Source organism: Serratia sp. EWG9 (genome assembly GCF_019913725.1).
In the GTDB taxonomy this organism is placed as follows: Bacteria; Pseudomonadota; Gammaproteobacteria; order Enterobacterales; family Enterobacteriaceae; genus Serratia; species Serratia ureilytica.
Genome location: NZ_JADNRO010000012.1, coordinates 112869 through 164367, shown reverse-complemented (window position 1 = coordinate 164367; position 51499 = coordinate 112869). Strand labels below are relative to the sequence as shown.

Sequence of the window (51499 nt, the reverse complement as noted above, 5' to 3'; positions counted from 1 at the left end):
CTGCCCCATTCGCACCAACGCCGACAACACGGCGATCACAAACACGTCGATCATTGACCAACGACCAACGAATTCGACCACTTCATAAATCAGATGCATGCGCTCGCTGTCGGCACGCGGTTTCTTCCTGCCGTTTGCATCCCAGCACAGCCAACCGATCGCCAGCATTTTCAGCGACGGCACCATGATGCTGGCGATGAAAATCACCATCGCCACCGGGTAAGAGCCACTTCCCCACAGCAGGATCACCCCCGCCATGATGGTGGAGTTCATCTTGTTGCCCAGCGCCTCGGTCACCATGATCGGCATTAGGTTGGCCGGTATATACAGCATGACAGAGGTCACCAGCAGCGCCAGCGTCCACTGCAGGCTGTGGCGGCGGCGCACATAGCCGGGGGTGTGGCAACGTGGGCAGCGCACCTGGTTGGCCGGCAGGATCGCCGTGCAGCACGCGCAAGAGCGCACGCCCTGGCGCATGCCGGTACGCCCCGCCGTCAGCGGGCGGTCGAGGCGCGGCGCCGGTTCGATGTCCTGCCACAGCCAACGCCTGTCCACGCACTGGAAAGCGCGCACCTGCAGCAGGCAGAACAGGCAATAGGGCACGAAGCTGCTGCCGATGCCGATGTCGCCGTAGGCCATCAGCTTGACGAAGCTGACCAGCACACCGGCGAGGAAAATCTCCACCATGCACCAGGTCTTGAACTGGAATAGCACCCGGGCCATCCACGCTTTGAGCCCCAGCGGCAAGCGCACTTTGGCGCACAGCAGAACGATCGCCACCATGCAGAACGCCGGGATCAGCTGCACGAACACCATAAACAGCGTGGCCATGCTGGCGTAGTCTTCCGCCACCATGACTTCCGGGATTTGGATCAGCCGGATTTCGTTGCCGAGGCCGGCAACGCGCATGTTGATAAACGGGAAAATGTTGGCCAGCACCAGCATGAACAAGGCGCTGAGCGCGTAACCGATCGGCCGCTTGCGCGGCTCGTCCCAGCGGGTCGTGAGCGTGGTTTTGCAGCGCGGGCATACCGCTTTGCTGCCATAGGCCAGCGGCGGCAGCGCCACCAGCATGTCGCACTGCGGGCAGAGCGTCTTATTCTGTGACGACGCGTCGATGTGCAGTAGTGCTGGCCGACTGAAGGATGGCAACTGGTTTTCCCTGTAATTGGGGGGCAACGTACGGGGTATTTGACTCAAAAAACTGTCCCAAGAATGTTCATGATAGTTTTATTATGCAATTTTCGCGCAGAGGTTAGTCGTATTAAGCGTGCGAACTTGCTCTGCAATATCATCTATGATTTGAAAACGTCGGCGATACTCCGCGCGTTTTTTGCTGGGAATATGCTCCAAAGATTTTCTTTCAAACGTCAAGGGCAGTTGCCAGCGCCAGGCATTTTGTTTTATCCCGCCTATCAATGACCAGAAATCGTCGTAACTTGCATGTAAATGCCGGCCTTTGCTCAGTCGATAGCGTAATGAGCGAAAAACGTGTCCATTATCACTGACGCCATAAATGGCGCTCACCGCAGTGAGTTCAGCGAAGCGGCTGATAAACTCCATCAAAACACGTTTGGGGAAAATACCCGACAGAGCACGCGTAGCTTCTTTGATGGTCTCGTGCGGTACGTGCCGTCCAGGGCCTTGCAGACCACCAATGATGAAATGCCATTCAGCCCCTTCGGACACGGCCGAAAAGGTCACGCTGGCGAGTAACACATTATTGTCACCACGCAGCCATAGCGTTGACTCACCTTCTCGTTCTGCCTTGTGCGCACAAGAGGCAGAAATGGTAAAACGTGCCTCTTCTCTGCCGGTGAATTCCGCCAAAATCGTTTCTTCTTGTGATATCAGCGCATTGGACAGCATTTTGTTGTTGAGGGAAGACACATATCGGTAATGGCTGACAATAGCCGATGCGCGTTGTTTGGCATTAAGGTTGCGCATCAGGTATTGCCTGTGCGTTTTACAAGGGAATGTGTTTTGATGATATAATATCGATTTTAAATCACTCTGTTGAGTTAAAATGGATAGTGCCTTTTTAGTCGGTGAATAGTATAAAATAAGTCGAAGTAAAAACTTTGCACGGAAGCTCTTCTTCCTCCAGACAGGACCTGGGACGATCTGTCCCGAGAGTAATTCGTAGATAATGTTTTTTTTCAAGATTCATATCCTGCAAGCACTATTCTTTGACTTTTGCATGTTTATTGACTGGCGGTTTTTATGCCATTCTAATAGATGATTGTTAATTTATTGTCTGCTATTTATCAAGGTTTGATGGAGAAGGTATTTTTAACGCTAATGGCATGTAATTGTTGTGCATTTTATAATAAGTCGATGTTTTTTTCTTCATATGGCGTCATAAGTATGGCTATTGATGTTTGCTCTTTGAAATACAGTGCTCTGAACATTGTTGACATAATTAACCACGGGGGGTAACTTTCTCACTCAGAATATTATTAAAATCAGAATATAATAATGCGTTTTAGAGTGAAGTAGAGGCTGTTGGGATATGTTTTTTCAGGGTGGTAACGATTTTATCGTTAAACTGCCTAATGAATTAACTAGGCTCGATTGCGGAAAGCGGCGCCGTTGACTGATTATTATAGTGAAGGGTGCTAGTAATATCCCGGGTTGTTAGTAATGGAATCGAACTTTAATTATTAAGTGAAAATAAAGAGATTGGCAAGATGATTTTATAAGTAAGTGTGGCGATATAGAATCTATCTTGGATAGGTCGCTGTTTTATATGAGGGATAGTTCTGAAACAGGGGTGAAATGATATGTATTGTGATTATTAAATTAAACCTTTTTTATTCTAATGTGTGTAGAGTGCGCTGTTTCTATGCAAATGTTTTCGTACGCTAGAGATGTTTGTAAAACAAGAGGGGCATCTATTTTTATTCAGTGTCTTCTTGGTTTTTTACGAAGAATATGAGTTGGCGTAATTTTTTAAAATTCAATTGCTTATTTTCATGCTGTCTAGGGGACGAATTATAAAGGGCGAGCATTGATGCCTTAACTGACGAAAATGTGCTCATCATAGAGCTGAAATATCGGGCCGCCTACGTGGATCCATATCCCGTCGGTGATACTGGCGGTTAATAAAAACCTGATGTAATTCAGTGACCGGTAGTATATCGCATTGCAACCTGTACCACGCCTACCTGTCGTTTACGGCTGCAAGGGGGTATCAGCAAGTGATGAACCTGACGGCGTTCGGCTAGGCGGTGCCGCAGACGCTGAAAGAGTACGAACACACGTTGCTGAAACGCCGCACCAAGCACGGAATACAAACCAACCTGATATTGAGTGAGGAATGTGAGGCGGACTGGCTGCCGAAGTGTGGTGCAGTGTGACAATGAGCGAGTCGATCGGCCCGGCCGATCAATAGGCCGTTATTGATCTGCCGAACCCATTGGACGCTCAATCGCAGCGCCGCCTATAGTGGCAGTGACTCTAATACATGCAGCAACACCAGGGCATCCTATCGGCCGCTTGAATGGCCAATATCATAACGACAAGCGTTCCCCAAACCGGCTCAGGCCGGTTTTTTTGTGCCTGCGATTCAGACTGTTCACCCTGTAGGTGAACAGGGGTGTACACCGAGAAGGTAGCCATACACCATTCAATGCATTGAAATAAAAGGGTAAAATCAAAAGGTGTATAGGGTGAACAGTTTTGCGATAAATCTTTTTTGTAAGTGGAGTAAGCGCCGGTATTGGCTGTAATTTAAACAACTCTGAATGTAGCGGTAACAAGTATGTATATATGTGTGTATAATATGAATGGTGATTCATAATTATTTTATTTAAAACAGTATGTTGTGTTGATTTTGATACTCCTGTGATCTTCCGCCAATCCCTGACCATTTTCCTATGCTGAACGATACGGCTATCTTTAATGCAATGAGCAAGCTCGGCCGTGCGCGTCATTCGGAGGTCAACATGCGAAGTCTGGAAGATCAACTTGCCGCTTATGCCGCCTATCATCGCGATGCGCGCAATATCGCTACGCATTTTATCGGTATCCCCCTGATCGTCGTCAGCCTGCTGGCGCTGCTCTCCCGGCCGGCATGGGGCGCGGGGTGGCTGCCGTTTTCGCCGGCCTGCGCGGCGGTTATCGTTTCGGCCCTTTATTACCTGCGGTTGAATCTGCGCCTTGGCATTCTGATGCTGGCGTTGCTGCTGCTGTACCTCGTGTTCGGCGCCTGGATAGCGTCGCTGTCGACGGCGGCGTGGCTGAGCGTCGGCATCGGCGGCTTCGTCATCGGCTGGCTGTTTCAGTTTGTCGGGCATTTCTGGGAGGGGCGAAAACCGGCGTTTATGGACGACGTGACGGGCCTGATCATCGGCCCACTGTTCGTGCTGGCGGAAGCCTGCTTCCTGGTCGGCGGGCTGCGCGAACTGCAGCAGAACATCGAAATGCGCGCGGGCAAGGTGCGCAGCGGGAAGAGATGAAATAAGGAATGAATACGTTTTCTCTGCGAGGCCCCTTTTGAAAAAAGAGGCCTGAAGACGACGGATTATGCGTATTGGATCAATTTCCAGGTGACCCCTTTGCCGCCATAGGGCGGCATGATATTGCCTTTAGCGATTGGCGCTGTGGTTGAGGGTTTGCCGACCACTTCCCAGACGCCGCTTTCCGGGCATTTTTGCCCTGTCGTGGCTGTAGTGCCAATAGGTGATTTAGACATAAGATCTTTCCTTAATCAACGCAGCGCCACAATAGCGCTGTTCGGAAAGATATTTACACGTTCGCATATATATTCAACCCTGTTCGGGAAATACGGGTTATGTGTTTAAATTTTGATTTAATATTGTGTTTTAAGTTTTCATTTTTCTTGGTTTCATTGTTTTTATTTCAATTTATATTGTTTTTATATGTTTTGTTTTTTTGTGTTCTAATAAAAAATTGAAATGAAAATGTTTAATTTATTATTTTATATCTAAGGTTTTCGATTTATTTTTTATTTATCGTGCGGACACTGAAAATCTGGGTTATGTCGCTTATTCAGAAGAGCGTTGTTTACCAAGCCAGCGAAGCCCCCCGCACTTGCAGGCTCGGGGGGCTGAACATATTTACCCGATCGTCGGGTAATCAGTGTAGCCTTCCCGGCTGCCGCCGAAGAATTTCTCTTTGATTGGCGCATTCAGCGCCAGCCCGTGTTGCAGGCGGTGAGGCAGATCCGGGTTGGCGATGAACGGGCGGCCGAAGCCGATCAGATCCGCCCAGCCTTTGGCCAGCGCTTCTTCAGCGCGTTCACGCGTGTATTTGCCCGAGTAAATCAGCGTGCCGCGGAAAATCAGGCGCAGCGACTCTTTGAACGCCGCCGGCATCACCGGAGCGTCATCCCAGTCCGCTTCAGCGATGTGAATGTAAGCGGCGCCGATATCGTTCAGCACGCTGGCCGCCGCCAGATAGGTGGCTTCCGGGGTATCGTCCTGCGAGCCCATCAGGGTGGTCAGCGGCGCCAGACGCACGCCCAGTTTCTCTTTACCGATGGCGTCCGCCACCGCCTGCGCCACTTCCCGTAGGAAACGCAGGCGATTTTGCAGTGAACCGCCGTATTCGTCGTCGCGCTGATTTTCCCGCGAGTCGATAAACTGATTGATCAGATAGCCATTCGCGCCGTGCAGCTCTACGCCGTCGAAACCGGCGGCAATGGCGTTGCGGGCCGCCTGGGCGTAGTCGTTGACGATCGCCGGAATTTCTTCCCGCGTTAAGGCGCGCGGTGCGGAGTGCTGCACCATTTCACCCACGCCATGCTCTGGCCCGCGGCCTTCGACATCCACGAACACCTTGACCCCGTCGGCCTGGATGGCGGAGGAGGAGACCGGCGCGGCGTGGCCAGGCTGTAAAATGGTATGCGACACGCGGCCGACGTGCCAAAGCTGCGCGAAGATCTTGCCGCCGGCCTGATGTACGGCGTCGGTGACTTTTTTCCAACCGGCGATGTGTTCCGGGGTGTAAATGCCGGGCGTCCAGGCATAACCCTGGCCCTGCTGGCTGATCTGCGTGCCTTCGCTGACGATCAGCCCGGCGCTGGCGCGCTGGGCATAATATTCAGCCATCATGTCGGTGGCGACGTCGCCGGCGCCGGCACGAGAGCGGGTCATTGGCGGCATGACGATGCGATTGTTAAGCGATAAACCGTTTAAAGAATACGAGTCAAAAAGCATGGCGCTTCCCTCATGTGAATTAGGCCGTAGGGCGATGATGTTTTGCTGAGGCCATTATATTTCGTCGTTTAATTCTAAAAACGCGCACAATAACAAAACACTTTTGCTCTGTGTTCAATAGTCGCGGCAGCCGCCGGTGAGCCGGTATGGCGGGTGGGCCAGGTGGCGAGAATGAACCCGATGTGCGCACGGGCGACGGCGGCTATTGCCTGTCGGCGCGTGGCTGAGATAGAGTCGGCGGCTGTTTTTCCCACGATTTTTAACAAAATCGCAAAAGTCTTTTAGCCTTCCGCCTGCTTATCTTTGGTGTGATCAATGTCATACTTTTGGCATCTTAACTTTCCCGCGCTTCGGCAGCGGTTAACCGGAGTTGTTGAATGAAAATTAACTTTCCCTTATTAGCCCTGGCGGTGGGGGCGTTCGGCATCGGCACGACCGAGTTTTCCCCGATGGGGTTGCTGCCGACGATCGCCAAAGGGGTGGACGTCTCCATCCCGATGGCCGGCATGTTGATCAGCGCCTATGCCGTTGGCGTGATGGTCGGCGCACCGCTGATGACGTTGCTGCTTTCTCACCGGGCGCGCAGAAGCGCGCTGATCTTCCTGATGGCGATCTTTACCCTGGGTAACGTGCTGTCGGCGGTTGCGCCTGACTACACCACCCTGATGCTGTCGCGCATCATCACCAGCCTGAACCATGGCGCGTTCTTTGGCCTCGGTTCAGTGGTGGCCGCCAGCGTGGTGCCGAAAGAGAAACAGGCCAGCGCCTTGGCAACCATGTTTATGGGCCTGACCATCGCCAATATCGGCGGGGTGCCGGCCGCGACCTGGCTGGGTGAAACCATCGGCTGGCGCATGTCGTTCCTGGCGACGGCCGGGCTGGGCGTGATCGCCATGCTGGGGCTGTGGTTCTCGTTGCCGAAAGGCAGCGCCGGCGCGCGCCCTGATGTGAAACGCGAGCTGTCGGTGTTGGTGCGCCCGCAGGTGCTGTCCGCCTTGTTGACGACCGTGCTGGGCGCGGGCGCGATGTTCACGCTCTATACCTATATCTCGCCGGTGTTGCAGCACATCACCGATGCGACACCGCTGTTCGTGACGGTCATGCTGGTGTTGATCGGCGTCGGTTTCTCCATCGGCAACTACCTGGGCGGTAAATTCGCCGACCGCTCCGAGAGCGCAACGCTGAAGGGTTTCTTGCTGCTGCTGGTGGTCATTATGCTGGTGATCCCGTTCCTGGCGCGCAGTGAAATCGGCGCCGCGGTCAGCATGGTGATTTGGGGGGCGGCGACCTTTGCCGTGGTGCCGCCGCTGCAGATGCGCGTGATGCGTGTCGCCAGCGAAGCGCCGGGCCTGTCGTCCTCGGTCAACATCGGCGCCTTTAACCTGGGCAATGCGCTGGGCGCCGCCGCCGGTGGCGCGGTAGTCTCCGCCGGGCTGGGATACAGCTTCGTGCCGGTGATGGGGGCTATTATTGCCGGATTGGCGCTGTTGCTGGTGCTGTTCACCCACCGTCAGGCCGAAAAAGTGGCCTATGCCAACGGTTAAAACGATAACGTGCGGCGGGGTTCCCCGCCGCGCTCACTCAAAGCCGAGCAGGCTGAACGCATCGTCCTGCGGGGCGTAGCCGAGCAGGCGACGGGTCTCTTCCAGCGACAAACGCGTATAGCGGTTATTGGAAACCCCGTGCACCACCGCATATTGCACCCCTTCGATACGAATGCAGCGATCCAGCAGATCGGCGGCGTCGCGATGGCTGAGAAAAGCGCTCATATCGCGGGCGCTAAGCTGTTCGCCTCGGCTCAGAGTGGTGAAGTTGGCGATGCGCACCGACAGGGCGGAAAGCCCCTCCTGATGGGCGAAATAGGCGGCGATGCCTTCGCCGAACGCCTTGCTGGCGCCGTACAGATTTTTCGGCTTCGGGGCGTCATCCGGGCGGATTTGATAATCGAGCGGGTAGCCTTCCACCGCCTGCGCGCTACTGGCGAATACCACCCGGCGGCAGCCGGCGTCTTTCGCCGCTCGGAAGATATTGAAGGTGCCGAGAATGTTGTTGTCCATCAGCGAACCGCAAAAATCGGCGTCGGGAGCCGGATCGGCGGCCAGGTGCAACACGGTGTCGATATTGGCGCAGGCCTCACGGCAGGCGTCGAGATCGGCGATGTTGAAGCTGATGACCTCATCGCCGGGCCGGCGATCGCGCAACAGAGCGAGATCTCGTTCCGCCAGCCGCAATGCATAGCGATCGCCTACTGCCTGGCGAAACGCGGTGGCGACTCGGCCGCCGGCGCCGGTAATCAAAATCCGTCCTACATCAGTACGCAACACCATGGTGACTGTCATCCCTACTCTCGATTAAGCGTTGACCAGTAATAATCCCCCGTGTGATTTTTGTCTAGTTGTTTTAATTAGTTATTCTGATGTTTATTCGCCGTATTCAATTGCGCACGGTGATTTTTGCGCGGGTGAATATCGTGGAATGCTAACAATATTCGATGATGTTTGGCGATGTATTTGCCTTAATGGCTGCGAATATTGCCAGAAAAGCCGATTGGCCGCTGGAAAATACGTGTTTCACTTTAGCTTGATAGTGAATTATTAGGTTAGTTAATCTTATGTTTTTTTGACGTGAAGCCGGGCGATACTCTCTCATCCCTCTCTATCGCTCGCGCGATATATCATCGGCGCAGTGATCCCGGTAGAGGGCGGCATGCATTATTTCGCGCATTGAGGCCGTTTTGCCTTTGCGATCACAGTTCGGCAATTTGCCGTCGCCAAGCCTTGCTCCGCTAAAATCTGCGGTGTTAACGTCATAACTCAACCGATTTAGGGTTGTTACTGCTGCGGCAGGCAAAACCTAAACCTCGCGTTTCTGTTCCCCGATGGGGCAGAGGCCGCGAGGTTTAGGTTTTTTTTTGCGCCGAATTTCGCTCCTGCGCCAGGCCAGCGCAAAGGCGGGATCGGCAGAACGCGAAGTCTAAGGATAACCGTATGAAATATGACACATTAGCCAGTGAGATTTTGGCCGGCGTCGGTGGCCGCGACAATGTGAAAAGCCTGGTGCATTGCGCCACCCGCCTGCGTTTCAAGCTGCGTGACGACCGCCGCGCCAACGCGGCAGCGCTGAAGAAAAACCCGGGCGTCATCATGGTGGTGGAGAGCGGTGGCCAGTTTCAGGTGGTGGTGGGTAACCACGTGGCCGAGGTGTTCGATGCGGTCAACCGGGTCGGCGGGTTGGCCGAAGGCGCGTCGAGCGGCAGCGATGCGGACGGTAAAAAAGACAATCTGCTCAGCCGCTTTATCGACGTGGTTTCCGGCATCTTCACCCCATTGCTCGGGGTGATGGCTGCCTCGGGAGTATTGAAGGGGTTGCTGGCGCTGAGCCTGGCCTGCGGCTGGCTGCTGGAAAGCAGCGGCGCCTTTAAAATGTTGTTCGCCGCCAGCGACGCATTGTTCTATTTCTTCCCGATCATGCTCGGCTACACCGCCGGGAAAAAATTCGGCGGCAACCCGTTCGTCACCATGGCGATCGGCGGCGCGTTGACGCATCCGCTGATGATGGCGGCGTTCGAGGCGGCGCAACAGCCGGGCGCGGTGCGCGAATATTTCTTCGGCATTCCGCTGACTTTTATCAACTACAGCTCGTCGGTGATCCCCATCATCTTTGCGGCCTGGGTGTCCTGCCGTCTGGAGCCGTTGTTTAACCGGGTGATCCACAGCGCGCTGCGCAATTTCATCACGCCGCTGCTGTGTCTGGCGATCACCGTGCCCCTGACCTTCCTGCTGATCGGCCCGGCGGCGACCTGGCTCAGCCATCTGCTGGCCAACGGCTATCAGGCCATTTACGCCTTCAACCCGATCATCGCCGGCGCTTTCATGGGGGCGATGTGGCAGGTGTGCGTGATCTTCGGCCTGCATTGGGGGCTGGTGCCGTTGATGATCAACAACCTGAGCGTGCTGGGGCGCGACACCATGGTGCCGCTGCTGCTGCCGGCGGTGATGGGGCAGGTCGGCGCTACGCTGGGCGTGATGCTGCGCACCCGCGACGCCAAGCTGCGGGCGCTGTCCGGTTCGGCCATCGGCGCCGGGATTTTCGGCATCACCGAACCGGCGGTGTACGGCGTCACCCTGCCGAACAAGCGTCCGTTCATCTTCGGCTGCATCGGCGGCGCGTTGGGCGGGGCGGTGATCGGTTACTTCCATACCTCGGTCTACTCGTTCGGCCTGGTGAACGTGTTCACCTTCGCGCAAATCATTCCCAACGGCGGCATCGACGCCACGGTGTGGGGCGCGATCGGCGGCACTCTGCTGTCGTTTGTGTTCGCCGCGCTGGCCAGCTACCTGTTCGGCGTCGCGCCGGCGGAAGAGACGGCGCCGCCTGAAGCCGCCGCGCCGCTTAACCGCAAGCAGGCCATTCTCAGCCCGATTGCCGGCGACATCGTGCCGCTGGAACAGGTGAACGACGCGACCTTCGCCAGCGGCCTGCTGGGGAAAGGCGTGGCGATCGCGCCGCAGCAGGGGCGGGTGGTGGCGCCGGTGAGCGGCAGCGTGGCGTCGCTGTTCAAAACCAAACACGCCATCGGCATCGAATCGGACGACGGCGCGGAGATTCTCATCCACGTCGGCATCGATACCGTGAAGCTCGACGGGGCGCATTTCACCGCCCACGTGCGGGAAGGCGAGCGGATCGCGCCGGGCGATCTGCTGATCGAGTTCGACCAGGCGGCGATCCATGCCGCCGGCTATGACACCACCACGCCGATCATCATCAGCAACAGCGATGACTACGTGGACGTGTTGACCAGCGGCCTGTCTCCGGTGCAGGAACAGGCGCCGCTGCTGACTTTATTACGTTAATTGAGGAGCAAGCGATGAACGGCAAGTTTCCGCAACATTTTCTGTGGGGCGGCGCGGTAGCGGCGAACCAGGTAGAAGGCGCGTATCAGGTCGACGGCAAGGGGCTGTCGACCTCCGATCTGCAGCCGCAGGGCATCTTCGGCGCCATCACGCCGCGCACGGCGGGCGACAGCGGCATCAAGGACGTGGCGATCGATTTCTATCATCGTTACCCGGAGGATATCGCGCTGTTCGCCGAGATGGGTTTCAAGTGCCTGCGCACCTCGATCGCCTGGACGCGCATTTTCCCGCAGGGCGATGAAGAGACCCCGAACGAAGCCGGGCTGGCGTTTTACGATCGGCTGTTCGATGAGATGGCGAAATACGGCATTCAGCCGCTGATCACGCTGTCGCACTATGAGATGCCTTACGGTCTGGTGAAGCGCTACGGCGGCTGGGGCGATCGCCGCACCATCGATTTCTTCGAGCGCTATGCGCGCACCGTGTTCGAACGCTATAAGCACAAGGTTAAACACTGGCTGACCTTCAACGAGATCAACATGTCGCTGCACGCGCCCTTCACCGGGGTTGGCCTGCCGCAAGAGAGCGACAAGAGCGCCGTCTATCAGGCGATCCACCATCAGCTGGTGGCCAGTGCCAGAGCGGTGAAGGCCTGTCACGAGATCGTGCCGGAGGGGCAAATCGGCAACATGCTGCTGGGCGGCATTCTGTATCCGCTGAGCTGCAAGCCGGAAGATCTGCTGGAAACCCAGCGGCAAAACCGCGACTGGCTGTTCTTCGGCGACGTGCAGGCGCGCGGCTATTACCCGGCCTACATGCAGCGCTTCTTCCGTGAAAACGGCATTCAGGTGGCGATCACCGAGGAAGATCGGCAAACGCTGCGTGAAACCATCGACTTTATCTCGTTCAGCTACTACATGAGCGGCTGCGTTACCGCCGACCCGGAGCAGTACGAAACGGCGCGCGGCAACATTCTCGATATGGTGCCGAACCCGCACCTGGCCAGTTCGGAGTGGGGGTGGCAAATCGATCCGATCGGGCTGCGCTACCTGCTCAACGTGCTGTACGACCGCTATCAGAAGCCGTTGTTCATCGTCGAGAACGGGCTGGGCGCCAAAGACCGCGTCGAGGCCGACGGCAGCATCAACGACGACTACCGCATCAACTACCTCAATGACCACCTGGTGCAGGTGGCCGAGGCGATCGACGATGGCGTCGAGGTGATGGGCTACACCAGCTGGGGGCCGATCGATCTGGTCAGCGCCTCGAAGGCCGAAATGTCGAAGCGCTACGGCTTCATTCACGTCGACAGAGACGATGCCGGCAACGGTAGCCTCGAGCGCCGCCGCAAGAAGAGTTTCTACTGGTATCGCGATGTGATCCACAGCAACGGCGCCAGCCTGAAAGACCGGCGCTAACCCTTCAGCCCGGCGGCAAACGCCGGGCGTTAATTAACCTTATTCGCTGCTGTTCATGATGGGAAATTCTCTCCCAGGGAATGCTGTTGCCCGCAGTCAGCCGTTATGCGGAGAAATATAATAATGATGAAAAGCTTATTACCTCGTTCCATGACCCTGGCGGCGCTGGCGCTGCTCTGTAGCCAGGCGCAGGCGGAAACGCTGCAAACCGGCAAGGACGTTGAAGCTCCCACCGCCAAATGGGAAGGGGTGGCGCTCGGCTTTGAACCGCCGCAGCCTGGGCTGTTGGGGGATATGCTGGGGATCAGGCCGATCCTGGAGGATCACGGTTTCCACTATAATCTCGGCTACCTCAGCCAGCTGTCGTATAACGCCGGCGGCGGTTACAACCACGATAAACAGGCGTCGTACATCGACCAATTTTCGCTGACCTTCAGCCAGGATCTGCAGGCGCTGACCGGCATTCCGGACGCGGCGATCGAAGGCAATATCGTCAACCGCAACCATGACAACAACCTGACCCGCGATCGGCTGCAGGATCCGCGCGTCGGCCTGACCGATCTGTCGCAGGAGAGCTTTGGCGGGCAGTCGATCACCCGGCTGGGCTGGTTGACCTTCAGCCGTTCCTTCCTCGACAGCCGGCTGCAATGGCGTATCGGCATGATGAACAAGGTGCAGGATTTCGATCAGATCATCCCCTGCGATTTTCAGACGCTGACGCTGTGCGGCGGCAAGTCCGCCAACTCGTTGACCTGGTACAACTGGAACGTGCATTACTGGGGCACCACGCTGCAATACAAGCTGACCGACGGCCTGACGCTCAAGGGCGGCGTGATGGAGCAGAACCCGAGCGCCCCCAGCCGCAGCCACGCCTGGAGTTGGTCCACCAAAGGCAGCAAAGGCTTCCTGTTGCCGATGGAGCTGGAGCTGAAAACCCACGCCGTCAACCAGCTGCCGGGGGTGTATAACCTGGGCGTGTTGTTTACCAATGCGCGTCAGCGCGATCTTTATGAAGGGGTGTCCGGCGGGCCGGGCGCCAGCGATCCGCAGGGCTATCGCAGCCACGATCGCACCTGGTTCCTGTATACCGGTTTCAACCAGCAGGTGACGCGCCATGCGGATGACGTCAACCGTGGCCTGAGCGTGTTCTACAGCCTGGGGCTGGGGGATCAGCGCAGCAACTACCTGCACTGGTCCACTTCGACCGGCATCCGCTATCGCGGGCTGTTCGATGCGCGGCCGGACGACTGGCTGGGGCTGGGCGTTTCGGTGGTGAAACTGAGCGACCGCTATAAAGACAATCAGCGTTACCTCAACGAGATGAGCGGCATCAGCGATTATCACGATCCGAACTACCGGCCGGTGCCGGGCCACTCGGTGACGGCGGAGCTGTACTACCGCGTTAACGTCACGCCGTGGCTGCAGCTGCAGCCGGGCCTGCAATACTGGCATCATCCGGCGGGCGTCAGCGAGACGCAGGACGCCTGGGTGACGGCGTTGAAAACGGTGGTGACCTTCTGATCAGGCCGCGTCGTTCTCGCGGTAGCGCCGGCGGGCGTGCTCAAACCAGCTGGCCGGCACGTTGTGCGGCGGCTGCTGTAATCTGAGCAGCCCCTGTTCGACGATATGGCTGGCCTGGCGCCACAGCGTCGGGTCGCCTTCGGTCAGCACTTCCAGCAGGCGCTGTTTCTCGATCAGATAGGTTTGGGCGAAGTGGCTGTCGTAGTCCAGCAGCGAGCGGGTGTTGTCGATCAGATCCGCCAGTTTGATGGTTTTGGCCTGCGGCGATGCGCCGGCGCTGTGGCGCCGATCGCGGTTTTTACGCTCGAAGCGATTGCCGTCCTCGGCGTGGCTGACGTTGGTTAACATCCGCACCAGCTCCGCTACCTGCGGCCCAAAGTGGCTTTCGATATCGCCGAGGGTGGTGGGCGTGTCTTCCACCGTGTCATGCAGCCAGGCGGCCGCCAGCATCTCTTCGGTGTGCGGCACGCTGCGCACCAGCTCCATGACCGCCTGCGGGTGGACGATGTACGGATCGTTGGTGTATTTGCGGCGCTGATCGATGGCCGCATGCGCCTTGGTGGCGTAGCGGCGCGCGCGTTCTGCAAGCGTATTCGTCATTTCCTTTCCCTCCCGGCATCCTCTGCATGAAAAAAATGTAGCATACCTCACAAGAAATAGCTTGCGATTACATCGTGCGCTATCTATATTCACTCACATGAAAAGCACCGATACCGAACAACCCAACGCGAAGAACCTGCTGCTGCTCGATCAGCAGCTCTGTTTCGCGCTGTACTCCGCCAACCTGGCGCTGCACAAAGTCTACCGCAAGCTGTTGAATCAGCTCGAGCTCACCTACCCGCAGTATCTGGTGATGATGGTGCTGTGGGAACGCGATCGGGTGACGGTATCGGATATCGGCGAGCGGCTGTTCCTCGATTCCGCCACGCTGACGCCGCTGCTGAAACGGCTGGAAACCGCCGGTTTGCTGGTGCGCTATCGCGCCACTACCGACGAGCGCCAGGTGATCATCGCGCTCACCGAAGCCGGCCGCGCGCTGCGTGAACGGGCGCAGTCGGTGCCCGAGGCGGTGATGTGCGCCACCGACTGCAGCCTGGACGAGATCGTCTCGCTCAAACAGCAGCTGGAAAAGCTGCGCGGCAGCCTGATCGATCAGATTTGAGCCACCGACGCCGGACGCAAGAACGGCAGGGGTGGTCTACACTGGTTAATAAGCGTCAAAAATAAGTAGTGCACGATTTAATCGTAAAAGATATATATGTGACCGGCTACCCCTCGCGGGGGCTGTTGTCATCTCGCCAACCAGCAAGAAGGAATGAACGATGTCTATTGAGAAAGTGGTTTACCGCGCTCACGCCACCGCAACCGGCGGCCGCGACGGCCGTGCGACCTCCTCCGACGGCGTGTTGGACGTGAAACTGGGCGTACCGAAAGAGATGGGCGGCGCCGGCGGCGAAGTCACCAACCCCGAGCAGCTGTTCGCCGCCGGTTACTCGGCCTGTTTCCTCGGCGCGTTGAAGTTTGTCGCGGCGAAAGAAAAGGTCAAAATCCCGGCCGAAGCGAAGATCGACGGCACCGTCGGCATCGGTGAAATCCCGAACGGCTTCGGCATCGAAGTGCAGTTGGATATTTCGCTGCCGGGCATCGAGCGCAGCGTGGCGGAAGATCTGGTGAAAAAGGCGCACGTGGTGTGCCCGTATTCCAACGCCACCCGCGGCAATATCGACGTCACGCTGAACGTTAAGTAAGTTTTTTGCCGACACCATGGAAAAAATGGAGGGTTTATCCCTCCATTTTCTTTGATATCCCGTCTGAAAAGTGCTCAAAAAAGCGGTAAATTTTGCCCGTTTTGTGAGAATTCTCTTGATTATTACTCGCAAAATAACGCTTATTGCCGGTTGGCTGAACCAGAAGCCGCAATCAGTGTCTGACTGAGTCAGAACCGCTACACCGTCCCCGGAGCCACCGCGTTACATGAACAAAGTTAAATCGCTATCACAGCAGAATTTATCGTTATTGTTAGCGATCTATATCGGCATCTTTCTAAACCTGTCCGTTTTTTATCGCCGTTTTGATTCGCTGGCGCACGGCATTCAGGGAATTAAGCTTATTTCGGCGGTGACGGAAGTCATCGCTATCGTCCTGTTCACGTTCTTCATCATGCGGCTGGTGTCGCTCGGCGGCCGGCTGTTTTATCGCATCGTCGCCTCGCTGCTGGTGCTGATCTCGGTTGCCGCCAGCTACTACATGACGTTTTTCAACGTGGTGATCGGCTACGGCATCGTGGTGTCGGTGATGACCACCGATATCGATCTGTCGAAAGAGGTGGTCGGCCTGCATTTCGTGCTGTGGATGGTGGCGCTCAGCGCCTTGCCGCTGCTGCTGATCTGGAAAAACAGCCTGCGCTTCACCCTGATCGAACAGCTGAAAACCCCCGGTCACCGCATCAAACCGCTGCTGGTGTTGTTGGCGGTAGTAGCGTTGGTCTGGCTGCCTCTGCGCATGCTGGACGACGAGCAAAGCGTGCAGGAGAAGCTCGCCAACGTCGATCTGCCGAGCTACGGCGGCGTGGTGGCGCACTCGTACCTGCCGTCTAACTGGCTGTCAGCGCTGGGGCTGTTCGCCTATACCCGCTATGACGAAAGTCAGGATCAGAGCACGCTGTTCGATCCGGGCAAACACTTTACCTATGTGCGCCGGCGGACATCGACGATACCTACGTGGTGTTCATCATCGGCGAGACCACGCGCTGGGATCACATGGGCATGCTGGGCTACGAGCGCGATACTACGCCGCGCCTGTCGAAAGAGAAGAATCTGGTGGCGTTCCGCGGCGAGTCTTGCGACACCGCCACCAAGCTGTCGCTGCGCTGCATGTTCGTGCGCGAAGGCGGTACCGAGGACAACCCGCAGCGCACGCTGAAAGAGCAAAACGTGTTCGCGGTGATGAAGGAACTGGGCTTCTCTTCCGAGCTGTTCGCCATGCAGAGTGAGGTGTGGTTCTACAACAACACCGAGGTGAACAACTATTCGTTCCGCGAGATGATCGCGTCCGAGAAGCGCAACGACGGCAAGGCGGTCGACGATATGCTGCTGGTGGATGAAATGAAGGAGTCGCTGGCGCGTTATCCGAAGGGCAAACACCTGGTGATCCTGCATACCAAAGGCTCGCACTACCTGTACTCGCAGCGTTATCCGCGCAGCTATGCGCGCTATCAGCCGGAGTGCATGGGGGTGGATGACTCCTGCACCAAGGCGCAGCTGATCAACGCCTTCGACAATACGGTGCTGTATACCGACAGCTTTATCAGTAATGTGATCGACCAGGTGCGGGACAAGAAGGCCATCGTGTTCTATGCCGCCGATCACGGCGAGTCGATCGGCGAGAATACGCACCTGCACGGCACGCCGCGCGAAATGGCGCCGCCGGAACAATTCCGCGTGCCGATGATGGTGTGGGCGTCGGACAAGTTCCTCGAGAACCCGCAGCACCTCAGCGCCTTTGAGCAACTGCAGGCGCAGCAGCGCATCGGCAGAACGCATCGCCACGTCGAGCTGTTCGACACCATCCTCGGTTGCCTCGGCTACACCTCGCCGAACGGCGGCATCGTGGATAAAAACAACTGGTGCCATCTCCCGCAGAATAAAACGGCGCCTGACAGCCTGTAATCCCTCCCGCCGGGTGCCTTGCGCACCCGGTAATTTCCGCCAATACATTCTCTTCATCAATTATTCCGGTGTGTGCATACGGTATACTTGCGCACTTCCCCTTCTAACCGGAGATTTCCATGACCCTGCGCGTGGCGTTTATCGACGATCATGACATTGTGCGTTCGGGCTTTGTGCAGCTGCTGTCGCTGGAGGCCGATATTCAGGTGGTGGGCGAGTTCAGCAGCGCGGCGCAGGCGCGTGCCGGCCTGCCGGGGCTGGAGGCGGAAATCTGCATTTGCGACATTTCGATGCCCGACGGCAGCGGGTTGGATCTGCTGGCGGACATTCCCTCCGGCATCCGCGTGGTGATGCTGTCGATGCACGATAATCCGGCGCTGGTGGAAATGGCGCTGGAACGCGGCGCCAGCGGCTTTCTCTCCAAGCGCTGCAAGCCGGAAGATCTGATCACCGCCGTGCGCACCGTCGCCGGCGGCGGCGTCTATCTGATGCCGGAAATCGCCCAGCAGCTGGCGCGGGTGAGGGTCGATCCGTTGACCCGCCGCGAGCGCGAGATCGCGCTATTGCTGGCGCAGGGCCAGGAGGTGCGCGAGATCGCCGCCGCGCTGGGGCTGTCGCCGAAGACGGTGCATGTGCATCGCGCCAACCTGTTCGCCAAGCTGGGCATCACCAATAACGTCGAGCTGGCCAGACGGATGCTGAACCTGTGACGCAGCGTCTGATCACCCAGCTGGCGCTGTTCTTCATCTATGCCGCCAGCGCATTTTGCCTGTGGGGCATCGGCACCGCGCTGATCGACCCGCCCTGGCAGGCGCTGTTGCTGTTCCCGTTCGGCCTGCGCATGGGCATTTTGCTGCAGAGCCCGTACCGTTTCTGGCCGGGGATCCTGCTGGCCGACCTGCTGCTGATGGCGCTGCTGGCGGACCAGTACGGCTACGGCCCGGCGCTGTGGGCGTCGGTGGCGGTGCTGGTGCTGACGGTGCTGCTCAGCCTGCTGGCCTCGCCGTGGCTGTTGCGCCATCAGCAGAGCGACAGCGAATGGCGCTGGCCGCTGTTGCAGGGCGCGGTGGTGGCCGCCGCCGCTTTGCTGCAGGCGCTTGTGTGGCAGCTGGTGAGCGGCGAAGGCGCCCGCGCGCTGCTGCTCGGCCTGACCGGCGGTTTCACCATCGCGCCGACCTGCCTGCTGTTGTGGCACTATCTGGCGCGCCAAATCTGGGTGCCGCTGGAGCCGGGGCTGATCCACAAGCCGGTGGAGCTGCGCCTGGGCCACCTGGCCAGTTATCTGCTGCTGTTTGCATTCAGCATCTGGCTGCAGCAGCAGGTTAACGCCGCCGAGCTGCGCCGCTTTGCGCCTTTCTGCCTGGCGATCCCGATCGTGTTCATGTCTTACCGCTATGGCTGGCAGGGCGCGCTGTTGGCGACGCTGCTCAACGGCGTGGCGTTGATGGTCAACGAGCCGCCGCAGCCCGAGTCGCACCGCGACTTGCTGTTGTCACTGCTGGCCCAAAGCCTGACCGGGCTGCTGCTGGGCGCCGGTATTCAGCGCCAGCGCGAACTGAATCAGCAGCTGCGGCTGCGGCTGGCGGAGAACCGGCAGCTGGCGCGGGCGCTGGTGACGGCGGAGGAACAAACCCGGCGCGAGGTGGCGCGCGAGCTGCACGATGAAGTGGGGCAGACCATCACCGTGATCCGCACACAGGCCAGCATCGTCAAGCGCCTGGCGCCGGAGCCGGCGGTGATCGGCTGCGCCGACACCATCGATGCGTTAGCGCTGCGGGTCTACGATGGGGTGCACGATGTGCTGACCCAGCTGTGGCCGGCGGCGCTGAACAACCTGCCGCTGTCGGCGGCGGTGGCGGCGATGCTGCGGGAGTCGCTGCCGCAGGACGCCTCGCTGGTGAGCAGCATGCAGTGGCAGGTGCCGGACGAACTGCTGGATGAAACGCTGAAAATCACGCTGTACCGGGTGTGTCAGGAAGGGGTGACCAATGTGTGCCGCCACGCCGGCGCCAGCCGCCTGGAATTGGACGCGCGTCTGCAGCCGCGCAAAGGCGCCGCGCCGCAGATTGCCCTGACCATCCGCGATAACGGCGTGGGCTTCGATGCGGACCACCATCAGCCGGGGTACGGCCTGCGCGGCATGCAGGAGCGCATCAGCGCTCTCGGCGGCAGCCTGCGGCTCACCTCTGAGCGGGGCGCCTGTTTGAGTGTGATCTTGCCCACAGTTTCACCGGCGCAAGCGCAAAACTAGGAAAAACTCCTAACCGCGTCGGGAATCCGGCGTAAGCCTCCCGCGCGCGCGGGGAGCATCATAGCGGCACTTTATTCAATCCTCTGAGGTTCCACATGTGGTCTTTCCTTAAAAGCCGCCCGGATGCGCCGCAGGTCACCGATCAACGGCAGATCGACGCCAGCTACAAATACTGGCGCATCCAGCTGATGTGCACCATGTACATCGGCTACGCCGCGTTTTACTTCACGCGCAAAAGCTTCAACTTCATCATGCCGGCGATGCTGAGCGATCTGGGCCTGACGATGTCCGACGTCGGCATCCTCGGCACGCTGTTCTACATCACCTACGGCTGCTCGAAATTCATTTCCGGCATGATCAGCGATCGTTCCAACCCGCGTTACTTTATGGGGCTGGGCCTGATCATGACCGGGGTGCTGAATATCTTCTTCGGCCTCAGTTCTTCGCTGCTGATGCTCGGCACGCTGTGGATCCTCAATGCCTTCTTCCAGGGCTGGGGCTGGCCGCCGTGCTCCAAAATCCTCACCAGCTGGTATTCGCGCTCCGAGCGCGGCAGCTGGTGGGCGATTTGGAACACTTCGCACAACGTCGGCGGCGCGCTGATCCCGCTGCTGGTGGGCTTTATCTCGCTGCACTTCAGCTGGCGTTACGGCATGATCATCCCCGGCATCATCGGCGTGGTGCTCGGCCTGCTGATGTGCTGGCGCCTGCGCGACAAGCCCTCCACCCTGGGGCTGCCGAGCGTCGGCAAATGGCGTAACGACGCCATGGAGCTGGTGCAGGAATCGGAAGGCCAGGGGCTGAGCAACCGCGAGATCATCAAGCGCTACGTGCTGACCAACAAGTACATCTGGCTGCTGGCGGTCTCTTACGTGCTGGTGTACATCGTGCGCACCGCGATCAACGACTGGGGCAACCTCTACCTGACGCAGGAAAAGGGCTATTCGCTGATGACCGCCAACTCGGCCATTTCGCTGTTTGAAGTGGGCGGCTTTATCGGTTCGCTGGTGGCCGGTTGGGGTTCCGACAAGCTGTTCCGCGGCAACCGTGGCCCGATGAACCTGATCTTCGCCATCGGCATCTTCCTGTCGGTGGCGGCGCTGTGGCTGATGCCGGGCGTCACCTACCTGCTGCAGGCCTGCTGCTTCTTCGCCATCGGCTTCTTCATCTTCGGCCCGCAGATGCTGATCGGCATGGCGGCGGCGGAGTGCTCGCATAAAGATGCGGCGGGCGCGGCGACCGGTTTCGTCGGCCTGTTCGCCTACCTGGGCGCGGCGCTGTCCGGCTACCCGATCGCGCGGGTGATGGAAATCTGGCACTGGAACGGTTTCTTCGTGGTGATTTCCATCGCCGCCTGCCTGTCGGCGCTGTTCCTGCTGCCGTTCCTGCGTGCGCAGACGCCGGTGCTGAAAACCGCCAAAGCCTGAGTAAAATGCGCTGCGCAACCCCCGGCGCAGCGCATTATGGCGCTTTTATCACCACTTGAAATGCAGGGGAAAAAAAGTGATTGACGCCTATAACCGCCAGCAGTAAGATGCGCCCCGCATCGGCGAGTAGCGCAGCTTGGTAGCGCAACTGGTTTGGGACCAGTGGGTCGGAGGTTCGAATCCTCTCTCGCCGACCACCATTCGAAAAACCTGCTTTTTTAAAGCAGGTTTTTTTTCGTCTGCGCTTTATGAGGATGAGCACCTCCGCAGGAGGTTCGAGCCTCGCGAAGCGAGACAACGTTGCTTTAGCAACGGCCCGCAGGGCGCGCATCAACGATGCGCGTAATCCTCTCTCGCCGACCACCATTCGAAAAACCTGCTTTTAAAGCAGGTTTTTTTTCGCCTGCGGTTTATGAGGATGAGCACCTCCTGCGATACGACCGGCTTCGCTTTATGGCACGTGTCAATCCGCCATCCTCGTGAAATATATTTATCCTTTACGCTTAATTAATTCAAACTCCTTATTCCAGTTAGGTTCTTTTTCTCATATTTAAATAAATTCACGCTTGCTGAATAAAACCCAGTTGATAGCGCTCTTGTTTTCACGCCTTTTTTATTTATAGTCTGAATGTACGCGGCGGGAATGATTTTTTTCCGTTACGTGGAAAAACGCTGTTTTTATTTGTTGACTTTAATCTTCGTGGATTATTGCGGAATTTTTTCGCTTCGGCAATGCGTAGCGACGATTAACTCTTTTATGTTTATCCTCTCGGAATAAAGGAATCAGTTATGCGCAAATTTAATAAACCGCTGTTGGCGCTGTTGATCGGCAGCACGCTGTGTTCCGCGGCGCAGGCCGCCGCGCCGGGCAAGCCGACCATCGCCTGGGGCAACACCAAGTTCGCCATCGTTGAAGTTGACCAGGCGGCTACCGCTTATAATAATTTGGTGAAGGTAAAAAATGCCGCCGATGTTTCCGTCTCCTGGAATTTATGGAATGGCGACGCGGGCACGACGGCCAAGATTTTATTAAATGGCAAAGAGGCGTGGAGCGGCCCTTCAACCGGTTCTTCCGGTACGGCGAATTTTAAAGTCAATAAAGGCGGCCGTTATCAAATGCAGGTGGCATTGTGCAATGCCGACGGCTGCACCGCCAGCGACGCCACTGAAATTGTGGTGGCCGACACCGACGGCAGCCATTTGGCGCCGTTGAAAGAGCCGCTGCTGGAAAAGAACAAACCGTATAAACAGAATTCCGGCAAAGTCGTCGGTTCTTATTTCGTCGAGTGGGGCGTTTACGGGCGCAATTTCACCGTCGATAAGATCCCGGCGCAAAACCTGACCCACCTGCTGTACGGCTTTATCCCGATCTGCGGCGGCAACGGCATCAACGACAGCCTGAAAGAGATTGAAGGCAGCTTCCAGGCGCTGCAGCGCTCCTGCCAGGGCCGCGAGGATTTCAAAGTCTCCATCCACGATCCGTTCGCCGCGCTGCAAAAAGCGCAGAAGGGCGTCACCGCCTGGGATGACCCCTACAAGGGCAACTTTGGCCAGCTGATGGCGCTGAAGCAGGCGCGTCCCGATCTGAAAATCCTGCCGTCGATCGGCGGCTGGACGCTGTCCGACCCGTTCTTCTTCATGGGCGACAAGGTGAAGCGCGATCGCTTCGTCGGCTCGGTGAAAGAGTTCCTGCAGACCTGGAAGTTCTTCGACGGCGTGGATATCGACTGGGAATTCCCGGGCGGCAAAGGCGCCAACCCGAATCTGGGCAGCCCTCAGGACGGGGAAACTTATGTGCTGCTGATGAAAGAACTGCGGGCGATGCTGGATCAGCTGTCGGCGGAAACCGGCCGCAAGTATGAGCTGACCTCCGCCATCAGCGCCGGCAAGGACAAGATCGACAAGGTGGCATACAACGTCGCGCAGAACTCGATGGATCACATCTTCCTGATGAGCTACGACTTCTACGGCGCCTTCGATCTGAAAAACCTGGGGCATCAGACCGCGCTGAATGCACCGGCCTGGAAACCGGACACCGCCTACACCACGGTGAACGGCGTCAATGCGCTGCTGGCGCAGGGCGTCAAGCCGGGCAAGATCGTCGTCGGCACCGCCATGTATGGCCGCGGTTGGACCGGGGTGAACGGCTACCAGAACAACATTCCGTTCACCGGCACCGCCACCGGGCCGGTCAAAGGCACCTGGGAGAACGGCATCGTGGACTACCGCCAGATCGCCAGCCAGTTCATGAGCGGCGAGTGGCAGTACACCTACGACGCCACGGCGGAAGCGCCTTACGTGTTCAAACCTTCCACCGGCGATCTGATCACCTTTGACGATGCCCGCTCGGTGCAGGCCAAAGGCAAGTACGTGTTGGATAAGCAGCTGGGCGGCCTGTTCTCCTGGGAGATCGACGCGGACAACGGCGATATTCTCAACAGCATGAACGCCAGCCTGGGCAACAGCGCCGGCGTTCAATAATCGGTTGCAGTGCGTTGCCGGGGGATATCCTTTCGCCCCCGGCTTTTTCACCGCCGAAAGTTTTTTTACGCCGCACAGATTGTGGGCCTGCCCGGCGAAAAATGCGCTCATCGGACTCACCCTTTTGGGTAATCCTTCAGCATTTCCTTCTGTCTTTAACGGCGATCACAAAAATAACCGTTCAGATATTCATCGTTCAGCAACAAAGTTTTGGGGTTTTTTAGCGGAGTTTAAAACCAGTAAATTTATCAGGGTCAGACCAATGCGCTAAAAATGACCGCTTAGCATAAATTTTCATGCTGGAACTGTTAACAAAAGGTTTTTTTTATGTTTGTTTGCTGTTTCTCACAGTCTGCGTAAATCCCCACTGGTTATATTGACGACACCTCAAACAGTTGGCAACTTGATAGCCTCAGGGGTAAGAGCGAGAGTTGTTTGAGTGAATTCCACGCGCTCAGACGTCCCCGTCGCGATGCGTTCCATCCGGCATCCTCTCATCGTACGCCTTCTGCCTTCGGGCGCTGACCGCACAGGCCACGCAATAAAAAATACAGGTCTGGCGGCAATTACACACATCACATCACACAATGGAGCACTAACGATGACACGTTCCTTGGGTAAATCGGGGGTTCTGAAATTCGGCATTGGGCTGATCGCGCTGACCGTGGCGGCCAGCGTACAGGCCAAGACGTTGGTTTACTGTTCTGAAGGTTCCCCGGAAGGGTTCAACCCGCAGCTGTTCACCTCCGGCACCACCTACGACGCCAGTTCGGTACCGATCTACAACCGCCTGGTCGAATTCAAAGTCGGCACCACCGAACTGCAGCCGGGCCTGGCTGAGAAGTGGGACGTCAGCGAAGACGGCAAAACCTATACCTTCCACCTGCGCAAAGGCGTGAAGTGGCAGAGCAGCAAAGATTTCAAACCGACGCGCGACTTCAACGCCGACGACGTGGTGTTCTCCTTCGAACGCCAGTTGGATGCCAATAACGCCTACCACAAAGTGTCCGGCGGCAGTTACGAATACTTTGAAGGCATGGACATGCCGAAGCTGATCGCCAAGATCGAAAAAGTAGACGACAACACCGTGCGTTTCGTGCTGAACCGCCCGGAGGCGCCGTTCCTGGCTGACCTGGGCATGGACTTCGCGTCCATCCTGTCCGCCGAATACGCTGACGTCATGATGAAAGCCGGTACGCCGGAAAAAGTCGACCTGAACCCGATCGGCACCGGCCCGTTCCAGCTGCTGCAATACCAGAAAGACTCCAAAATCCTGTACAAGGCGTTCGACGGTTTCTGGGGCACCAAGCCGAAGATCGATCGTCTGGTGTTCTCCATCACGCCTGACGCTTCCGTCCGTTACGCCAAGCTGCAGAAAAACGAATGCCAGGTGATGCCGTTCCCGAACCCGGCCGATATCGCCCGCATGAAGCAGGACAAATCCATCAACCTGATGGAGCAGCCGGGGCTGAACGTGGGTTACCTGTCGTTCAACACCGAGAAAAAACCGCTGGATAACGTGAAGGTGCGTCAGGCGTTGACCATGGCGGTCAACAAGCAGGCGATCATCGACGCGGTTTATCAGGGCGCGGGCCAGGCGGCCAAGAACCTGATCCCGCCGACCATGTGGGGCTATAACGACGCGGTGCAGGATTACGCTTACGATCCGGCCAAGGCGAAAGAACTGCTGAAAGAAGCGGGCATGGCCGATGGTTTCAGCATCGACCTGTGGGCGATGCCGGTACAGCGTCCTTACAACCCGAACGCGCGCCGCATGGCGGAAATGATCCAGGCCGACTGGGCCAAGATCGGCGTGAAAGCCAAAATCGTGACCTATGAGTGGGGTGAATACCTCAAGCGCGCCAAAGCGGGCGAGCACCAGACGGTGATGATGGGCTGGACCGGCGACAACGGGGATCCGGACAACTTCTTCGCCACGCTGTTCAGCTGCGCGGCGGCGAAAGACGGCTCCAACTACTCCCGCTGGTGCTACAAGCCGTTTGAAGATCTGATTCAACCGGCGCGCGCCGAGTCCAACCACGACAAACGCATCGAACTGTACAAGCAGGCGCAGGTGGTGATGCACGATCAGGCTCCGGCGCTGATCGTCGCGCACTCCACCGTGTATGAGCCTGTGCGTAAGGAAGTGAAGGGCTACGTCGTGGATCCGCTCGGCAAGCATCACTTCGAGAATGTCTCTGTAGACTGATTCCGACCTAAACCGGAGATGCACGAATGGACTTGCAGGGGCGCAACAGGTTTGCGCCTCTGCTGACCAGTCTCCGGCGTATGGCCGTTGGATCGTTCAAAGGCATGTGAGCGTTAATAAGCCTGGCGGACGATGAGCTGCCGGGCATTGATACAGAGAGTTCGGGATATGTTGCAGTTCATACTCCGACGTTTGGGGTTAGTTATCCCAACGTTTATCGGCATTACATTGCTGACTTTTGCATTCGTCCATATGATCCCCGGCGACCCGGTGACCATCATGGCCGGGGAACGCGGTATCTCCGCCGAGCGCCACGCGCAGCTGATGGCGGAAATGGGGCTGGACAAGCCGCTCTATCAACAATATTTCTCCTACGTGTCCAACGTGCTGCACGGCGATCTGGGCACCTCACTCAAAAGCCGCATCTCCGTCTGGAGCGAGTTCGTTCCGCGTTTTCAGGCCACGCTGGAGCTGGGCCTGTGCGCGATGATCTTCGCGGTGCTGGTGGGCATTCCGGTCGGGGTGCTGGCGGCGGTCAAACGCGGCTCGGTCTTCGACCATACCGCGGTGGGCATCTCGCTGACCGGCTATTCGATGCCGATTTTCTGGTGGGGCATGATGCTGATCATGCTGGTGTCGGTGCAGCTTAACCTGACGCCGGTGTCGGGGCGCATCAGCGACACGGTATTCCTCGACGACAGCCACCCGCTGACCGGCTTCATGCTGATAGACACCCTGATCTGGGGCGAACCGGGCGACTTTATCGATGCGGTGATGCACATGATCCTGCCGGCCATCGTGCTGGGCACCATCCCGCTGGCGGTGATCGTGCGCATGACCCGCTCCTCGATGCTGGAGGTGTTGGGCGAAGACTATATCCGCACCGCGCGCGCCAAGGGCGTGAGCCGCATGCGGGTGATCGTCGTTCACGCGCTGCGCAACGCGCTGCTGCCGGTGGTGACGGTGATCGGGCTGCAGGTCGGCACCATGCTGGCCGGCGCCATTCTGACCGAAACCATCTTCTCCTGGCCGGGTCTGGGCCGCTGGCTGATCGATGCGCTGCAGCGCCGTGATTACCCGGTAGTGCAGGGCGGGGTGTTGCTGGTCGCCTGTATGATCATTCTGGTTAACCTGCTGGTAGACGTGCTCTACGGCGTGGTCAACCCGCGTATTCGCCACAAGAAATAAGGGGCGCTCTCATGTCTCAAATCACTGAGTCTGCAGTTAAAGGTGCGCCGAAGCCGATGACCCCGTTTCAGGAGTTCTGGCACTATTTCAAGCGCAATAAAGGGGCCGTGGTCGGCCTGGTGTATATCGTTTTGATGCTGGTGATCGCGCTCGGCGCCGGGGTGCTGGCGCCGCATGCGCCGGCGGACCAGTTCCGCGACGCGCTGCTCAAGCCGCCGGTGTGGCAGGAGGGCGGCAGCTGGCAATACATCCTGGGCACCGATGACGTGGGCCGCGACGTGCTGTCGCGCCTGATGTACGGCGCGCGCCTGTCGCTGCTGGTCGGTTGTCTGGTGGTGGTGTTGTCGCTGGTCATGGGCGTGGTGTTCGGCCTGCTGGCCGGCTACTTCGGCGGCGCGGTGGACGCGGTGATCATGCGCGTCGTCGACATCATGCTGGCCCTGCCGAGCCTGCTGCTGGCGCTGGTGCTGGTGGCGGTATTCGGACCGTCGATCGTCAACGCCTCGCTGGCGCTCACCTTCGTCGCCTTGCCGCACTATGTGCGTCTGACGCGCGCGGCGGTGCTGGCGGAGGTGAACCGCGATTACGTCACCGCTTCGCGGGTGGCGGGCGCCGGCGCGCTGCGTCAGATGTTCGTCAATATTCTGCCTAACTGCCTGGCGCCCTTGATCGTTCAGGCTTCTCTCGGTTTCTCGAACGCCATTCTCGACATGGCCGCTCTCGGCTTTCTGGGCATGGGCGCGCAACCGCCGACGCCGGAGTGGGGCACCATGCTCTCCGACGTGTTGCAGTTCGCGCAAAGCGCCTGGTGGGTAGTGACCTTCCCCGGCCTGGCGATCCTGCTGACGGTGCTGGCATTCAACCTGATGGGGGACGGTTTGCGTGACGCTCTCGACCCCAAACTCAAGCAGTAACAGAGGACGAGAGAGATGGCGTTATTGAATGTAGACAAGCTTTCGGTGCACTTCGGTGACGAAGGCACCCCGTTCCGCGCGGTAGACCGCATCAGTTACAGCGTGGATCAAGGTCAGGTGGTCGGCATCGTCGGTGAATCCGGCTCCGGCAAATCCGTCAGTTCGCTGGCGATCATGGGCCTGATCGATTTTCCCGGCAAAGTGATGGCCGACAAGCTGGAGTTCAACGGCCAGGACTTGCGCAAGATCTCCGAAAAAGAGCGTCGCCAGCTGGTGGGCTCCGAAGTGGCGATGATCTTCCAGGATCCGATGACCAGCCTGAACCCGTGCTACACCGTCGGTTATCAAATTATGGAGGCGCTGAAGGTGCATCAGGGCGGCAACCGCCGCACCCGCCGCCAGCGCGCTATCGACCTGCTGACGCAGGTGGGGATTCCCGATCCGGCCTCGCGGCTGGACGTGTACCCGCACCAGCTTTCCGGCGGCATGAGCCAGCGCGTGATGATCGCCATGGCTATCGCCTGTCGGCCGAAGCTGCTGATCGCCGATGAGCCGACGACCGCGCTCGACGTGACCATCCAGGCGCAGATCATCGAACTGCTGCTGGATCTGCAGCAGCGCGAGAACATGGCGCTGTTGCTCATCACCCACGATCTGGCGCTGGTGGCGGAAGCGGCGCATCACATTATCGTGATGTACGCCGGCCAGGTGGTGGAATCCGGCAAAGCGGCGGAGATTTTCCGCGCGCCGCGCCACCCGTACACCCAGGCGCTGCTGCGCGCGCTGCCGGAGTTCGCCGCCGACAAGGCGCGGCTGGCTTCGCTGCCGGGCGTGGTGCCGGGCAAATACGATCGCCCGACCGGCTGCCTGCTCAATCCGCGTTGTCCGTACGCCAACGAGCGCTGCCGTAACGAGGAGCCGGAACTGCGCAGCATTCCCGGCCGTCAGGTTAAATGTCACACACCGCTGGATGATGCGGGGAGGCCGACCGTATGAGCCAGAATCAACCTTTACTGCAGGCGATCGACCTGAAAAAGCATTACCCGGTGAAAAAGGGCCTGTTCGCGCCGGAGCGGCTGGTCAAGGCGCTGGACGGCGTGTCGTTCACTCTGGAGCGCGGTAAAACGCTGGCGGTGGTCGGTGAGTCGGGCTGCGGCAAATCCACGCTCGGCCGCCTGCTGACGATGATCGAAGTGCCGACCGGCGGCGAGCTGTACTACCAGGGACAGGATCTGCTGAAGCCGGACGTTTCCGCCGAGAAATTGCGGCGCCAGAAGATCCAAATCGTGTTCCAGAATCCTTACGGATCGCTCAACCCGCGCAAGAAGGTCGGGCAGATCCTCGAGGAGCCGCTGTTGATCAACACCTCGCTCAGCGCCGCCGAACGGCGGGAAAAAGCGCTGGAGATGATGGCGAAGGTCGGCCTGAAGACCGAGCATTACGATCGCTATCCGCACATGTTCTCCGGCGGCCAGCGTCAGCGTATCGCCATCGCCCGCGGGCTGATGCTGAATCCGGACGTGGTGATCGCCGATGAGCCGGTGTCGGCGTTGGACGTGTCGGTGCGCGCGCAGGTGCTGAACCTGATGATGGATCTGCAGCAGGAGCTGGGGCTGTCCTACGTGTTCATCTCGCACGATCTGTCGGTGGTGGAACACATCGCCGATGAAGTGATGGTGATGTACCTGGGCCGCTGCGTGGAAAAGGGCAGCAAAGAGGCGATCTTCAACAACCCGCGCCATCCGTACACCCAGGCGCTGCTGTCGGCGACGCCGCGGTTGAACCCGGATATGCGCCGCGAGCGCATCAAGCTGACCGGCGAACTGCCCAGCCCGATGAACCCGCCGCCGGGCTGCGCATTCAATGCCCGCTGCCGCCGCGCCTTCGGCACCTGCGTACAGCTGCAGCCGCAGCTGAAGCAGTACGGTGAGCAGATGGTGGCCTGTTTTGCGGTCGATCAGGACGAACATCCGGGGGCGTAAAGCGTCGGATTTCACCGCATAAACCCACGCCGGCTTAACGCCGGCGTTTTTTATTATTTAATCAATCAGTTAATCGAATCGCTTTTCGGGGCGTTATTGAATGCTTAACGAAAATCTGACGAATGCTTATTTTTATAGGAATTTTCGCAATGAATTAATAAGCGAATAAAAAATTTAACGGGAGGTGAGTAATAATATTTTTGCCAGACGGTTAACTTCGCCTTTTGTCGGACTTGCTCAATAAAAAAAGCACGCTGTCGGCGTGCTTTGGGTCGATAAGGCCGCGCTTATTGCGGATAAGGCACCCAATCGCCGCCGTTCAGGCGAATGTAAGGTTTCCCCTGATATTGCATCACGATGGCGTTGTCGTTTTCGGAGATGACCGGCGTCTGCGGCAGCCCTTGCGTCAGCGCCTGCCAGTCGACGCTGGACTCGCTGAAGACTTTGCCGTCCACCAGACGTGATACCAGCTCCGACAGCGCCAGATAGCTGCTCGGCGTTTTGATCTGCAGCGGGCTGCCCTGATGCGGCGCCTTCATGCCGATCAGTTTGATGCCGACCGGCGTATGGGTGATGTTCGGGCTGGGGATATCGCGCAGGCCGGACATTTGCATCTTGTCACCCACCAACGCCGCGCCGTGCTCCGGCACGATCACCACCACCACTTTGCGGCCGGATTTTTCCAGCTGATCGAGGAAGGTGTTCAGCTGATCGAACAGCTTCTGCGCGCGCGGCTGATAGTCGGCGCTCTTGTTAGAGCCAACGAAGCGGTTGCCGTCGTGCAGCGGAATGACGTTGAAGAAGGTGGCGGTGCGGGCGTCTCCGGCTTTTTGCTGCTGATCCAACCAGCGGTTCAGCAATTCCAGATCGTTATAAATCGGCTCACCGTCGAACGACGTCAGCTCGTTGCCGACGCCGGCCTGCGACATCAGCGGCGCCTGCATATCCCCCTGTTCACGCAGCTCTTTCAGGAAGTTGCCGAACACCCCGGAGTGATCGAGCATCAGCTGTTCCTTGAAGCCGAGCTTCGCCAGGTTGTCGAACAGGTAACACTGCTGGTTCACCGGCTGGTACAGATCGTGATGCGAAAGCTGGCCGCAGCTGGCGCGCAGCAACCGTATGGCCGCCGGGCCGCTGTAGGCGGTGGCCGAGTTGAAGCTGTCGAACATGATATCCATCTTCGACCACAGCGGATGATTCTGCAGGTTGACCGCCTCCATATCGGCCCAGGCCAGCGAGCAGATGTTGATCACCAACAGATCGAACGGTTGGGCGTCGGCGGGCAAAGTGGCCGGGAACGCGGTGGCGCGGCCTTTTTCCCGCTCGTAGAACTGGTTCAGATAGGCCGTCAGGTTGGCGCTGGTCGGCGGCAGGCTGTCTGCCGGCGCATTATCTCCTGCCGTCGGCGCGGCCGTGGCCGGCGTGCCGGCGCCGCCGGCGGCAGCCGTGGAACTGGCGGGCAGCAGTGAGACCGCCGGCCCGGCGATGTTGACGATATTGAGCCACACCAGCGCGGCCACGGTGAACACCGTAACGCGCACCCACTGGGCGACGAACAGGTAAGCGATAAGCAACACGAAGGCGGCGCCGACCATCTGCCAGTTGATAAAGCGGCTGACCAGCTCCAGCAGGTACTGGGCGCTGAAGCCGGCCAGCTGAGAGCCCTGGCTGAGAATGCTGTTGATGCCCGGCAGCCAGGTATCGTGGTAGAACAACGCGATGCCGATCGGGATGGCGAGGTAATGGCGCCAGCGGTGCAGCCGCGGCGAGGGGATCGGCATCAGCAGATAGGCCATGAACACCAGGTTCGGCAGCGCGTGGAAATTCAGGTAGCCGAACCACAGCAGGGCGAATTTCGCCAGAAAGTAGAGGTTCCAGCCACCCAGCCCGCGCCAGTAGCGCCACAGAGCGTTATCGGATTGCGTATTTGAGTTTGGATTCATGGCTGCTTCTTATGACGTTTAATCTGGGAGGATGAGCCTGTGCGCACCCATAAACCGGCGGATTTCAAATAGCGCGGCGATAACAACAGGTTTTGCCAGTATTGACGCAAATGCGGAAAACGCCGGTGAAAGGCGTAGCCCAGCGGAATGAAGACCAGCGCGCACAGCAAGATCAGTTGCAGGATGTCGTTAAGGTTCAGCATGCTTTTCCTCCTGCGGGCCAAGCGGCAGCGTGAAAGCGATCGGCTGGCGGCGTTCTGCGGGCTCTGCGGCCGTCACCACGGGGGGCGGCGGCGCGACGCCCGCGGCTCCGGTGGCGGTAAGCTGCCAGCGCCCCTGAGCCATGCGTTTGATTTCCGAAATGATATCGACATCCTGGTGCCACACCACCCGGTTGCTGAAGGCTTCATCCACCGGCAGGCGGAAGATGAACTTCAGCGCGGTGTTCAGATCGTTGATGCGGCAGGTGGAGAGGAACAGCACCAGGCGCCCCTGCACCACGGTCATCACGTCGCCGAAACGCCGCAGGTGGCACAGGGTCATCGCCTGTTCGGCGCGCAGGCCGGTGGCCGGGCGCAACGCCACCATCACGCCTTTGCCGTCCTCGGGCAGCAAGGTGTTGGCCATCAGCGAAAGCACCGCCTGGCTAAACGGTTCCGGCCGCATGTAGCCTTTCAGCTGCAGCGGACGCAGCCCGGCCAGCAGCGCATCGATGTCGGCGGGCACGTGACGTGAGAAGCGCTGCCCCTGGATGCCTTCAAGCATGGTCAGAAAACGCGACAGCGGCGCGACGTGCGGCACGATCAGGTTGGCGCCGCAGGCCAGCAGCAGCCGTTCGTCGCTGTAGCGCAGGCTGGCGCTCATCTCGCGCACCGCGATTTTCAGGCCGTTGCCGCGGCTGCGGCGCAGGGTGTGGATTTGGTGCGCCAGATGATCGATTTGGTCGCTTTGATACAACGCGAAAATCAACGTCGCCGAGAGTCTCAGCATGCCGTGCTGCGCCAGTTCGTCGTTGCTCTCCAACAGCTGCCAGTTGGCGGACAGCGGCGGTGCGCCTTCCAGGATGCTGCGCTCGGCCAGATACTGGCCTTCGTCGCTGCGCAAGGCGGTGGGGGAGGGTTGGCTATTTTCCTCCTCGCCCTGCCAACCGCCTTCCGCCGCATACAGCGTCAGCAGCTGATTGGCGTTGATGCCGTTTTCGGTGCTCCACCAGTTCACCAGGTATTGCGCGCTGTCCTGCTGCCATTGCAGGCTGGACAGGCCGTTCAGGATGCGGTGCTGTGTGCTGAGCTGCCCTTTGAGCTTATTGATGCCGCCGCCGTGGCTGAGGATCAATAGCGTACACCCCTGCCGCCGCAGCCAGGCGGCGAGGGTGCGCGTCCATTCGCGCAGTTCTTCGGTGGTGAAGGTTTGCCACAGGCTGGCGTGGGCCAGCAGGATAAGTAAGCGATTTTGCGGCCGCAGGGCGCGCATCAGATCGTCGCTCAACTGCGCCAGCGCGGCTTTTTTCTCCGGTAGTTGATACAGCGGCAGCTTCTGCAAAGCGGGCGCAGCCAGCTCGGCCAGCAGGCGATCGGGTTTGTCCCCGCTGCAGATCAGGGCGAGCTTGCGGGTGGCCGGCTGGGCGGCGATGGCCTGGCGACACAACAGCGCGGCGTCGCTTTGCCTGTCGATATTGATCCAATAAAGCCCGGGGGCCTGCATCACCGACAGCTCTTCCCAAATCTGCCGAATGCCTAGAGAAAAAGAGTGCGCCATAGGATGTGTTCTACTTTCGTTGAAAGCCGACTAAAGGCGTTTATATTTAAAGATAGCCATTTTTACGCTGGCAATAACAAATCTCCGATGCTCTTCAATAATATTTGTTGAGAATCATCTTATTGCCTGTCTCTTTTTGTATCGTTGCTATAGTTAATTAACATAGCCTATTTTCGCCAAGGCGGAAGAATGAATAACGCACCCAGCCATTTTCGTGCAGCGGCGCCGGAGGAGAGCCAGGATGACCTGCAGGCGCTCAGCCAGGCTTTTTCATTACCAAAATTAAGCTATGTCGATATTTCGCGGCAGGAGCGGTTAACGCAAATGATGACGCGCTGGCCGCTGCTGGCCGAATTGGCGCAAAACGCGGGGAGCCACTGATCTATGCCGGCGATCGCGCTGCAAGGGTTGCGGGGTGGAATGGGGACGACGTCAGTCACGGCGGCGCTCGCCTGGGCGTTGCGCCAGCTTGGCGAGTCGGTGCTGGCGATAGACTTTACGCCGGACAATCTGCTGCGCCTGCATTTCAACACGCCGTTCGAACTGGCGCGCGGCTGGGCACGCGCGGAACAGGACGGCGGCGGTTGGCGAGAAGGCGCGCTGCGTTATTGCGAAAACCTCGACTTTTTACCGTTTGGCCGCCTGAATGCGGCGGAACGGCTGGAAGTGCAACATCGGTGTCAGGCGCATCCCGATCGCTGGCGCGATGATTTGCGTCAGCTGATGGCCGGCGATCCGCAGCGCTGGATCCTGCTGGACGTCCCGGTCGGGGACGGCGTTTTGGCGCAGCAGGCATTGCAACTGGCCGACAGTGTGTTCGTGCTGTTGAACCCCGACGCCAACTGCCAGGTGCGGCTCCATCAGCAGGCGCTGCCGCACGCAAGTCATTTCCTGATTAACCATTACTCTTCGGCCAGCCGGCTGCAGCAGGATTTGCATCAGCTGTGGCTGCAAACGCTGAGCGGCCTGTTGCCGGTGGTTATCCACCGTGATGAAGCGATGGCGGAAGCGCTGGCGGCCAAACAGCCGCTGGGCGAGTACCGCCCCGAGAGCCTGGCGGCGGATGAAGTGCTGACGCTGGCCAACTGGTGCCTGATCAACCTCAAACGGGGCATTGCGCCATGAGTCGGGTGCTGAGCCTGCTGCTGGTGCCGCCGGTGCGCCAGGCGGTGCAGGCGCGCTACCGCGCCTATCGCCGCAGCGGGGCGTCGGCGCTGACAGCCTTTTTCACTACGCTGTTGGTGGCGCTGGGGTGGATGCTGCTGCGTTTGGAGTCACCGGCCTGGCGGCGCGTGCGCGCCGGCCGCGCTTACTGGTTCCCGCATCTGTCCGCCGAACGCCCCCGCCCGGCGGATGCACTGCGCTATTTGCTGCAGGGGGCGTGGCTGCTGCTGTTCCGCAGCGGCCGCGCGCCGGTGCAGCGCGATTATTTCGCCGGTTGGCGGCGGCTGCAGCAGCGCTATGCCGACTGGCTGCAGGGCTTGCCGCAGCGGCTGAAAAACGCCGGCGTGGAACAGCGCTCGGTAGAGCGACTCGGCCGCATGAACCGCGGATTGCGGCGCGCGCTGTTCATTCTGGTCGGCGTGCTGGCGGCGATCCTCGCCATGCTGTGCATCTCGCAACCGTTCGATCTGTCGGCGCAGTTCGTGTTCGTTCTGCTGCTGTGGGGGATCGCGATGGTGGTGCGCCGGGTGCCGGGGCGCTTGCCTGCGTTGATGCTGATCGTGCTGTCGTTGACCGTCTCCTGCCGTTACCTGTGGTGGCGCTATACCGCCACGCTGAACTGGGACGATCCGCTCAGCCTGGTATGCGGCCTGCTGTTGCTGGTGGCGGAAACTTACGCCTGGGTGGTGTTGGTGCTGGGCTATTTCCAGACTATCTGGCCGCTTAACCGCCAGCCGGTGCCGTTGCCCGAAGACAGCGCCACCTGGCCGACCATCGATCTGATGGTGCCGACCTACAACGAAGACCTCGGGGTGGTGAAGCCCACCATCTATGCGGCGCTGGGCATCGACTGGCCGAAAGAGAAAGTGAACATCTATATCCTTGATGACGGCAATCGCCCCGAGTTCCGGGCGTTCGCCGCCGAGGTGGGAGTGAAGTACATCGCCAGGCCGACTCACGAACACGCCAAGGCCGGCAACATCAACAACGCGCTGAAGCAGGCCACCGGCGAGTTCGTGGCGATTTTCGACTGCGACCATGTCCCGACGCGCTCCTTCCTGCAGCTGACCATGGGGTGGTTCTTCAAAGACAAAAAGCTGGCGATGCTGCAGACCCCGCACCACTTCTTCTCGCCGGATCCCTTCGAGCGCAACCTTGGCCGCTTCCGTCAGACGCCCAACGAGGGCACTTTGTTCTACGGGCTGGTGCAGGACGGCAACGACATGTGGGACGCCACCTTCTTCTGCGGCTCTTGCGCCATCCTGCGCCGCAGCGCGCTGGACGAAATCGGCGGCATCGCGGTGGAAACCGTCACCGAAGACGCCCATACCTCGCTGCGTTTGCACCGGCGTGGGCATACCTCGGCCTATATCCGCATTCCGCAGGCCGCCGGGCTGGCGACCGAAAGCCTGTCGGCGCACATCGGCCAGCGCATTCGCTGGGCGCGCGGCATGGTGCAGATCTTCCGGCTCGACAACCCGTTGCTGGGCAAGGGGCTGAAACTGGCGCAGCGCCTGTGCTACGCCAACGCCATGCTGCACTTCCTGTCGGGCATCCCGCGGCTGATCTTCCTCACCGCGCCGCTGGCGTTTTTGCTGTTGCATGCCTACATCATCTTCGCGCCGGCGCTGGCGATCGCGCTTTACGTGCTGCCGCACATGATCCACGCCAGCCTGACCAACTCGCGCATCCAGGGGAAATACCGCCATTCGTTCTGGAGCGAAATCTATGAAACGGTGTTGGCCTGGTATATCGCGCGGCCGACGACGGTGGCGCTGTTCAATCCGCACAAGGGCAAATTCAACGTGACCGCCAAGGGCGGGCTGGTGGAGGAGGAGCACGTCGACTGGGTGATCACCCGGCCTTACATGTTCCTGGTGGTTCTTAACCTCGCCGGGCTGGCGTTCGGCGCCTGGCGGCTGGCCTATGGCCCGACGGACGAGGTGATGACGGTGATCATCAGCCTGGTGTGGGTGCTGTACAACATGACCATTCTCGGCGGCGCGGTGGCGGTGGCGGTGGAAGCCAAACAGGTGCGTCAGGCGCACCGCGTGGAGATCGCCATGCCGGCGGCGATCGCGCGTGCCGACGGCCACCTCTACCCCTGCACGCTGCGCGATTACTCCGATGGCGGCGTGGGCATCGAGATGCGGGTGGCGGACACGTTGAAAGAGGGCGACAAGGCCTCGCTGCTGCTCAAACGCGGCCAGCAGGAGTACAGCTTCCCCTGCGTGGTGACGCGCGCCTTCGGCAACAAGGTGGGGGTGCGTCTGGTCAGTCTTTCCACCCGCGAACACATCGATTTTATTCAGTGCACCTTCGCCCGCGCCGATACCTGGGCGCTGTGGCAGGACGGGTTCCCTGAAGACCGGCCGATCGAAAGCCTGCGCGACGTGCTGGCGCTGGGCTTCCGCGGCTATGTGCGCATGGCGGACTACGCGCCGCCGCTGGTACGCGGTCTGCTGGTCGGGGTCACGTCGCTGACCGCCTGGGTAGTGTCGTTTATTCCGCGCGGCGTCGGCAGGGATCCGACCTTGGGTCAACAAGAAACCGTGGGTTAGCTGCGAGTTCAACCGCCCGCTCACTCGCCCGGTGAACAGGCTCCAACATTGATGATGATACGATGACGAGAAAAATAACCTGGTTAACTGCTCTGGCCTTAGGCATCAGCACCCTGTCGCAGGCCGAAACCGCCACCGCGCCGACCGTGGCGGCCCAGCCGCCGATCGCTGCGGCGGCCGATACGGCGACCGCGCCACCGCCGGCCGCCGCGCCGCAGGATCCGAATGCGCCGGTGCGCGACGTGTCGCTGCCGTTTGCGCAGATAGCGCCGCCGCCGGGCACCTTTGTTCTGCGCGGCACCCGGCCGGACGGGCAGATCGAATTCGGCGTGCGCAGCGATGAGGTGGTCTCGCAGGCGATGCTCGACCTGGAATTTACGCCGTCGCCGGCGTTGATCCCGGTCGAGTCGCACGTCAAGGTCTACCTGAACGACGAGCTGATGGGCGTGACCACGATCGCCAAGGAGCAGTTGGGCAAGCCCAATCGCATCCAGATGGCGATCGATCCGCGCTATATCACCGATTTTAACCGCGTCCGGCTGGTGTTCGTCGGCCATTATCAGAACATCTGCGAAAACCCGGCCAGCACCTCGCTGTGGCTCGACGTCAGCAAATCCAGCGCGCTGAAGCTGCGCTTCCAGACGCTGCCGGTGAAAAACGAGCTGTCGCACTTCCCTGAGCCGTTCTTCGACAGCCGCGATAATCGGCCGCTGACGCTGCCGATGGTGTTCGCCGGCCAGCCGGATCTGGCCCAGCAGCGCGCGGCGGGCATTCTGGCCTCGTGGTTCGGCAGCAAGGCGCAGTGGCGCGGGCAATCCTTCCCGACGCTGTATAACGCGCTGCCGACGCAGCACGCGGTGGTGTTCGCCACCAATAAGCAGCGCCCGGATTTCCTGCGCGATTACCCGGCGGTCAACGGCCCGACGGTGGAGATGATCAGCCACCCCGATAATCCCTACGTCAAACTGCTGCTGATTCAGGGGCGTGACGACAACGATTTGATCACCGCGGTGAAAGGCATTGCGCAGGGCGACATTCTGTTCCGCGGCCAGAACGTGACGGTGGACAAGGTGGAACAGCTGGCGCCGCGTCAGCCTTACGACGCGCCGAACTGGGTGCGCACCGATCGGCCGATGACCTTCGCCGAACTGCAGCAATACGCCGAACAGCTGCAAACCAGCGGCATCGAGCCCGGCCCGATTTCATTGACCATGAACCTGCCGCCGGATCTGTTCCTGATCCGCAGCACCGGCATCGACATGCACCTCAAGTACCGTTATACCGCGCCGCGCATTCAGGACGGTTCGCGGCTGAGCGTCAGCCTGAACAACCAGTTCGTGCAGGCCTACTCGCTGGTGCCGGAACACGAACAGGGGGCGCAGCTGCTGCGCCTGCCGTTGACGCAGGGGCTGCTCGACTCCGACAAGAACGTCAGTATCCCGGCGCTGCGGCTGGGTGCCACCAACCAGCTGCGCTTTGACTTTGACTACACCACGCTGCTGGCCAGCGGCGCGGAAGGGCGCTGCGAAACCTACTCCTTCACGCCAAACCACGCGGTGATCGACGGCGCGTCCACCATCGATTTCTCCGGCTACCGCCACTTTATGGCGATGCCGGACCTGCGCGCCTTCGCCAACGCCGGCTTCCCGTTCAGCCGCCTGGCGGATCTTTCACAAACGCTGGTGTTGGTGAACCAGAAACCGCAGCCGGCACAGGTCAGTGCGCTGCTGAACGCGCTCGGCGTGATCGGCGCGCAAACCGGCTACCCGGCGCTGGCCTTCACGCTGAGCGACGACTGGTCGCAGGCCAAGGATCGTGACGACGATATCCTGATGGTCGGCACCATTCCGCAGGCGCTGCGCGACGACAAGAAAATCAGCCTGCTGGTGGACGCGACCCAAAGCTGGGTGAAACAGCCGACGCGCCAACCGCCGCTGCCCAGCTCGGAAGTGCTGGCGGAGGACGCCAAGCCGGACAGCAAGACCACCGTCAGTTCCGAGGGGGCGATGTCGGCGATCATTGGCGTGCAGTCGCCGTTCAACGACCAGCGCAGCATCGTGGCGCTGTTGGCGGACAGCCCGCGCGGCTATGAGCTGCTGAACAATGCCCTGCTGGACAGCGGCAAGCGCGCCGCGGTGTTCGGCTCGGTGGCGGTGATCCGCGAATCGGGGGTCAACAGCCTGCGCGTCGGCGATGTTTACTATGTCGGTCACCTGCCTTGGTGGGAGCGGCTTTGGTATGCCCTCTCCACGCATCCGGTCCTGCTGGCGGTGCTCGCGGTGGTGCTGGTAGTGATCCTGGGGTTGATGCTGTGGCGCGGCCTGAAGGCCTTCAGCCGGCGGCGTCTGGCGCCTGAAGATCGGGATTGACGGCGGTGAACGCGATGCTGCAACGCCTGTCGCTCGGCATGCTGCTGCTGTGCGCTTTCAGCGTGACGGCGGCCTGCGAATGGCCGGGTTGGCAACAGTACAAGCAGTTCTACATCAGCCCGCAGGGGCGGGTGATCGATCCGAGCAGCCCGAACAAAATCACCACGTCGGAGGGGCAGAGTTACGGCCTGTTCTTCGCCCTGGTGGCCAATGACCGGCCGACCTTCGACCAGCTGTTGACCTGGACGGAGAACAACCTGGCGGCGGGCGATCTCAGCGCCCGTTTACCCGCCTGGCTGTGGGGCGAGGGCGACGACAAGCAGTGGAAGGTGCTGGACGCCAACTCGGCGTCGGACGCCGATCTGTGGATCGCTTATAACCTGCTCGAAGCCGGCCGCCTGTGGAAAAGCCGGCGTTATCAAACCCTGGGGACGCTGCTGTTGCAGCGCATCGGCCGCGAGGAAGTGGCCGACATCCCCGGCCTGGGGCTGATGCTGCTGCCGGGCAAAGTCGGGTTCGTGGCGGAAGATCGCTGGCGGCTGAACCCCAGCTACCTGCCGCCGCAGCTGTTGACGCGTTTTGCGGCGCTGAACGGCCCGTGGCGCGCGATGCGCGAGATCAATCAGCGGCTGTGGTTGGAGACCGCGCCGCACGGCTTCTCGCCGGACTGGGTGGTATGGCGGGTCGGCGCCGGCTGGCAGCCGGACACCGTCAAGCCGAACGTCGGCAGCTACGACGCCATTCGGGTCTATCTGTGGGCCGGCATGCTGGCGGACGACGATGAACACAAGGCGGCGCTGCTCAAACGCTTCCAGCCGATGGCGCAGCTCACCGCCAGCCAGGGCGTGCCGCCGGAGAAAACCGATACCGCCAGCGGCAAAACCACCGGCGACGGCCCGGTCGGCTTTTCCGCCGCGATGTTGCCGATGTTGGCGGCGCAGGCCGACGCGCTGGCGGCCCAGCGGCAACGGATCGGCGAACACCCGCCGGGTGACGACGCCTATTTCAGCGCCTCGCTGACGCTGTTCGGCCAGGGGTGGGATCAACAACGTTATCGCTTTAATCGTCAGGGTGAACTGCAACCCTCGTGGGACGGCCAATGCACAACTTCAAAATAAACTGGCTGAATTTGATTCCGCTGAGTCTGGCGATGCTGCCGCAGGCGCGCGCTGCGGAGGCCGTGGCGCCGGAGCAGTGGCTGCTGGAGCAGGTGCGCATTGGCGAGGCCGGCAACAAGGACGATCTGGTGCGCCAATCGCTGTACCGGCTCGAACTGATGGATCCGAACAACCCGGACGTGATCGCCGCGCGCATGCGTTTGGCGCTGCGGCAGGGCAACATGGCGCTGGCGCAGCAGCAGTTGGACAAGCTGAAAACGCTCGCGCCGCAGTCCAGCGCTTATCGCCAGGCGCAAATGAACATGCTGCTGACCCAGCCGGAAACCCGGCAAAAGCTGCAGCAGGCGCGCCTGATGGCGACCGCCGGCCGGTTGCCGGAGGCCAAGGCGCAGTACGATGCGCTGTTCCACGGCGAGCCGCCGACGCTCGATCTGGCGGTGGAATACTGGCGGCTGGTGGCGCGCTTGCCGGGACAGGAGGCGAAGGCGTTAAAGCAGCTGCAGGCGCTGGATCAGCAATATTCCGGCAACGCGGCGCTGCGCATGTCGCTGGCGCGCATGCTGTTCAGCCAGAATCAGGACGCGCAGGCCTATGAACTGCTGCAGAAGATCGCCGCCGATCCGGCCGGGCGCGGCGATGCCGCCGATCTGTGGCTGGACAAGGTCAAAGCGATGCCGGTCAGCGCGCAGAGCGTAGCGGCGCTCAACCGTTTCCTCGGCGTGTTCGACACCGGCGATCAGGCGACCAGCGCCCGTGAAGAGCTGGCCAGACAGCAGAAACTGTTGGCCGATCCGGCTTATCAGGCGCGGGTGCGCGGCCTGGCGCAGGTGGATAAAGGCGGCAGCCGGGCGGCCATTCCTGAGTTGCAAAAGGCGTTGGCGGCGACGCCGAACGACGCCGAGGTACTGGGCGCGCTCGGCCAGGCCTATTCACGCGCCGGTGACCGCCCGCAGGCGCTGAAGCTGTTTCGCCAGGCGCTGGCGGCCGACAAGAATGGCTACGGCAGCGGCAAATGGCAGAGCCTGATCAAGAGCACCGGCTACTGGCTGGCGATCGACGAGGGCGACAAAGCGCTCAAGGCCGGCAATCTCGCGCTGGCACGGCAGAAATATCAGCAGGCGCGCCAGCTCGACGACAGCAACGGCGACGCGTTTCTCGGCCTGGGCGATGTGGCGGTGGCGAGCAAGGATGACGCCGCGGCGGAAGGGTTTTATCAACAGGCGCTGCGGCGCGATCCCGGCAACGGCAGCGCGCTGCGCGGCCTGGTGAATATCTATCAGCGCCAGTCGCCGGAAAAAGCGCTGGCCTACCTTGACGGCCTGCCGCGCAGCCAGCAGGCCAAGCTGCGCAGCACTCTCGATGGGCTGCGGCTCGACAGGCTGAAACAGCAGGCGGAGACGCTGGCGCAGCAGCAACAGTGGCAGCAGGCGGCGGAAATCTATCGGCGCGCCCAGCCGATGGCGCCCGACGATGTCTGGCTGACCTATCGCTATGCCCAGGCGCTGCGTCAGGCCGGGCAGCCGCAACAGGCGGACGCCTTATTCCGGCAGCTGGCGCAGCGCCAGCACGCCAATCCGCAGCTGACCTACGCCTATGCGCTCTATCTTTCCGGCAGCGATCGCGACCGTCAGGCGCTGGCGCAGCTCAATACGCTGCCGGCGGCGCAGTGGAACGACAATATGCGCGAACTGGCGCAGCGGCTGAAAATGCAGGCGACGATCGCACATGCCGAAGGGCTGCGGGCGGCCGGTGACGAACCGGCGGCGGAAGCCTATCTGCGCCGGCAGCCGGCGGACACGCGCATCGATTTGCTGCTCGCCGACTGGGCGCTGGCGCGCGGGGAGTATGCGGCGGCGCTGGACGACTATCAGCGGGTGAAACGCCGTGAACCGAACAATCCGGATGCGCAGCTGGGCGAGATCGAAGCCTATGTGGCGCAGGGGGATCTGGACGCGGCGCGCCAGCGGCTGAAAACCGAACCGCAGCCGCAAGACGCTTCGCTCAACAGCCAACGGCGGGTCGCCAATGCCTGGGGCGCGGTGGGCGATGCGCAGCAGGCCGAGGCGCTCTTCGGCCGGCTGAAAACGGCGGCGGCTTCAGAACCCGTCGGGCAGACCAAAGCGCTGATCTACCGCGACGCCGCCCGCCTGGAGCGGGCTCAGCAACAGCCGGAGCGGGCGCAGCAGGATTACCGCCAGGCGATGGTGGCCGGCGGCATCACGCCGACGCTGCCGCAGGACAATGACCGCTACACCTATTTGACGCGCAATAATCCGGGCGACGACTGGCTGAAGCGCGGCATCCGCTCCGATGCCGCTGATTTGTATCGGCAGCAGGACGTGAACGTCACGCTCGATCACGATTACTGGCGCTCGAGCGGCACCGGCGGCATTTCCGACTTCAACGCGCACGACACCATGCTGCAGGTGGATATGCCGCTGTATGACGGGCGCGCCTTCTTGCGCACCGACACCGTGCAGCTGGATGCCGGCCGCTTCTCGACCGACGGCAGCGGCAAATACTACGAAACCTTCGGCACCTGCCACACGCAAGGGTGCCGCGGCGATGAACACCAGAAAACCACCGGCACCAGCGTGGCGGCCGGTTGGAAAAACGATCGCTGGGCCGCCGATATCGGCACGACGCCGATGGGCTTCGAGGTGGTCGACTGGAGCGGCGGCCTGGCCTACAGCGGCGACTGGAACCACATCGGCTGGACGCTGGCGGCCTCGCGGCGGCCGATCTCCAGCTCGTTGCTGGCGTTTGGCGGCGCCAAGGATCCGAATACCGGCACTACCTGGGGCGGCGTGCGCGCCACCGGCGTCAGCCTGAGCGCCAGCTACGATCGCGGCGAGGCGAACGGCGTGTGGGCCGATCTCAGCGCGCACCAGCTCACCGGCAAGAACGTGGCGGACAACCAGCGGCAGCGGTTGATGGCTGGCTATTACTACAAGGTGATCAACGAAGACAATCGCCGCCTGAGCGTTGGGCTCAATACCATGCTGTGGCACTACCAGAAAGACTTGAGCGGCTATTCGCTGGGACAGGGCGGCTATTACAGCCCGCAGCAATATCTGTCGCTGTCGCTGCCGGTCAACTATCGTCAGCGCACCGAGAACTGGTCGTGGGAGCTGGGCGGTTCGGTTTCGCTGTCGCATTCGAAAACCGACAGCCAGCGCCGTTATCCGCTGCAAGGCCTGATCCCGGATTCACTGCCCGATAAGTTCGCCGTCGAGGACGGCAGCGCCTCAAGCGGCGTCGGTTATACCCTGCGGGCGATCGTCGAACGCCGTCTCAGTTCGCACTGGACGCTCGGCGCCGGCATCGATATTCAGCAGGCGAAGAACTATACGCCGAGCCACGCGTTGATTTATCTGCGTTATTCCCTGGCCGGCTGGCAGGGGGACCTCGATTTGCCGCCGCAGCCGCTGACGCCTTATGCCGACTTCAAGTAACCGGGAGGAGAGAGATTCGGAGTGTCGGACACCGGGGAGTTTTGTTACCCTGTGTCCGGGTCGTGTTTGTTCGCTCTAGGAAAAGACTGAAACCCGCGATTTTCTTGGTTATGCCTGCGGCATAGCCAGATAAAAACAGCCGATGATCGAGTATACTCAGCCCGGTTCGAGGGGGCGGGTGAGAGTCAGCCCCCTTTTTGTTTCAGCCCGATTTTACGGAGAGCAGGTTTGCGGGTCAGGCGTTCGTTAACGATTAAGCAGATGGCGACAGTGTCCGGCGTGGCGCTGGTCACGATCTGTATCTTTATCGTGATTCAGTTGTTCCATTTTGTGCAGCAGCGCAGGGATGACTACGCCCAGCAACTGGAGAATATCGCTCACTCCGTACGCCAGCCGCTGGCGGAAGCGGTGCTGCGCATGGACGTGCCGGAAGCCAAAAAGGTGCTGAATACGCTGTTGCCGGTCGGCATTCTGAGCCGGGCGGATATCGTCTTGCCGAACGAGTTTCAGGCGCTGCACGCCAATTTCCCGCCGGAGCGGCCGGTGCCGACGCTGATCGCCCGGCTGTTTGAGCTGCCTATCCAAATTTCCGTGCCGCTCTATTCGCTGGAACGGGTGCCGGCCAACCAGCAGCCGCTGGCCTACCTGGTGCTGCAGGCCGATTCGTTCCGCATGTACCAGTTTATCCTCAGCATTTTGTCGACCATGCTGTCGACCTACCTGCTGCTGGCGCTGATCCTGTCGGTGTCCATCACCTGGTGCATGAACCGGCTGATGGTGCATCCGCTGCGCGCGATGGCCAAAGAGCTGGAAAACATCTCGCAGGACGAAGCGCCTTATCACCAGCTGATGCTGCCGGCGCTGCACCAGGACGACGAGCTCGGCCTGCTGGTGCGCAACTACAACCGCAATCAACAGACGCTGGCCAAGGCGCATGCCGACATGAGCCGCCTGAGCACCCGCCACCCGGTGACTGAACTGCCCAACCCGGCCTTGCTGAACGCGTTGCTGGAACAGCATATCGCCTCAAGCCTGCGCCCCGAGCGTTTTAACCTGCTGGTGATCGGCATCGAGACGCTGCATGAAGCGTCGGGCGTGATGAGCCCGGCGATGCGCGAGGCATTGCTGTTGGCGCTGGCGAAGAAGCTGCGCGGCTGCATCGACGAAAACGGCGTGCTGGCACAGCTGAGCAATACCGAATTCGCCATCCTGGCCAAGGGCATCGAGCGGCCGTTCCACGCCATGCAGCTGGCGCGGCGCATCATGGCGGAGATCAACGCGCCGTTGACGCTGGAAGGCCTGGCGCTGCGGCCCAACGCCAGCATCGGCATCGCCCACTACCTCAATCAGGGGGAGAGCGCGGAACAGCTGCTGCGTAGCGCCACCTCGGCGATGATGTCCGCGCATCGCGAAGGGAAAAATCAGATCCTGTTCTTCGAACCCAGCCTGACGGAGCGCACGCAGAAGCGATTGACGCAGGAGAGCGAGATCCTGCACGGCATTGAGCAGCGGCATTTCACGCTGTTCCTGCAGCCACAGATCGACATGCAGTCCAACGAGGTGATTGGCGCAGAAGCGTTGCTGCGCTGGCAGCAGTACGACGGCAGCTATACCCTGCCGGCCGACGTCATTCCGCTCGCGGAAGAGCTGGGCGTGATTGTGCCGCTCGGCAACTGGGTGCTGGAAGAGTCCTGCCGTATCCTGGCGGACTGGCAGCAGCGCGGCATTGCGCTGCCGCTGGCGGTCAACGTTTCCGGCATTCAGATGCAGGACGAGGCGTTTGTTCCGCATCTGAAAAATCTGCTGGCGCAGTATCGGATCGATCCGCGCAAGCTGCTGCTGGAGATCACCGAGACGGTACGCATCGACGATCTCGACCGCGCGCTGGCGCTGCTGCGCGAGCTGCACGATCTGGGGCTGTCGATCGCGCTGGACGACTTCGGCATGGGCTACTCCAGCCTGGAGTACCTGAACCGGTTGAAATCCCTGCCGATCGATTTGATTAAAATCGACCGCAGTTTCATTCAGGGGCTGCCGGCCGACGATGCGATGGTGCGCATCGTCAGTTCAATCTCTGAAGTGCTGGCGTTGCCGGTGATGGCCGAAGGCGTGGAAAACGCCGAGCAGCGCGACTGGCTGCTGAAGCACGGCATTCGCAGCGGGCAAGGGTTCCTGTTCGCTCGGCCGCTGCCGCGTGAAGCGTTCGAAACCGAGTTTTGCCGCGCGGCGCCGTGAGCGCCGCGTTACCTTTCCGGTACTTTTCCCCGTCCGAAAATCGCTATTCCCCTCATACCTCTTTTGCGTTAGTGCAAACAAAGGCTTACGCAATTTTCAGCTTTGCACCCGGACTGACGCGTTTCAGCTCTTAAATTCACATCAACCCTGAGGGGTGGGTGCAACAAATTATTTCCATGTTGTTAAGTGGGTGTTATTTTCCGCGCAAGCAATGAACAGGCTGGATTTTTAGACTGCCGCCTGGTGCGTGTCTTCCCCCCATAGGATGTTCATATGAAAACAACAATTTTTAAGAGCCTCTATTTTCAGGTGCTGACGGCGATCACGCTGGGTATCCTGCTTGGCCACTTCTACCCTGACCTCGGCGCCCAGATGAAACCCTTGGGCGATGGCTTCGTCAAACTGATCAAGATGATTATCGCCCCGGTGATTTTCTGCACCGTGGTGACCGGCATCGCCGGCATGGAAAGCATGAAGGCGGTGGGGCGCACCGGCGCCATCGCGCTGCTGTATTTTGAAATCGTCAGCACCCTCGCGCTGATTATCGGCCTGGTGATCGTCAACCTAGTGCAACCGGGCGCCGGCATGAACGTCGATCCCGGTACGCTGGACGCCAAAGCGGTGGCGATCTACGCCGAGCAAGCGCAGCAGCAGGGCATCATTCCGTTCCTGCTGGACATCATCCCCGGCAGCGTGATCGGCGCGTTCGCCAGCGGCAACATTCTTCAGGTGCTGCTGTTCGCGGTGCTGTTCGGCTTCGCCCTGCATCGTCTGGGCGACAAAGGGCAGCTGATCTACAACGTGATCGACAGCTTCTCGCGGGTGATTTTCGGCATCATCAACATGATCATGCGCCTGGCGCCGCTGGGGGCCTTCGGCGCCATGGCGTTTACCATCGGTAAATACGGCGTCGGCACGCTGGTGCAACTCGGCCAGCTGATCGTGTGTTTCTATATCACCTGCATTCTGTTCGTGGTGGTGGTGTTGGGCAGCATCGCCCGCGCCAACGGCTTCAGCATCTTCAAATTTGTCAACTACATCAAAGAAGAGCTGCTGATCGTGCTGGGGACCTCGTCGTCTGAATCCGCGCTGCCGCGCATGCTGGATAAAATGGAGAAGTTGGGCTGCAAGAAATCGGTGGTGGGCCTGGTGATCCCGACCGGATACTCCTTCAACCTGGACGGCACCTCTATCTATCTGACCATGGCCGCGGTGTTTATCGCGCAGGCGACCAACACCCACATGGATATCATGCATCAGATTACCCTGCTGGTGGTGTTGCTGCTCTCCTCCAAAGGGGCGGCGGGCGTGACCGGCAGCGGCTTTATCGTGTTGGCCGCCACCATCTCCGCCGTAGGCCACCTGCCGCTGGCCGGCCTGGCGCTGATCCTCGGCATCGACCGCTTTATGTCGGAAGCCCGCGCGCTGACCAACCTGGTGGGCAATGGCGTGGCGACCGTGGTCGTGGCCAAATGGTGTAATCAGCTGGATGAGAAGCAGCTGAAAGACACCCTGAACAACAAAAACGCCGGCGCGGACAAAACGCTGCCTTCCGCCTGATTTTGGCGGTAAATCACCGGTCGCATCCGCGGCCGGTGAGCTTCTTCCCCTGCCTCGTAACGATTTTTTGCATTAAAAACCCCGCAATCTATTATTTTTCACTCTAATGAGTGACATCCGCAAAGGCGCGCGGTCTAACACGATGGTACACTTTCTGCTTTCCGCCCCACCGTGAAACTCAGGGCGTATTTTTATGATTCCATTGAATGGAATACACGCATTTGCATAAGAAATTGGATAGTCATTAAGTAGGGGTTCACATGCAGGGCACCAGAATTCATCTTATAGTTGGTGGGCTGCTACTGGCGGCAGCCAGTGGCAGCGTGCAGGCTGAAGCACTACAACCCGATCCTGCCTGGCAGCAGGGGGCGCTGGCCAACGGGTTTTCATGGCAGATTCTCGATACGCCGCAGCGGCCGAGCGACCGCGTGGAACTGCGGCTGATCGTCAATACCGGCTCTTTGGTGGAGTCTTCGCAGCAGACCGGCTTTGCCCACCTGCTGCCGCGGCTGGCGTTGACGCGCAGCGAAAGCTTCACGGCGCCGCAGCTGCGGGCGCTGTGGCAGCAGAGCGTAGATAACGAGCGGCCGCTGCCGCCGGCTATCATCTCGTACGATTTCACCATGTATAACCTCAGCTTGCCGAACAACCGGCCCGATCTGCTGAAAGAAGCGCTGGCCTGGCTGGCGGACACGACCGGCAAACTGGCGATCGACGAGCACACGGTGCACGCGGTGATGAATTCCAGCATCAATCCGGTCGGCACTTTCCCACCCAATACCAAAGACGCCTGGTGGCGTTACCGCCTGAAAGGCTCGACGCTGCTGGCGCACGATCCGGCGCAGCCGGCGAAACGGCCTGTCAACCTTGAGCAGTTGAAGAAATTCTATCAGCAGTGGTACACACCGGACGCCATGACGCTGTTCGTGGTCGGCAAGGTTGACAGCCGCAGCCTGGGCGAGCAGATCAACAAGGCTTTCTCGCCGCTGCAGGGCAAACGTGAAACCCCGGCTCCGATGCCGACCCTGACGCCGCTGCCGCCGCAGCCGGTGAGCCTGATCAGCGAGCAGGTGAAGCAGGATACGCTGTCGATCATGTGGGATTCGCCGTGGCACCCGATTCGCGATTCGCAAAGCCTGCTGCGCTACTGGCGTGGCGATCTCGCCCGCGAGGCGTTGTTCTGGCACCTCCAGCAGACGCTGGAAAAAAGCGACCAGAAAAACCTGCATTTGGGCTTTGACTGCCGCGTGCAGTACCAGCGCGGGCAGTGCGCCATCCACCTGGATACGCCGAACAACAATCTGAACGGCAGCCTGGGCTTCATTGCCCGCGAACTGGCCAACGTGCGTGACAACGGCCTGTCGAAAGAGGAATTCGATGCGCTGCTGGCGCAGAAAAACGATCAGCTGAGCAAGCTGTTCGCGACCTACGCCCGTACCGACACCGACGTGCTGATGAGCCAGCGTCTGCGGTCGCAGCAGAGCGGGGTGGTGGATATCGCGCCGGAGCTGTACCAGAAGTTGCGCCAGGAGTTCCTGTCCAGCCTGACGCTGGAGACGCTGAATCAGGCGCTGAAGCTGCAGTTGTCTCAGGACGCGACGCTGGTGCTGATGCAGCCGAAGGGCGAGCCGGAAATGAGCATGAAGCAGCTGCAGGATACCTATAACGGCATCATGATGCCGCCGCCGGCGGTGGTGACGGAAGAAGCCAAACCGGCGGACACCGCAGTCGCTTCGCCGGCGACGGACGCCGCTGGCGCGCAGTAATTCGTGGCAGGGGGCTCAGGCCCCCTCAGTTGCGGTACAGCACCTTGATGATATGGTAACCGAACTGGGTTTTGACCGGGCCGTAAGGTTTGAGCAGCGGGATGCTGAACACCGCTTTATCGAACGCAGGCACCATTGCGCCTTTGTTGAATTCGCCCAGCGAGCCGCCGTTGCGTTTTGACGGGCAGCTCGAGTATTTGCGCGCCAGCGTGTCGAAGCTGACGCCGCGCTTAAGCTTGGCCAGCAGCTCGTTGGCCAGCTTTTCATTGTCTACCAGAATGTGCAGGGCGCACGCCGTTTTTGCCATGGTATTGCCTTTGTCGATGCGAAAATTGCGCTGATTATACCCGCTAAATCTCATCGGCGCTTTCTGCTACAATTCCCTTCCACGTTTTACAGTCGAGCAAGTCAGCGCCATGCGATTAAACCCCAGCCAACAACAAGCCGTCGAATTCGTTACCGGGCCCTGCCTGGTGTTGGCCGGTGCCGGTTCCGGCAAGACGCGCGTTATCACCAACAAGATAGCCCACCTGATCCACCACTGCGGCTATCAGGCGCGGCACATCGCCGCCGTGACTTTTACCAACAAAGCCGCGCGCGAGATGAAAGAGCGCGTGTCGCAAACCCTGGGACGCAAAGAGGCGCGCGGGCTGATGATTTCCACCTTCCACACTCTGGGGCTGGAAATCATCAAGCGGGAATATGTGGCGCTGGGCATGAAGTCCAACTTCTCGCTGTTCGACGACCAGGATCAGCTGGCATTGCTGAAAGAGCTGACCGAAAAGTGGTTGGAAAGCGATAAGACGCTGGTGGCGCAGCTGATTTCGACCATCTCCAACTGGAAAAACGACCTGATCGATCCCCAGCGGGCGGCAGAGTTGGCGCGCTCGGAGCGCGACAAGCTGTTCGCCCATTGCTACGGTCTTTACCACGCCCATATGCGGGCGTGCAACGTACTGGACTTCGACGATTTGATCCTGTTGCCGACGCTGCTGCTGCAACGCAACGAAGAGGTGCGTGAACGCTGGCAGCAGCGCATCCGCTATCTGCTGGTGGATGAGTATCAGGATACCAACACCAGCCAATACGAGCTGGTGAAGCTGTTGGTGGGCCATCGCGCGCGCTTTACCGTGGTGGGCGACGACGACCAGTCGATTTACTCCTGGCGCGGCGCGCGGCCGCAGAATCTGGTGCTGCTGAAGGAAGATTTCCCGGCGCTGCAGGTGATCAAGCTGGAGCAAAACTACCGTTCCAGCGAGCGCATTTTGAAGGCGGCCAATATCCTGATCGCCAATAACCCGCACGTGTTTGAAAAAAGGCTGTTTTCCGAGCTGGGGTATGGCGAAGAGCTGAAGGTGGTGACCGCCAACAACGAGGATCACGAAGCCGAACGCGTGGTGGGGGAACTGATCGCCCACCACTTCGTGAAAAAGACCAACTACGGCGACTATGCGATTCTCTACCGTGGCAACCACC

Annotated in this window: 36 protein-coding genes, 1 tRNA gene, 1 other RNA gene and 2 pseudogenes (1 of these 40 running past the window's edge); 30 read left to right on the top strand and 10 right to left on the bottom strand. The window is 59.9% G+C overall.

Annotated elements, in window-relative coordinates; genetic code table 11:
• Both pqiA and ITX55_RS21865 read right to left on the bottom strand, forming a co-directional pair.
• The coding region (gene pqiA / locus ITX55_RS21870) for a membrane integrity-associated transporter subunit PqiA (RefSeq protein WP_255612420.1) at nt 1–1152 on the bottom strand (1152 nt) is incomplete at its 3' end.
• Nucleotides 1153–1233: 81 nt separating this feature from the next.
• Entirely contained in the window at nt 1234–2163 is a 930-nt protein-coding gene (locus ITX55_RS21865; protein ID WP_048322285.1) for a VirK/YbjX family protein, read from the bottom strand.
• A 989-nt stretch (nt 2164–3152) separates the two neighbouring features.
• Between ITX55_RS21865 and ITX55_RS24145 the strand changes: the two are divergent.
• Both ITX55_RS24145 and ITX55_RS21860 read left to right on the top strand, forming a co-directional pair.
• A pseudogene (locus tag ITX55_RS24145) lies at nt 3153–3359 on the top strand (winged helix-turn-helix domain-containing protein); the annotation flags it as partial.
• A gap of 588 nt (nt 3360–3947) precedes the next feature.
• Nucleotides 3948–4460, top strand: a complete 513-nt coding sequence (locus ITX55_RS21860; RefSeq protein WP_187048500.1) for a DUF962 domain-containing protein — start codon at nt 3948–3950, stop codon at nt 4458–4460.
• Nucleotides 4461–4525: 65 nt separating this feature from the next.
• Here the strand turns inward: ITX55_RS21860 and ITX55_RS21855 are convergent, their stop codons facing one another.
• Together ITX55_RS21855 and ITX55_RS21850 are read right to left on the bottom strand one after the other, a co-directional pair.
• The gene (locus tag ITX55_RS21855; protein WP_162837995.1) at nt 4526–4696 is read right to left on the bottom strand and encodes a hypothetical protein; all 171 of its coding nucleotides are present in this window, start codon (nt 4694–4696) and stop codon (nt 4526–4528) included.
• 385 nt (nt 4697–5081) lie between these two features.
• Complete coding sequence (locus ITX55_RS21850; RefSeq protein WP_042783419.1) at nt 5082–6182, bottom strand: alkene reductase; 1101 nt, start codon at nt 6180–6182, stop codon at nt 5082–5084.
• Between the two features lie 377 nt (nt 6183–6559).
• Here ITX55_RS21850 and ITX55_RS21845 point away from each other — a divergent pair, with 377 nt between their 5' ends.
• On the top strand, nt 6560–7726 hold the full coding sequence (locus tag ITX55_RS21845; protein WP_223085375.1) for an MFS transporter: 1167 nt from the start codon (nt 6560–6562) through the stop codon (nt 7724–7726).
• A gap of 33 nt (nt 7727–7759) precedes the next feature.
• Here ITX55_RS21845 and ITX55_RS21840 read toward each other — a convergent pair whose 3' ends face one another.
• Nucleotides 7760–8509 carry an NAD(P)-dependent oxidoreductase gene (locus tag ITX55_RS21840; protein ID WP_074055663.1) on the bottom strand — a complete coding sequence of 250 codons (750 nt, stop codon included), beginning with the start codon at nt 8507–8509 and terminating at the stop codon, nt 7760–7762.
• A 660-nt stretch (nt 8510–9169) separates the two neighbouring features.
• Here ITX55_RS21840 and bglF point away from each other — a divergent pair.
• From bglF to ITX55_RS21825, 3 genes are all read left to right on the top strand, one after another.
• Nucleotides 9170–11035, top strand: coding sequence for a PTS beta-glucoside transporter subunit IIABC (bglF, locus tag ITX55_RS21835; RefSeq protein WP_047573186.1), 1866 nt, complete (start codon nt 9170–9172; stop codon nt 11033–11035).
• 14 nt (nt 11036–11049) lie between these two features.
• A complete protein-coding gene (locus tag ITX55_RS21830; protein ID WP_197752417.1) occupies nt 11050–12453 on the top strand; it encodes a glycoside hydrolase family 1 protein in 1404 nt (467 codons plus the stop codon).
• Between the two features lie 150 nt (nt 12454–12603).
• Nucleotides 12604–13974, top strand: a complete 1371-nt coding sequence (locus tag ITX55_RS21825) for a carbohydrate porin (protein WP_370571523.1) — start codon at nt 12604–12606, stop codon at nt 13972–13974.
• On the opposite strand, the gene ITX55_RS21820 is transcribed toward ITX55_RS21825, so the two are convergent.
• Complete coding sequence (locus tag ITX55_RS21820; protein WP_033652280.1) at nt 13975–14574, bottom strand: HD domain-containing protein; 600 nt, start codon at nt 14572–14574, stop codon at nt 13975–13977. It lies immediately after the preceding gene.
• A gap of 97 nt (nt 14575–14671) precedes the next feature.
• Here ITX55_RS21820 and ITX55_RS21815 point away from each other — a divergent pair, with 97 nt between their 5' ends.
• The 14 genes and pseudogenes from ITX55_RS21815 to dppF all read left to right on the top strand — a co-directional run bounded on the left by ITX55_RS21815 (nt 14672) and on the right by dppF (nt 30094).
• On the top strand, nt 14672–15136 hold the full coding sequence (locus ITX55_RS21815; RefSeq protein ID WP_033645067.1) for a MarR family winged helix-turn-helix transcriptional regulator: 465 nt from the start codon (nt 14672–14674) through the stop codon (nt 15134–15136).
• Nucleotides 15137–15296: 160 nt separating this feature from the next.
• Nucleotides 15297–15722 (top strand): organic hydroperoxide resistance protein, encoded by a 426-nt coding sequence (locus ITX55_RS21810; protein WP_004934114.1) that lies wholly within the window; start codon nt 15297–15299, stop codon nt 15720–15722.
• Between the two features lie 226 nt (nt 15723–15948).
• Nucleotides 15949–17642 (top strand): annotated as a pseudogene (gene eptB, locus ITX55_RS21805) (kdo(2)-lipid A phosphoethanolamine 7''-transferase).
• Between the two features lie 119 nt (nt 17643–17761).
• On the top strand, nt 17762–18352 hold the full coding sequence (uhpA, locus tag ITX55_RS21800) for a transcriptional regulator UhpA (protein WP_047573183.1): 591 nt from the start codon (nt 17762–17764) through the stop codon (nt 18350–18352).
• Entirely contained in the window at nt 18349–19893 is a 1545-nt protein-coding gene (gene uhpB / locus ITX55_RS21795; protein WP_033652277.1) for a signal transduction histidine-protein kinase/phosphatase UhpB, read from the top strand. Before uhpA ends, uhpB begins: the two co-directional genes overlap by 4 nt.
• A gap of 95 nt (nt 19894–19988) precedes the next feature.
• Entirely contained in the window at nt 19989–21320 is a 1332-nt protein-coding gene (locus ITX55_RS21790) for an MFS transporter (protein ID WP_033645063.1), read from the top strand.
• Between the two features lie 120 nt (nt 21321–21440).
• Nucleotides 21441–21517: transfer RNA gene (locus ITX55_RS21785), tRNA-Pro, on the top strand.
• 37 nt (nt 21518–21554) lie between these two features.
• A non-coding RNA gene (locus tag ITX55_RS21780) (RtT sRNA) lies at nt 21555–21683 on the top strand.
• A gap of 426 nt (nt 21684–22109) precedes the next feature.
• A complete protein-coding gene (locus ITX55_RS21775; protein ID WP_033645062.1) occupies nt 22110–23801 on the top strand; it encodes a glycosyl hydrolase family 18 protein in 1692 nt (563 codons plus the stop codon).
• A 601-nt stretch (nt 23802–24402) separates the two neighbouring features.
• A complete protein-coding gene (gene dppA, locus ITX55_RS21770) occupies nt 24403–26010 on the top strand; it encodes a dipeptide ABC transporter periplasmic-binding protein DppA (protein ID WP_042783430.1) in 1608 nt (535 codons plus the stop codon).
• A gap of 168 nt (nt 26011–26178) precedes the next feature.
• Nucleotides 26179–27198, top strand: coding sequence for a dipeptide ABC transporter permease DppB (dppB, locus tag ITX55_RS21765; RefSeq protein ID WP_033645060.1), 1020 nt, complete (start codon nt 26179–26181; stop codon nt 27196–27198).
• 11 nt (nt 27199–27209) lie between these two features.
• Entirely contained in the window at nt 27210–28112 is a 903-nt protein-coding gene (dppC, locus tag ITX55_RS21760; protein WP_033645059.1) for a dipeptide ABC transporter permease DppC, read from the top strand.
• Nucleotides 28113–28127: 15 nt separating this feature from the next.
• Nucleotides 28128–29108 carry a dipeptide ABC transporter ATP-binding protein gene (dppD, locus tag ITX55_RS21755; RefSeq protein ID WP_033645058.1) on the top strand — a complete coding sequence of 327 codons (981 nt, stop codon included), beginning with the start codon at nt 28128–28130 and terminating at the stop codon, nt 29106–29108.
• A complete protein-coding gene (dppF, locus tag ITX55_RS21750; RefSeq protein ID WP_015376237.1) occupies nt 29105–30094 on the top strand; it encodes a dipeptide ABC transporter ATP-binding subunit DppF in 990 nt (329 codons plus the stop codon). The genes dppD and dppF overlap by 4 nt, the downstream gene beginning before the upstream one ends.
• A 287-nt stretch (nt 30095–30381) precedes the next feature.
• Here the strand turns inward: dppF and bcsG are convergent, their stop codons facing one another.
• The 3 genes from bcsG to bcsE are packed head-to-tail and all read right to left on the bottom strand — an operon-like array spanning nt 30382 to nt 33795.
• Nucleotides 30382–32037 carry a cellulose biosynthesis protein BcsG gene (gene bcsG, locus ITX55_RS21745; protein WP_223085374.1) on the bottom strand — a complete coding sequence of 552 codons (1656 nt, stop codon included), beginning with the start codon at nt 32035–32037 and terminating at the stop codon, nt 30382–30384.
• Nucleotides 32034–32240 (bottom strand): cellulose biosynthesis protein BcsF, encoded by a 207-nt coding sequence (bcsF, locus tag ITX55_RS21740; protein ID WP_033645228.1) that lies wholly within the window; start codon nt 32238–32240, stop codon nt 32034–32036. Before bcsF ends, bcsG begins: the two co-directional genes overlap by 4 nt.
• Nucleotides 32227–33795 (bottom strand): cellulose biosynthesis protein BcsE, encoded by a 1569-nt coding sequence (bcsE, locus tag ITX55_RS21735; protein WP_060660090.1) that lies wholly within the window; start codon nt 33793–33795, stop codon nt 32227–32229. Before bcsE ends, bcsF begins: the two co-directional genes overlap by 14 nt.
• Nucleotides 33796–33984: 189 nt before the next feature.
• Between bcsE and bcsR the strand changes: the two genes are divergently transcribed.
• The 9 genes from bcsR to ITX55_RS21690 all read left to right on the top strand — a co-directional run bounded on the left by bcsR (nt 33985) and on the right by ITX55_RS21690 (nt 50023).
• Nucleotides 33985–34176 carry a cellulose biosynthesis protein BcsR gene (gene bcsR / locus ITX55_RS21730; RefSeq protein ID WP_033645055.1) on the top strand — a complete coding sequence of 64 codons (192 nt, stop codon included), beginning with the start codon at nt 33985–33987 and terminating at the stop codon, nt 34174–34176.
• Between the two features lie 3 nt (nt 34177–34179).
• A complete protein-coding gene (bcsQ, locus tag ITX55_RS21725; RefSeq protein ID WP_147838398.1) occupies nt 34180–34920 on the top strand; it encodes a cellulose biosynthesis protein BcsQ in 741 nt (246 codons plus the stop codon).
• The gene (gene bcsA / locus ITX55_RS21720; protein WP_033645053.1) at nt 34917–37520 is read left to right on the top strand and encodes a UDP-forming cellulose synthase catalytic subunit; all 2604 of its coding nucleotides are present in this window, start codon (nt 34917–34919) and stop codon (nt 37518–37520) included. Before bcsQ ends, bcsA begins: the two co-directional genes overlap by 4 nt.
• A 62-nt stretch (nt 37521–37582) precedes the next feature.
• Nucleotides 37583–39889 carry a cellulose biosynthesis cyclic di-GMP-binding regulatory protein BcsB gene (gene bcsB / locus ITX55_RS21715; protein WP_223085373.1) on the top strand — a complete coding sequence of 769 codons (2307 nt, stop codon included), beginning with the start codon at nt 37583–37585 and terminating at the stop codon, nt 39887–39889.
• A gap of 5 nt (nt 39890–39894) precedes the next feature.
• On the top strand, nt 39895–41007 hold the full coding sequence (bcsZ, locus tag ITX55_RS21710; protein WP_223085377.1) for a cellulose synthase complex periplasmic endoglucanase BcsZ: 1113 nt from the start codon (nt 39895–39897) through the stop codon (nt 41005–41007).
• Nucleotides 40989–44462, top strand: a complete 3474-nt coding sequence (gene bcsC, locus ITX55_RS21705) for a cellulose synthase complex outer membrane protein BcsC (protein ID WP_223085372.1) — start codon at nt 40989–40991, stop codon at nt 44460–44462. Before bcsZ ends, bcsC begins: the two co-directional genes overlap by 19 nt.
• 228 nt (nt 44463–44690) lie before the next feature.
• Nucleotides 44691–46697: a biofilm formation regulator HmsP gene (gene hmsP, locus ITX55_RS21700; protein ID WP_042783438.1), complete on the top strand. Its 2007-nt coding sequence runs from the start codon at nt 44691–44693 to the stop codon at nt 46695–46697.
• A gap of 273 nt (nt 46698–46970) precedes the next feature.
• A complete protein-coding gene (locus ITX55_RS21695) occupies nt 46971–48257 on the top strand; it encodes a dicarboxylate/amino acid:cation symporter (RefSeq protein WP_047025966.1) in 1287 nt (428 codons plus the stop codon).
• Between the two features lie 260 nt (nt 48258–48517).
• On the top strand, nt 48518–50023 hold the full coding sequence (locus tag ITX55_RS21690; protein WP_108680033.1) for a pitrilysin family protein: 1506 nt from the start codon (nt 48518–48520) through the stop codon (nt 50021–50023).
• 25 nt (nt 50024–50048) lie between these two features.
• On the opposite strand, the gene ppiC is transcribed toward ITX55_RS21690, so the two are convergent.
• Nucleotides 50049–50330: a peptidylprolyl isomerase PpiC gene (ppiC, locus tag ITX55_RS21685; protein WP_004934175.1), complete on the bottom strand. Its 282-nt coding sequence runs from the start codon at nt 50328–50330 to the stop codon at nt 50049–50051.
• A gap of 109 nt (nt 50331–50439) precedes the next feature.
• Here ppiC and rep point away from each other — a divergent pair, with 109 nt between their 5' ends.
• Nucleotides 50440–51499 carry the 5' portion of a DNA helicase Rep gene (rep, locus tag ITX55_RS21680; protein WP_033645047.1) on the top strand. The gene runs 965 nt beyond the window's last position, so only the first 1060 of its 2025 coding nucleotides appear in the window; the start codon lies at nt 50440–50442; its stop codon lies beyond the right edge, outside the window.

Bases quoted from the DNA above. Each gene is read 5' to 3' on its own strand.
- dppD (WP_033645058.1), top strand. From the start codon at position 28,128: ATGGCGTTATTGAATGTAGACAAGCTTTCGGTGCACTTCGGTGACGAA.
- ITX55_RS21790 (WP_033645063.1), top strand. From the start codon at position 19,989: ATGTGGTCTTTCCTTAAAAGCCGCCCGGATGCGCCGCAGGTCACCGAT.
- ITX55_RS21820 (WP_033652280.1), bottom strand. From the start codon at position 14,574: ATGACGAATACGCTTGCAGAACGCGCGCGCCGCTACGCCACCAAGGCG.
- dppC (WP_033645059.1), top strand. From the start codon at position 27,210: ATGTCTCAAATCACTGAGTCTGCAGTTAAAGGTGCGCCGAAGCCGATG.
- ITX55_RS21695 (WP_047025966.1), top strand. From the start codon at position 46,971: ATGAAAACAACAATTTTTAAGAGCCTCTATTTTCAGGTGCTGACGGCG.
- ITX55_RS21855 (WP_162837995.1), bottom strand. From the start codon at position 4,696: ATGTCTAAATCACCTATTGGCACTACAGCCACGACAGGGCAAAAATGC.
- bcsC (WP_223085372.1), top strand. From the start codon at position 40,989: ATGCACAACTTCAAAATAAACTGGCTGAATTTGATTCCGCTGAGTCTG.
- bcsF (WP_033645228.1), bottom strand. From the start codon at position 32,240: ATGCTGAACCTTAACGACATCCTGCAACTGATCTTGCTGTGCGCGCTG.
- dppB (WP_033645060.1), top strand. From the start codon at position 26,179: ATGTTGCAGTTCATACTCCGACGTTTGGGGTTAGTTATCCCAACGTTT.
- ITX55_RS21850 (WP_042783419.1), bottom strand. From the start codon at position 6,182: ATGCTTTTTGACTCGTATTCTTTAAACGGTTTATCGCTTAACAATCGC.
- ITX55_RS21825 (WP_370571523.1), top strand. From the start codon at position 12,604: ATGACCCTGGCGGCGCTGGCGCTGCTCTGTAGCCAGGCGCAGGCGGAA.
- ITX55_RS21810 (WP_004934114.1), top strand. From the start codon at position 15,297: ATGTCTATTGAGAAAGTGGTTTACCGCGCTCACGCCACCGCAACCGGC.
- bcsR (WP_033645055.1), top strand. From the start codon at position 33,985: ATGAATAACGCACCCAGCCATTTTCGTGCAGCGGCGCCGGAGGAGAGC.
- ITX55_RS21775 (WP_033645062.1), top strand. From the start codon at position 22,110: ATGCGCAAATTTAATAAACCGCTGTTGGCGCTGTTGATCGGCAGCACG.
- uhpA (WP_047573183.1), top strand. From the start codon at position 17,762: ATGACCCTGCGCGTGGCGTTTATCGACGATCATGACATTGTGCGTTCG.
- ITX55_RS21845 (WP_223085375.1), top strand. From the start codon at position 6,560: ATGAAAATTAACTTTCCCTTATTAGCCCTGGCGGTGGGGGCGTTCGGC.
- ITX55_RS21840 (WP_074055663.1), bottom strand. From the start codon at position 8,509: ATGGTGTTGCGTACTGATGTAGGACGGATTTTGATTACCGGCGCCGGC.
- bcsQ (WP_147838398.1), top strand. From the start codon at position 34,180: ATGCCGGCGATCGCGCTGCAAGGGTTGCGGGGTGGAATGGGGACGACG.
- bcsG (WP_223085374.1), bottom strand. From the start codon at position 32,037: ATGAATCCAAACTCAAATACGCAATCCGATAACGCTCTGTGGCGCTAC.
- bglF (WP_047573186.1), top strand. From the start codon at position 9,170: ATGAAATATGACACATTAGCCAGTGAGATTTTGGCCGGCGTCGGTGGC.
- ITX55_RS21860 (WP_187048500.1), top strand. From the start codon at position 3,948: ATGCGAAGTCTGGAAGATCAACTTGCCGCTTATGCCGCCTATCATCGC.
- bcsB (WP_223085373.1), top strand. From the start codon at position 37,583: ATGACGAGAAAAATAACCTGGTTAACTGCTCTGGCCTTAGGCATCAGC.
- dppA (WP_042783430.1), top strand. From the start codon at position 24,403: ATGACACGTTCCTTGGGTAAATCGGGGGTTCTGAAATTCGGCATTGGG.
- ITX55_RS21815 (WP_033645067.1), top strand. From the start codon at position 14,672: ATGAAAAGCACCGATACCGAACAACCCAACGCGAAGAACCTGCTGCTG.
- ppiC (WP_004934175.1), bottom strand. From the start codon at position 50,330: ATGGCAAAAACGGCGTGCGCCCTGCACATTCTGGTAGACAATGAAAAG.
- bcsA (WP_033645053.1), top strand. From the start codon at position 34,917: ATGAGTCGGGTGCTGAGCCTGCTGCTGGTGCCGCCGGTGCGCCAGGCG.
- bcsE (WP_060660090.1), bottom strand. From the start codon at position 33,795: ATGGCGCACTCTTTTTCTCTAGGCATTCGGCAGATTTGGGAAGAGCTG.
- ITX55_RS21830 (WP_197752417.1), top strand. From the start codon at position 11,050: ATGAACGGCAAGTTTCCGCAACATTTTCTGTGGGGCGGCGCGGTAGCG.
- ITX55_RS21690 (WP_108680033.1), top strand. From the start codon at position 48,518: ATGCAGGGCACCAGAATTCATCTTATAGTTGGTGGGCTGCTACTGGCG.
- dppF (WP_015376237.1), top strand. From the start codon at position 29,105: ATGAGCCAGAATCAACCTTTACTGCAGGCGATCGACCTGAAAAAGCAT.